We start from the raw sequence: 57290 nt of genomic DNA on the forward strand, positions 1-57290 counted from the left end.
TTCCGCCAGCGAGTCTGAGTCGGCTTCGACGAGTGAGTCGAACAGCGCTTCTGAGTCCGAGTTGGAGTCGGCCAGCACCTCTGAGTCGACGAGTACCTCTGAGTCGGAGTCTGGTTCCACGAGTGAGTCGGTATCCACGAGCGAGTCCGAGTCGACGAGTACGTCTGAGTCGGAATCGGAGTCGACGTCGGTCAGCGAGTCTGGGTCTGCGAGTGTCTCCGAGTCGGAGTCCGTGTCGACCAGCGAGTCCGAGTCGGCTTCGACGAGTGAGTCGGAGTCGACGAGTACGTCTGAGTCGGAATCTGAGTCGGGTAGTGAGTCTGAGTCGGCGAGTGTTTCGGAGTCTGAGTCTGGTTCCACGAGTGAGTCGGAGTCGACGAGTACGTCTGAGTCGGAATCGGAGTCGACGTCGGTCAGCGAGTCCGGGTCGGTCAGTGTTTCGGAGTCGGAGTCGGAATCTGGTTCCACGAGTGAGTCGGTATCCACGAGCGAGTCCGAGTCGACGAGTGAGTCTGAGTCGACGAGTGCTTCTGAGTCCGTGTCCACGTCGGTCAGTGAGTCCGGGTCGGCCAGTGTTTCGGAGTCGGCGTCGGAGTCCGAGTCGGCTTCGACGAGTGAGTCGGGCTCGGTCAGCGAGTCCGAGTCTGAGTCCGAGTCCGAGTCGACCAGCACGTCGGAGTCGGAGTCCGAGTCGACGTCGGTCAGCGAGTCTGGGTCTACGAGTGTCTCCGAGTCGGAGTCCGTGTCGACCAGCGGGTCCGAGTCGGCTTCGACGAGCGGGTCCGAGTCGACGAGCACCTCTGAGTCGAGCAGCACGTCTGAGTCGGAGTCTGGTTCCACGAGTGAGTCTGAGTCGACGATTACCTCTGAGTCGGAGTCCACGTCGACCAGCGAATCGGTGTCGACGAGTACCTCCGAGTCGGAGTCCACGTCGACGAGCGAGTCTGAGTCGACCTCCGCCAGCGAGTCTCTCTCGACCAGCGCCTCAGACTCGGCATCCGCCAGTACCTCGCTCTCGCTGAGCGAGCCGCAGGTGCCGGGCTCGAGCAGCCCGCTCGAGTCGGGGGCCGGGAGCGCGGTGCAGGGAGTGCCGGGCGCCGGCGATGGATCCGGTCCCGCGGCAGTGGTCGGGGCTCCCGAGTTCAGCGCCTCGGCAGGTGGGGGCTCGATGAGCACTTCCACTTCCGGCAGCGAGTCGACTTCAGAGAGCGTGTCGCAGACCGACTCGGTCACAGAGTCGCAGAGCACGGTCATCTACGAGTCCGTGAGCGGCACGCTGTCGGCGAGCGACTCCGAGTCTTCCGTCAGCGACTCGGTGATCGAGAGCATGTCGGCGGCAGAGAGCTACCTTCAGAGCGAGTCGGGGGCGCCGAGCGGCCAGTCCCGCATCGGGTCTCTGCTGCGCTCGCTGGGCATCTTCGGCAATCGGGGCAACAGGCAGTGAGTCCGCAGCGGTGAACGGGGGAAGGACGGCGTGTGGCGCAGATTCGTGAACGCGGCAAGTTCGCTTCGCTGAGGACCAAGCTGCTCTGGACCGCGCTGTTCTTCGCGTGCTTCATGATCGGCCGATACATCCCCGTGCCCCTTCTGCACGGCTCGGCGACGGGCACGGATGCCGCGAACACGCAGTTGCTCAACATCGCGAACATCGCGACCGGCGGCAACTTCTTCTACCCATCGCTGTTCTCCCTCGGGCTCGGTCCGTGGATGGGCGCCGCGATCCTGTGGCGCTTCCTGTTCATCGGGAAGATCGCGCGCGATCGGAAGATCCCCGAGCAGACGCAGGAGCGCGCGCGCTACGTCGTCATGATCGTGCTGGCGATCATCCAGTCGATCAGCCTCATGTCGCGGTACGACATCAGCGGATTGACCTGGGGTCCTTTCTCGGACCAGGTGAACGCGCAGATCGTCATCGTCGTGATCTTCACCGCGGGCGCGGTGCTGGTCGCGTGGCTCGCGAAGCGCAACGAGGACCTGGGCCTCGGCGGCATCACGATGTTCATCCTGTACCAGATCATCATCACCGCGATGCGGAACCTCGAGACGATGCACGTCGCGACCTCGAGCGACCGCTACCTGCTGGTGCTGTGGCTCGTGATCGCCGCGTGCGTCTGCGTCATTCTGATCGGCGTGTTCCTCGGCAACGCCGAGTTGCGGCTGCACGTGAACAAGGTGTCGATCGACAGCGGATTCATCGGCGTGTCGTATCTGCCGATCAAGCTCAACCCGGCGGGAGCCTCGCCGATCATGTACGCGCTGTCGCTGATCGCGATTCCGCAGTTCGTCGTGCACGCGGCCGGGGTGGTGATTCCCGGTGCCGCCTCAGGCGCCGGCCGCTTCCTGTCGGTGTGGGGGCTGAGCAGCCCGATCGGGTTCACCGCATATCTGATGCTGCTGTTCGGCCTCACCATCTTCTTCGGGCTCTTCACCGTCGACCCGAAGGGGGCCGCCAAGCGCATGAGGGACAGCGGCGAGTACTTCGACCACGTCGCCCCGGGCGAGGCGACGCGGGGCTACATCCGTCGTCGCGTCGTGCTGCTCTCGGTGCTGAGCGGGCTGTTCCTCGTGGTGTTCACCGGGCTGCCGCTCTACTTCATCGGCACCTTCCCGAACCTTCAGTTCGTGCTGACGGCACCACAGACCCTGATGATCCTGCTCGGCGTGCTGTGGATGCTGCACGAGGAGATCGCCGACACGCTGCTCGGCACGAAGTACGTCTTCGACTTCCGAGGCGCCGCGACGCGGGCGAGCAAGGCGGTCGCATGATCCACTTCATTCCCGCCTGGTACGGCGCCGACCGCCCCTGGTACTCGACCGACAGCGCCTGGTTCCGCGCGAAGGCCGCGGCCGAGTCCGACGACACGGTCACTCAGCTGCGCGTGTTCCACCAGGGCACCGAAGAGGCCGCACTGATCGTGCTGAACTACGCGCCCAGCCTGCGCCGCTTCCTGCACAGCCAGAGCATCTTCGACGTGCCGTACTGGTCGTTCTTCGACGAGATCCAGGGCCTCGAGGACGACTACACGCGCCCCATCGACTTCCTGCAGCTCGAGTGGCCAGACGGCGTCAGTTTCCACTACAACCCGTTCATCGTGACGGTGATGCAGGGCGATGCCGTCTATGCGCGCGTGTACCTGGCGCGCGAGGGCACGTTGCAGTCGATCCGCTACTACGGCGATGGGATGCCTGCGCTGGAGCGCATCTATGACGACAGGGGATTCCTGTCGAGCGTCCTCATGCACGACGAGACGGGCCGCCCCATGACCCAGTACTACCTGTCGCGCGCGGGCGACGTGATCGTGAGCGAGGACGTGCCGTCGGGCCGCATCGACGTCGTTCAGAACGACGGCGACCGATTCCGGCAGCCGTCGTACGAGAGCTGGGAGGCCCTGATGGCCGAGTTCCTCGGGGCTCATCTCGGCTCGCGCAGCGGTGAGCACGACACGGTCGTCCTCGCCGTGTCCGAGCAGCACAACGACCTCGTGGCATCGGTGCTGACCGACCAGACGCTGGTGCTGTCACGGTCGGTGAACCGCACCGCGCGGGCATCCGGCGAGGTGCTCGCCCGGGCGGGCGCCGTCTTCGCTGACGTGGGTCAGCAGACGAGCGGCGCGGCCGAAGAGCTCGACGTGTGGGCGGCGCTTCCTGTGCTGTCGGTCTACCCGCTCGAGCGCCGATCGACCTTCGGCGCGAGCGCCAACGAGGCGAAGGTCTACATCTCGCTCTTCGTCGACGGCATCACGCCCGAAGAGCTCGACTACGCCATCGCGATGACGGCCGGGCAACTGGTCGGCAACGACCACACCCGCCTGCTCGTGTGCACCTTCCGCTCGCAGGATCTCGACTTCCTCGGCGAGGTGCGCCGTGTGATCGCCGGCTATCAGCACCTCGACCAGGCGTTCGCCGCCGATGACGAGCTCACGGCGCTCGGCGTCGACGTGGGCATCGCCGAAGCCCCGGAGGAGAGGATTCAGCTCACCTTCATCGACCGCGAGGCCGACATGATCCAGACGGTTACGAAGTCGCGCGTGCTGATCGATCTCGGCCGGTCGGTCAACTACCGGCTCGCGACCGAAGCGGTCAACGCCGGTGTTCCTCAGATCAATCGCTACGAGCACGAGCTGATCACGCATCCGATCAACGGCTACGTGGTGAGCGACGAGTCGGAACTGGCGCCGGCCCTCGACTACTTCCTGAACGGACTCGAGCACTGGAACCAGTCGCTCGTGCAGTGCAGGGTGCTGCAGGACCTGTTCCGGGCGCACGAGATTCTCGGCCGGTGGGATCTGATCAGAGAGGCGGTGGCCTATGCGGGTCCTTCAGATCGGGCGTGACGACTGGTCGGCGAGTTCGAGCCTGCCGGCGGGCGTCGAATGGGCGTTCATCCCCGCAGGCGATGTGTCGGCCGTCGATGCGAAGCTCATCGGGCGCGTCGATGCCACGGTGCTGGATGCCCCGTGCGAGCTGGAGCGGCTGCAGGAGTTCGATACCGTCGTGACGCCGTACACGCTGCTGGTCGCCCGTGAGCTGCGCGACGGGTTCGACGATGCGACCCAGCGGTTCCTCGCGCGCAAGGCGGCGGTCTACGAGGATCTCGGCGATCGGCAGGGCATCATCGACGCGCTGCCCCGGAAGTACTTCGCCAAGCCGTTCGGCCAGAAGCTCGAGATCAGGAAGGCACTGCTCTCGCCGTTCCACACCGGCGGCTCTCGGTACGAGGGCAACGCGTACCTCGTTGCGGACATCGACCACGGCGACGAGCTGCGCCAGCTGGTGATCTGGCGCGAGAACATCGCCTACGACAGCGAGCGGGCCCTGGAGCTCTGGCCGGAGTACGTCAAGGATGCCGGCTGCGAGATCGAGCTCAGCGTGCAGCTCATTCAGAGCGGCACGCCCGACGTGATCGTCTTCCAGCGCCGCTATTCCGAAGCCGAACTGGCCGAGCCGATCGTGATCGACGAGCCGACCAGCGGCTACCTCGCCTGCTCGATCTTCGCCAGGGGCACGGGCGAGGTGAAGGTCGGGCCGATCCACTACCGGCACTCGCGGCTCGGCGCGGGGTACTTCCTGCCCGGGGGTCGGCGCATCGTCGACAGTCGACGCGAGGAGCTCTTCTACTACTTCCACCCGGGCGATCTCGAGCCGCCGTTCAACATCTATTTCGCCGGGTATCGGCCCGCGGAAGGCTTCGAGGGCTACTTCATGATGGAGCGCATGTGGCACCCCTTCCTGCTCGTCGCCGACCCCAGGCTGGAGGGCGGCCGTTTCTATCTCGGCAGCGCCGAGTTGGAGGAGGGGCTGCTGCGGGTCATCCGCGAGCACATCCGCGATCTGGGGTTCCAGGAGAGCGACGTGATCGTCTCGGGCCTGTCGATGGGGTCGTTCGGCGCGCTCTACTACGGGTCGCAGCTCGATGCGCTCGCGATCATCGCAGGCAAGGCCATCGTCGACCTCGACTATGTGGCCGAGCGAGGGCGCCTCGTTCGCCCCAACGAGTTCTTCACGGTCTTCGACATGGTGAACTTCTGGAACCGGGAGGATCGCGGCGTCGACGAGTCCACGGCGGCGCGGTTCACGCAGCGACTCGTCGAGCGCTGGACGGGGGACCCCGGCTTCGGGAACACCAAGATCCTGCTGTCGTACATGCAGCAGGACGACTACGACGACGAGGCCTATTACACGCTGCTCGATTCGCAGACCGGGAAGCCGACGACGGTGATCGCGCGCGGCTACCAGGGGCGTCACAACGACGACAGTGCATCGATCGTCACCTGGTTCGTGAACCAGTACAGGCGCATCATCGACGAGTATCAGGGGGCGCTCGATGTCAGCCGCTGAGGTCGCGACGGTGCGCTGGGGCAATCACAACAGCCCGGCGTCGCTCTACGGTTCCGCTCTGACCTTCGACGCGTCGGGCGAGGTGCACCTGGTGAACCGGCTCATGCCGAGCGGCACGACGCTGCAGGAGTGGTACTCGTTCACCGACTACCAGTCGGTGCGCGACACCCCGGCCCTGCCGCTGCTGCACCACGGCAAGAGCTATCGGATCGAGCCGCGCGTGGTGGCCGTGCCGCAGGACACGCTGGTCTTCGAGGTGCGGTTCTTCGACCGGTTCGGCGGGCTGCTCACCGCCCAGCTGCTGTACCCGCCGGACTACTCCTTCGACTACCCGCCCGAGGTGCACCACTACTCGATCCGCTTGGTGAACGCCGGCTGCGACGAGGTGCGCTTCACGTCTCTGACCCTTTTGGAGGTGAGCGGGAATGGCTGACCGCGGAGCGCGCAACGGCCGCCTCATCCAGCGCGTGAACTCCTACCAGGACGCGATGCGGGCCCTGAGCGACGGCGAGCTGCGTGCCAAGACCCCCGAGTTCCGCGAGCGCGTCGCGAAGGGGGAATCCCTCGACGCTCTGCTGCCCGAGGCATACGCGGCGCTTCGCGAGGCGGCGCTGCGCATCGTCGGCAAGTTCCCCTACGACAACCAGGTGCTCGCCGCCACCGTCATGCACCAGGGCGACATCGCCGCGATGAAGACCGGTGAGGGCAAGAGCCTCACGGCCACCCTGCCGCTGTACCTCAACGCGCTGTCGGGCCGCGGCGCGATGCTCGTCACGGTCAACGGCTATCTCGCGCGCCGCGACGCGGAGGAGTTCCGGCCGCTCTTCGAGTTCATGGGCCTGCGGCTCGCGGTCGGCGTTCCTGAGGCGGGCGCACCCGACTTCTCCGTTCCCGAGAAGAAGGCGATCTACTCGGCCGACGTCATCTACACGACGAGCGACAAGGTGGGCTTCGACTACCTGCTCGAGAACCTCGCGGGGACGACGCAGGAGAAGTTCCTGCAGCCGTTCAACTACGTGCTCATCGACGAGGCCGACGCGATCCTGCTCGACCTCGCGCAGATGCCCCTCGTGATCTCGGGGTCGCCGCGCGTCCAGTCGAACCTGTACCCCCTCGCCGATGCCTTCGTCGCGACGCTGCGCGACGGGGTCGAGTACGAGTACGACGAGAGCTCTGGCGTCGTCGCTCTCACTGACGAGGGCATCGCCGCGGGGAACCGGTTCTTCCACGTCGAGAACATCTACGCCCCCGAGCGCTTCCAATTGAATCGCCACATCCATCTCGCGCTGCGGGCGCGCACGAGCTTCCAGCCGATGCGCGACTACATGGTGCTGGGGGACCGGCTCGTGCTGCTCAGCTCGGTCACGCGCCGCCTGCTCGAGGGCAACAAGCTGCAGGGCGGGCTGCATCAGGCGATCGAAGGCCGCGAGAGCCTTGAGATCACCACCGAGAACCGCGCCATGGCCTCCGTCACCTATCAGAACCTGTTCCTCATGTTCGACAAGATGGGCGGCATGACCGGCACCGCGAAAGGCGCCGAGAAGGAGCTGCTCAAGACGTACGGCACCGATGTCGTCGAGATTCCGACATATCGCCCGGTCATCCGCGTTGACGAGCCGGATGTCGTCGTGCAGACGGTCGACGAGAAGGAGCGGCTGATTCTCGACTATCTCGATGAGGTGCGCGCGACCCAGCGGCCGATTCTGCTCACGACGGGCTCGGTCAAGAGCTCGATCAGGTTCTCGCAGTATCTGCTCGACCGCGGCATCGAGCACAACCTGCTCAACGCGCTGAGCGAGGCGAAGGAGGCCCAGATGGTCCGCGAGGCCGGCCGGAAGGGCGCGATCACGGTCGCCACCCTGATCGCGGGCCGCGGCACCGACATCAAGGTCGAGCCCGACGCCAAGGAGCTCGGCGGCCTCGTCATCATCGGCACCGAGCAGTTCCCCAACCGACGGGTCGAGGGGCAGATCCGCGGGCGCGCCGGCCGGCAGGGCGACCCCGGGTCGAGTCGCTTCTATGCCTCGATGGAAGACGACCTCTTCGTGCGCTTCGGGTCGATCAAACCCGAGGATGTCCGCACGAGGCGCCGGAGCACGCGAACCATGCTGCGCCTGCTCGCCCGCGCGCAGCGAGCCAGCGAGGACTCCGCGAGCGGGGCGAGGAAGCTCTCGAAGGACTTCGACATCGCCATGACGCGTCAGCGCGACCTCGTCTACGCCGTGCGCAATGAGATCATCACGGGCGACCCGATCGGCCGCGACGAGCTCGAGGGCATCGCCGAGCAGGTGTTCGCCGAGGCGCTGGAAGCGGGGGTCGGCGCGGACCGCGGCACGCTCATGCGGTACGTCTTCGACAACCTGAGCTATCACCTTCCCGACGACTTCCACTCGGTCGACACGGGTGACGACTCCCGCGTGAAGGACTTCCTGTCGACGACGTTCTCGCAGGCGATCCAGCAGAAGGTCGACGCGCTCGCCGGCCCCGAGGTGTACGCCCGGTTCCAGAACATCTGCTTCCTCAAGTCGATCGATGTCGCCTGGGTCGAGCAGGTCGACTTCCTCGAGCAGCTCAAGACCGTCGTGCAGGACCGGAACGTCGCCCAGCACAAGGTCGAGTACGAGTACCGGAAAGAGGCGTACTTCGCCTTCGAGCAGATGAAGCGGCGGATCAACCGCGACATCGTGCGGCTGCTGTGCCTGAGTCGCCTCGAGCGCGGTGGCGACGGCGGCCTCGTCATCCAGTTCGCGTGAGCCGGTAGGAGCCCGGTGCGCGTCTTCAACATCAACAAGGCGATCGGCTTCGCCTCGAGCGGGGTGGAGTACGCCCAGGCGTACCGCCGCGAGCTCTTCGCGGGCATCCCGTGGGTCGACGACTACTACGTCTTCACCGACTACATCGGCACCAACCTCAGCGTCTTCACCGATCGGCTCGGATTCCCGCAGCCGCAGGTGCTGTGGATCTACAACCTGGTCTCGGGGCGCAGCGCCCGCCCGTGCGAGACGAGCGCCGACGCCATCATCGCGGCGATCGCCCAGCCGCATTCCGAGCCCGAGGTGCACGACGACCACATCGACATCAGGCTGACGAGCGCGCCGGTGCGGCACCGCATCTGGGCCACGGGCGAGCGCCTCGTCGACCGCGTCGACACGGTCGTCGGCGACCGGCTCGTGCGCGCCGAGCACTACGACGCGACGCTGAACAACGTCGAGTACTACCACCAGAACCAGCCGGTGCGCCGCGTCTTCTTCACGCCGGACGGGCGGGTCGCCGCCGAGCAGTTCTACCGGCAGCGCGAGATCGCCCGCACCGTCATCACATCCGCCTCGCCGCTCTACCGGAGCCCGGCACGCAGGGGCCGCACCGCACCGAGCTCGTTTCGCGGCGACATCTTGCTCGAGGGTCGCTCGCAGTTCTTCCAGTTCGTCTTCGCGCGCCTCTTCGACCGGCCCGACGACGTCGTGATCGTCGACCGTGCGCTCGACGTCATCGACGGCATCTACCCGGTCATCGGCGATCACCGGCTGTACTCGGTCGTGCACGCCGAGCACTACGACCTGAAGCAGATGGACGACGGCGTGCTGCTGTGGAACAACCACTACGAGAACGTGTTCACCCGGCCCGAGCTCGTCGACGGCTTCATCGTCTCGACTCACCGCCAGCAGGCGGTGCTCGACGCGCAGCTCGCGGCGCGGCTTCCGCCGGGCAGCTACCGTGTCGACCGCATCCCGGTCGGCTTCGTGCGCGAGGCGTCGGCCCGAGCGGCCTACGACCGCTACGCGCTCGTCACGGCCAGCCGCCTGGCCGATGAGAAGCACCTCGACGTCCTGATCCACGCCGTTGCGCTCGCGCGGCGACGGATTCCCGAGCTGCGCCTCGACATCTACGGCGAGGGCCGCCGCGACCCTCTGATCGCGGCCATCGCCGACACCGGGACGGCGGACTGCGTGCGGCTCATGGGCCACCACCGGCTCGAGGGGCTGCTCGGCGGCTACGGGCTCTACGTCTCGGCATCCACCTCAGAGGGCTTCGGTCTGTCGTTGCTCGAGGCGATCGCGGAGGGGCTGCCGATCGTGGGCTTCGACATCGACTACGGCAACCGCGAGATGGTCGAGCAGGGCGCGAACGGATGCCTCGTGCCGTACGCCCCTGGAGCGCGGGGCGCCGCCGCCCTCGCCGACGCGATCGTCGCCACCCTCTCGTCTGCGGACTTCGCTGCGATGCGGAGCCACAGCGTGCACTCGGCAGAGTCCTACACCGCAGACCAGGTTCGGCGGCTCTGGGAAGAGCTGCTGCGCAAGGAGGACGCGTGCTAGGCCTCTTCAACGACTACGACGACGCCACGCGAGAGCTCATGCACTCGCTCGAGACGGCAGGTGTGCCGTTGACCCCTGTGGTGATCAACTACGGTGGCGAGCTGGCAGACGGGGCGCTCTGCCCCTTCGTCGTCTACACCGGCCTTGAGTTGCGGGGTGAGCCGCTCTTCTTCAACGAGGTCCCGATTCCCCCGTGGTGCGAGATCCGGCAGGGCAGCGAGGTCTATGGCGAGGTGCTGCGCGACGACGAGGTGATCGGGCGGATCAATTACGAGGCGAACACGTTCCGGCAGGTCGAGAGCGTCGACTGGCTGCTGCGCGACGGGTCGGTGGGGCACACCGACCGCTATGACCGCTATGGGAACCGGTACGCGGTCAGCTACTACGCCGACGGTGTCGCGCATCAGACGGTCTACCGCGGGCCGGGGGAGTGGACGATCGAGGTCGACCATGTCGTGCGATCGGTCGTCATGCGATCGGCCGGGCGCCTGCTCACGTTCCCGAGCCTCACGGATTTCGTCTCGCACTTCGTCGACGAGCAGGGGCTCGCCGACGATGAGGTTCTGATCAATTCGCTCTCGTACCCGCTGTTCGTCATGCGCACGCGCGCACGGCGCCCGAACACGACCCTGTTCTGGCAGGAGCCGATGCCGGGCGACCCGCCCGAGAACATGACCACCGAGTTGCAGCAGCCGAAGGCACTCGCCCGCATCGTCTTCTTCGACGAGCGACTGAGGCGGAAGGTGGCCGCACAGTACCCCGAGACGCCGGTGCACCTCGAGTACCTCTCGCACCTCGATCAGTTCGCCGCTCACGAGAGCTTCGACCCGAAGCGCGTGTTCACCCTGACGAACAGCGACGACCTCGCAGGGCTGCCCGAGCTGCTCGAGGCGTTTCCCGACCTCACCTTCTCGGTCGCCGCGCTCACCCTCATGAGCGAGCGCCTGCACGAGCTCGGGCGGCGCCACTCGAATCTCGTGCTGACCCCCAGCATCACCCACCACCGCATTCGCGATGAGCTCGAGAAGGCATCCGTGTACCTCGACATCAACGCAGGCGGTCATGTGCTCGACGTCGTCAAAGCCGCCTACTATCTCGACCTGGTCGTCATGGCGCTCGCCGGGCGGGCGAAGGCACCGGATTTCTCGCTCACGTTCGCGACGCCGAGCGAGCTGAGGGCCCGGCTGGATGCCGCCACGAGCAGCTCGGAGGGCAGGAGGGCGGCCCTCGCCGCACTGCACGAGCAGCACGGGCCGCTGTCGTCGGTCGACGACTATCGCCGTCTGCTCGGCTAGGGGCGCGGGAACGCCGAGTGCAGCTCGGCGAGCCAGGTCGTCGCCGCGGAATCCGACGGAGCGCGCCAGTCGCCGCGGGGCGACAGCGAGCCGCCGGCCGCCACTTTCGGGCCGTTCGGCACCGCGGTGCGCTTGAACTGCGCGAAGCCGAAGAAGCGCTTCAGGAACACCTCGAGCCACGTCGCGACCTCGTCGACCGAGTACTCGACCTTCGCGTCGTCGGGGAACCCCGCCGGCCAGGCGCCGTTCGCGGCATCCGCCCAGGCCCGCGCCGCCAGCCAGGCGATCTTGCTCGGGCGCAGGCCGTAGCGCAGGGTGTGGAACAGTGCGAAGTCGTGCAGCGCGTAGGGCCCGATGGTCTTCTCGGTCGACTGCACGACGCCGTCCTCGCCGGCCGGCACGAGCTCGGGGGTGATCTCGGTGGCGAGCACCCGCTCGAGAACGTCCGACACCTCGCTCGAGAACTGCCCGGAGCCGCTCACCCAGCGGATCAGGTGCTGCATCAGGGTCTTGGGCACGCCCGAGTTCACGGCGTAGTGCGACATCTGGTCGCCGACGCCGTAGGTCGCCCAGCCGAGCGCGAACTCGGAGAGGTCGCCCGTGCCGACCACGATTCCCCCGCGCTGGTTGGCGATGCGGAACAGATAGTCGGTGCGCAGCCCCGCCTGCACGTTCTCGAAGGTCACGTCATAGACGGGCTCGCCGTTCGCATACGGGTGTCCGATGCGGCGGAACATTTCCTCGGCGGCGGGCTTGATGTCGAGCTCTTCGAAGGTCACGCCGAGCGCGGCGGCGAGGGCGTAGGCATTCGACTTGGTGGCGTCGGAGGTGGCGAAGCCCGGCATCGTGACGGCGATGATGTCGCTGCGCGGTCGGCCGAGCCGGTCCAGCGCCTGCGCGCAGACGAGCAGCGCATGCGTCGAATCGAGGCCGCCCGAGACGCCGATCACGAGCTTGGGGCCGCCGATGGCCGACATCCGCTGCTCGAGGCCCGACACCTGGATGTTGTAGGCCTCGTAGCAGTCCTGGGCGAGCCGGGCCGGGTCGTCGGGGACGAATGGGTACCGGTCGACGGCGCGCTCGAGGCCGATGTCCTCCGTCGGGGGAGCGAGTTCGAAGCTGACGCGCCGGAACCCGGAGATGCGCGCGTCCAAGGTGCGCCGGTTGTCGTCGAAGGTGCCCTGCCGCAGCCGCTCCTGCCGCAGCAGCTCGACGTCGATGTCGGCGACGGCGATACGGGGGCCGTCGGGGAAGCGGTCGGTGGCGGCGAGCAGTCGGCCCGCCTCGTAGATCAGCGTCTCGCCGTCCCACGAGAGATCGTTGCTCGACTCGCCCATGCCTGCGGCGGCATATACATACGCAGCCAGGCATCTCGACGAGGCAGACTTGGCGAGCAGCTGGCGGTCGTCGGCCCGGCCGACCGTGATCGGGCTACCCGACAGGTTGGCGAGCACCGTCGCACCCGCCAGGGCCGCCTCGGCGCTGGGCGGCACCGGAATCCACATGTCCTCGCAGATCTCGGCGTGCAGAACGAGCCCGGGCACATCGGATGCCTCGAACAGCAGCTCGGGCCCGAAGGGTGCGCTCTGCCCGGCCACCTCGATCGCGCCGCCGCGCTGGTCGTCGCCCGGCGCGTACCACCGGCGCTCGTAGAACTCGCGATAGTTCGGCAGGTACGACTTGGGGGCGACGCCGAGGACTCTGCCGCGGTGGACGACCACCGCGCAGTTGAAGAGCCGGTTGCCGTGACGCAGGGGCGCGCCGACGACGAGCACGGGCATCAGCCCGGCGGATGCCTGCACGATGCGCTCGAGCGCGGAATCGACCGCGTCGAGCACGGCGTCCTGCAGGACGAGGTCGTCGTGCGCATAGCCGGTCAGGCAGAGCTCGGTGAAGACGGCCACCGCGACCGAGCGGTCGTGGCAGGCGCGCGCCTGCTCGAGAAGCCGCTCGGCGTTCGCAGCAGGGTCGGCGATCACCAGGGGGAATGTCACCGCGGCGACCCGGGCGAAGCCCTGCGTGTACGCGCCGGCTGCGGCGCCGAGCGCGCGTGCGCCCGTGAGCCGATCTGTCATGCAGCCAGTCTTGCAGACGGTCTCACGGGCGACACAGCGCGCGAGCGGGTCGGGCTAGGCGGTGTAGCGCTCGGGTTCCTTGTCGTCCCGATGGAGATAGGGCGGGGCCGAGGGCAGCTGAGCCATCGCCTGGGTCGGCTCATCGGCCGGTGACGTCGGGGGAACCGTGACGGGGGCTGCGGCGGGTGCCGCGTGCTTCTCGTGGTGCTGTTGCGCGACCCACTGGTCCTGCTCGGCCACCAGCTGGCCCGTCGGAGTCGCGGACTCGAAGCGCCAACGCTCGAGATCGCCCGCGAAGATGCGCTTCGCGCGGCCGGGCTTGTTCTGCCACTCGATGAGCCGGTCCCGGAACTCGGCGACGACCGGGTCGAGCTGGTAGCCGAAGGTGGCGGAGTTCCGCTTCATCTCGGCGAGCTGGTGGGTGGCCCAATTGGCCGCGATGCCGGCGCCCTTGACGGGTAGCAGCCGCACCTGGATGTCGGCCTGGCCCACGGCGCGGTCGCTCAGAACCTGCTCACCGGGGGTGAGCGAGTTCCAGACGGAGGCCTCGGTCGCGGCATCCACCAGCGCGGCGATCGCCGACGCCTTCTGCTGACGGTCGGTGCGCGCGAGCACGCCGCGCACGGTGCCGCGCGCGATCCAGGCGGCGATGAGGCCGGAGAGCACGATGCCGACGAACAACACCGCGACGGCGAAGAGCAGAGGCTGGTTGTCGGGGTCGCCGACCCAGCTCACGAAGTCGTTCCATAGCTGCATGCGGTGAGAGTACGACGCGCGCTGTTCGCGCCCGGGAACGATCTGCGGCGTGCCGTCGTTTGAGAGCATGGACATGACTTCACGAAAGGGGTCCACAATGCAGACCTTCGTCCTCGCAGGCGGTTGCTTCTGGTGTCTCGACGCGGTCTACCGCACCCTGCGCGGCGTGAGCGACGTCGTCAGCGGCTACACCGGCGGCACCGTGGCGAACCCGAGCTACGAGCTCGTGTGCACCGGAACCACGGGCCACGCCGAGGCGGTCGCCGTCACCTTCGACGAGACCGAGATCCCGGCATCCATCATTCTCGACGCGTTCTTCACCCTGCACGACCCGCGCCAGCTGAACCGCCAGGGCGCCGACGTCGGCACGCAGTACCGCTCGGCGATGTTCTACGCCGACGACGAGCAGAAGAAGCTGTTCGAAGAGGCCATCGAGCGGGCGAACGACATCTGGGGCGGCGGTGTCGTGACCCAGCTCGAGCCGCTCGGCGAGTTCTATCGCGCCGAGGAGTACCACCAGGACTTCTTCGCCAAGAACCCGGGCCAGGGCTACTGCCTCGCGGTCGCGCTGCCCAAGGTCAACAAGGTGCGCAAGGCGTTCGGCGAGTACGTGCGCGCCGCGTAGTTCTGCGGATCATTCCCAGCACAGCCCCCGGATCGGCGGATTCGTCCCCGATCCGGGGGCTTCGTCGTGCGAGCGGATGCCTGCCCCGATCACACTCGTGGAACCGCGCCTCTTCGGCGCCGATCAAGGAGGTTCCGCAATGAGTTCGAGCATCACCGTGCGCGGCTTCGCCGCGACCCAGCCCAAGTTCGTGATCGTGAACGGTCTCAGCATCTCGAGCTTCCGTCTCGGTTCGTCCGAGCGGCGCTTCAACCGCACCACCGGCGGGTGGGAGAACGGCCCGACGAGCTGGTTCAGCGTCAGCTGCTTCCGCGAGCTCGCCACCAATGCGTTCGCGAGCATCAACAAGGGCGACCCGATCATCGTGACGGGCCGGCTGAAGGTCAGCGAGTGGAGCGCGGGCGACAAGTCAGGCCTCGACGTCGAGATCGAGGCAGACGGCATCGGCCACGACTTCCGGTGGGGCAGGGCCCTCGGGTTCGCGAAGAACAACGGCAAGCCGAGCGGCGGGAAGGACGACGGCGGCCAGCCCGTCGAAGACGACCAGACGCCGCCCGACGAGGCAAGCGGCGACGCACCGTGGGGAGCGCCCGGCATGTCGATCGGGGCCGCCAGCGTCGCCGACGCGGGCGAGCCGACCGCGCTCGGGCTCGCCGAACTCGGTGCCGAAGCGGGCGACGCGAGTGACGAGGCGCTCGCGACGACGCCGCCGTTCTGAGGGGGCACGAGGCGCGGTGCATAGACTCGACCGAGGTCGGCCGCCGGGCCGGTCGGTGAGGGGGGATCGTGCAGTTCGCTCGTGCCGCAGCCGTGTTCGCAGCCGCAGGGCTCGCGTTGGCGCTGGCCGCCTGTACGAGCGACGGCGGGCAGGCGGCAGCGCCTACCCCCACAGCCACGGCGTGGACGGTGCAGGCGACGGCCGGCGCCACGCCTGGTGCCGGCCCCGCCGAGTTCCGTGCGAACGCGTCGGCTGCCGACAACCGGCCGGCGTTCGATGCCGCGATCCGCGCCGTGCTCGCCGGGAAGCCGAATGCAGACGGGGCGGCCGTGACCTCTGCGCTCAAGTCGGCGGGTTTTCCGATGAGCGCGACGCAGGTGACCGACAGCAAGACGTCCGCCGACCTGCAACCCGGGTCGATCATGGTCGGGGTGAAGATCGGCAAGGAGTGCCTGGTGGGGCAGTGGGGCAGCGCAGTCGACGGCTACCAGTCCGCGGTGACACCCGTGCTGGGTTCGGGTGGCTGCCTCATCGGCGGCATCCCCGCCGTCGGCTGACGGTCGCACGGGCGAGGCCTTTAGACTCGATCAACGTGGCTGACTACATCTATTCCATGGTCCGCGCCCGCAAGGCCGTGGGCGACAAGGTGATCCTCGACGACGTGACGATGGCGTTCCTGCCCGGGGCGAAGATCGGCGTGGTCGGCCCCAACGGCGCAGGTAAGTCCACGATCCTCAAGATCATGGCGGGGCGCGACCAGCCGAGCAACGGCGAGGCGCGTCTCAGCCCGGGGTACTCCGTCGGCATCCTGATGCAGGAGCCCGAGCTCGACGAAGACAAGACGGTCCTCGAGAACGTGCAGCAGGGCGTCGGCGCCATCAAGGCGAAGGTCGACCGCTTCAACGAGATCTCGGCGGCCATGGCCGACCCCGACGCCGACTTCGACGCGCTGCTCGCCGAGATGGGCACCCTGCAGGAAGAGATCGACGCGGCCGACGCCTGGGACCTCGACTCGCAGCTCGAGCAGGCGATGGACGCGCTGCGATGCCCGCCGTCTGACGCGATCGTGAGCGTCCTCTCCGGCGGTGAGAAGCGCCGGGTCGCGCTGTGCAAGCTGCTGCTCGAGAAGCCCGACCTGCTGCTGCTCGACGAACCCACGAACCACCTCGACGCCGAGAGCGTGCTCTGGCTCGAGCAGCACCTGGCAAAGTACCCCGGCGCCGTGCTCGCCGTCACCCACGACCGCTACTTCCTCGACCACGTCGCCGGCTGGATCTGCGAGGTCGACCGCGGTCGCCTCTACCCCTACGAGGGCAACTACTCGACCTATCTCGAGAAGAAGGCCGAGCGCCTCGAGGTGCAGGGCAAGAAGGACGCCAAACTCGCGAAGCGCCTCGACGAGGAGCTCGCGTGGGTGCGCAGCAACGCCAAGGGCCGCCAGGCCAAGTCGAAGGCGCGTCTCGCTCGCTATGAGGAGATGGCGGCCGAGGCCGAGCGCACGCGGAAGCTCGACTTCGAAGAGATCCAGATCCCGGCGGGCCCCCGCCTCGGCGACATCGTCATCGAGGCGAAGGATCTGAAGAAGGGCTTCGGCGACCGTGTGCTCGTCGACGGCCTGAGCTTCACGCTTCCGCGCAACGGCATCGTCGGCGTCATCGGCCCGAACGGCGTCGGCAAGACGACCCTGTTCAAGACGATCGTCGGGCTCGAGAAGCTCGACGGCGGCACGCTCAAAGTCGGCGAGACGGTGAAGATCTCCTACGTCGACCAGAGCCGCGCCAACATCGACCCGAACAAGACCCTGTGGGAGGTCGTCTCAGACGGGCTCGACTACATCCAGGTCGGCAAGACCGAGGTGCCGAGCCGGGCGTATGTCTCGACCTTCGGCTTCAAGGGCCCCGACCAGCAGAAGAAGGCCGGCGTGCTCTCCGGCGGTGAGCGCAACCGCCTGAACCTCGCCCTCACGCTCAAGGAGGGCGGCAACCTGCTGCTGCTCGACGAGCCGACCAACGACCTCGACGTCGAGACCCTGTCGAGTCTTGAGAACGCGCTGCTCGAGTTCCCGGGCTGCGCCGTGGTCATCACCCACGACCGGTGGTTCCTCGACCGCATCGCGACCCACATCCTCGCCTATGAGGGCACCGACGAGGAGCCGGCGAACTGGTACTGGTTCGAGGGCAACTTCGAGGCCTACGAAGAGAACAAGGTGCAGCGACTCGGCGCCGATGCGGCGAAGCCGCACCGCAGCACCTACCGCAAGCTGACGCGCGACTGATGAGCAAGCGGATTCACGTTCCGACGGTCATGCGCTTCAGCGACCTCGACGCGTACGGGCATGTGAACAACGTGGCCATGCTGCGCTTCTTCGAGGACGCGCGTGTGCAGGCCTTCTGGGCCGGTGACCCCGACGAAGAGGGGCACCTCGAGCCGGGGCCGTTCGCCGACACGGCGGTGCTGCGCTCGCGCCCAGGCGAGGGCACGCTGACGGTGCTCGCGAATCAGGAGATCGAGTACCTGGCGCAGATCCCATTCCTGCGCTCACCGCTCGACCTGCAGCTCTGGATCGGGCGCATCGGCGGTGCAAGCCTCGACATGTACTACGAGATCTACTCGCCTGTCACCGCGAAGGATCGCGTGCTGTATGCGCGAGCGGCGACGACGCTTGTGCTCGTGGATGCCGAGACCGGGCGGCCTCGTCGCATCGGAGCCGCCGAGCGCACCGCCTGGGAGCCCTACCTGGGCGAGCCGCTGCAGTTCCGCCGCGGCAGCAGCCGCAGCTAAGCGCGAGCGAGCCCGGCGGCGTCCGCGAGCACGGCGTCAATCCACCGCCGCCGGGCAATGCCCCATCGCGCGGCCCCGCGCGGCACCCGCCTCCTAAGCGCTGAACTCCAGGCTCGCGCCGTTCACGGTGACCGTGACCTCGTCGAGCGGCAGCGACGCCGGGCCGTGAATCGCCTTTCCGGTGAATGCGTCGAACCTCGAGCCATGGCACGGGCAGTGCAGCTCTTTGCCCGCGGCCGCGACAACGCACCCCTGGTGGGTGCACACAGCGGTGTGCGCAACGAACTTCCCGGAGCTCGGCTGCGCGATCGCGACGGCCGGGTCCGACTGCGAGCCGGTCTGCACGACGACCGAGCCGCCGACGGGCACCTGCGACGCAGGGACCGAGAGCTTTCCGGCGGCATCCTTCGTCGGCTTCACATCGCCGCCCGTGTCGCCGGGAGCCTCACCGTTGGTCGGGGAACACGCTGCGAGAGCGAGCGCGGTGGCGCCAGCACCGGTCATGGCGAAAGCGGCACGGCGGGTGATCCGAGTCATGGGGGAATCCTGTCGCGCCAGCCTAGGCGCCCGCTGTGCCGCCGACGGGAGCTTCGCCGTGCGCCTCGCCCTCACGGGGAATGCGCAGCATGCCCTCCTGTGCGACGGTCGCGGCCAGCGCGCCGTCCTGCCGGTAGATGCGGGCGTGGGCGAGCCCGCGGCCGCCCTGGGCGCTGGGGGAGTCCTCGACGTAGAGCAGCCACTCGTCGGCCCGCGCCGGGCGGTGCCACCACATGGCGTGGTCGAGGCTCGCCATCTTGAGGCCGGGCGTCGCCCAGGCGGCGCCGTGCCGGCGCAGCACCGGCTCGAGAATCGTGTAGTCGCTGGCATATGCCATCGCCGCGCGGTGCAGCACCGGGTCGTCGGGAAGCCGGGACTTCGCCCTGAGCCAGACGGCCTGATGAGGCATCCGCTCGCCCGTGTCGTCCAGCGGCAGATAGACGGGCGCATCGATGTAGCGGATGTCGAACGGGCGCGCCTCGGTCCAGAACTGAGCGGCCGGGTGCTGGATGCCGGCGAGGTGATCGCTCACCGTCGGCAGCGACTCGGGCTCGGGCAGCTCGTCGGGCATGTCGACCTGGTGCTCGACGCCGTCCTGCTCGACCTGGAACGACGCGATCAGCGACATGATCGGCACGCCGGACTGGAACGTCTGCACGCGCCGCGTCGAGAACGAGCGACCGTCGTGGATGCGGTCGACGCCGAGCGTCACGCCGAGACTCACGTCACCGGGCCGCAGGAAGTAGCCGTGCAGCGAGTGGATGATCCGCTCATCGGGCAGGGTGCGCGACGCCGCGATGATCGACTGGGCGAGCACCTGGCCGCCGAAGACGCGCCCGTGCGGCATCCACTGGCTGGGCCCCGTGAAGATGTCTTCGTTGGTGCGCGCACCCGTGTCGGTGAGATCCAGAGCCTGCAGCATCGCGGAGACCGGGTCCATGTCTCGTAGTCTATTCAGTGCCCATGAGTTCGACTTTCTCGCTCGACGACGCCCTCGCCGTCTCCGATCTGCAGACCTATCTGGGGCGCGCCGGGCGTGTCGAAGACGGGTCTGTCCGTCTCGTCGCCGCGGCCGGCGTGCTCGCCGCCTATACGGCCGTGCTCTACCCGCACGGACTGCTCGACCAGACCCCCACCGTGCTCGGCCTGCGCACCTTCCGCACCGGCCCCGGCGTCGAGTTCGACGCGGTCGTGCCGACGCGCTCGCTGCTCGACCGACTCGCTCGCGCCGAGCCGAGCGAGATCCGGCTGCCGCTCGAGGTGTCGACCGTCACGTGGGCGGGCATCTCACCACCGCGGGGCGGCTGGCAGCGTGTGGGGGCGACGGATGCCGCACTGCTGCGGCGCGTCGCCGCAGACGGCGTCGCCGAGGTCGCTCGGGCGATCCCCGAGGGAACGGGTGAGCAGCTGGTGTGGCGGGTGCGCGGCTCGGTCTGGGGCGCCCCCATCGACGAGCTGGGCGACGTCGCAGCCGGCGTCGCCTTCGCCGCCGATTCGCTGGGGTTCCTCGGCGACGACGGCGAAGAGGTCGCGATCTTCGAGACCGGGCCGTGGACGCGCCTCTCGATGCGCCGCGGGCACGTGCTGGTGAAGCGCGCGGCCTGGTCGCTCAGAGGTTAGCCGCCACCGCACGCCCCGCGATGCGCCCGCTGAAGAGGCACCCGCCGAGGAAGGTGCCCTCGAGCGCGCGGTAGCCGTGCACGCCGCCGCCGCCGAATCCGGCGACCTCGCCCGCGGCATAGAGCCCGGGCAGCGGCTCGCCGTCTGCGCCGAGAACCCGTGCCGACAGGTCGGTCTGGATGCCGCCGAGGCTCTTCCTGGTGAGGATGTGCAGCTTCACGGCGATCAGCGGGCCGGCCTTCGGGTCGAGAATGCGATGCGGTGTGGCGACGCGGCCGAGCCGGTCGCCGAGATAGGCCCGGGCATTGCGGATGCCGGCGAGTTGCGGGTCCTTGCTGTACGGGTTGTCGAGCTCGCGGTCGCGCTCGCGCAGCTGCTGCTCGATCAGGGCGGTGTCGAGCGGGGCATCCGTCTTCGCGCGCATGCCGGCGAGCAGCTCGGGCAGGGTGTCGGCGACCACGAAGTCCTCGCCGTGCCGCTTGAACGCCTCGACAGGCGGCGGCGCGCCGGGGGTGACGCGCTTGAGCACCCGCCCCCAGTCCTTCCCGGTGAGGTCGGGGTTCTGCTCGCTGCCCGAGAGGGCGAACTCCTTCTCGATGATCTTCTGCGTCAGCACGAACCAGGTGTGGTCGTAGCCGGTCTTCTGGATGTGCTCGAGGGTCGCAAGCGTGTCGTAGCCGGGGAAGTTCGGCGCCGGCAGGCGGCGCCCGGTGGCGTCGAACCACATGGACGACGGCCCCGGCAGAATGCGGATGCCGTGCAGGGGCCAGATCGGGTCCCAGTTCACGATGCCCTCGGTGTAGTGCCACATGCGGTCGGTGTTCACGAGCCGGGCCCCTGCGGCCGCCGCGATCTCGAGCATGCGCCCGTCGACGTGCGCCGGCACGCCCGAGATCATCGTCGCCGGGGGAGTGCCGAGCCGCGCGGGCCATGCCTTGCGCACCAGCTCGTGATTCCCGCCGATGCCGCCTGTCGCGAGGATCACGGCGCCCGCGCGCAGCTCGAAGTCGCCCACGACCTCGCGGTTCGAGGGACGCCCGCGCTCGACGTCGTCGGGGGCGAGCACCGCCCCGCGGATGCCGGCGACAGCGCCGCCCTCGACGATGAGCTCATCGACGCGGTGGCGGTGGCGCAGCACGACCCGCCCGGCCGCCGCGGCCGTCTTCACGCGGTCGGCGAAGGGCTGCACGACGCCGGGCCCCGTGCCCCACGCGATGTGGAAGCGGGGAACGGAGTTGCCGTGGCCGCCTGCCGAGCCGCCGCCGCGCTCGGCCCAGCCGACGAGGGGGAAGATGCGGATGCCCTTCGAGCGCAGCCACGCGCGCTTCTCACCCGCGGCGAACTCGAGGTAGGCATCGGCCCACCGCCTGCCCCACTCGTCGCTGTCGCGATCGAACCCGGCAGACCCGAACCAGTCCTGACGGGCGAGTTCGAGCGAGTCGTGCACGCCGAGGCGGCGCTGCTCGGGGGTGTCGACGAGGAACAGGCCGCCGAACGACCAGAACGCCTGGCCGCCGAGGGCCGCGGCGGGCTCCTGGTCGACGAGGGTCACGCGCTTGCCGGCCTCGAGCAGCTCACAGGCTGCGACGAGCCCCGCGAGGCCGTGGCCGACGACGATGACGTCGGTGTTCTCAGCATCGGGCCCCATTGCCCTCACAGAAGTCACGCCTCGAAAGTATTCACCATCGCGTGGGCGGCACGCTCGAGGTAGGCCCAGAGTGTCGCGTCCTGCAACGGCGGCAGCTCGAGGGCGTCGACCGCCGCACGCATGTGCGCGAGCCACCGGTCGCGCGCATCGGGGTTCACCTTGAAGGGCGCGTGTCGCATGCGCAGCCGCGGGTGGCCGCGCTGCTGCGAATAGGTCGTCGGGCCGCCCCAGTACTGCTCGAGGAACAGCCGCAGCCGCTCTTCGGCGGGCCCGAGGTCGGCCTCCGGGTACATCGGCTTCAGCACCTCGTCGCGGGCGACGCCCTGATAGAAGGCGTGGGCGAGCTTCGCGAAGGTCGCCGAGCCGCCGACCTGGTCGTAGAACGACCCGCCGGCCTGCTCGCCGTTCTCGGCGGCCCGCAGCATGATCGGCTGCGGCTGCGGCTGCGATTCGGTTTCCGGGCTCACAGCTCCTCCTCTGGCGGGTTGACCTGCGGCGGCCCGTCGGTCGGCTTGCGCCGGATCGTGCGCTTCTTCGGCTTGGTCGGCTGCGCCGGAATCGGCGGCAGCGGCCGGGTGCGCGGCGGGTGCGCCCCGTTCACCGATGCGATGCTCTCGAAGCCGGTGAGAATGGGGTTGGACAGCTCGGGCACGGTCACCCCGGCCTCTCGCGCCGCCGCGAACACGCGGGCGTTGAGCTCGTGGGCGACGTCGTCGCGCGCGGTCGAGCGCGTCTTCACCGCGACGCGCAGCACGATCATCTCGGCCGAGATCGACTGGATGCCCCATACCTCGGGCTTCTCCATGATGCGCGGCCGCCACTTCGGCTCGCGAGCGAGCGCCTCGGCCGTCTCGAGCAGCTGCTGGCGCACAGCGTCGACATCGTTCTCGTAGCCGACGCCGACGTCGACGATCACGCGGCTCCAGCCCTGCGACATGTTGCCGACGCGCAGGATCTGGCCGTTGCGCACGTACCAGAGGGTGCCGTTCACGTCGCGGATCTGAGTGGTGCGGATGCCGACGGCCTCGACGACGCCGTCGGTGGCGAGGCTCGCCATGCCGGCCTCGACGATGTCGCCGACACCGAGCTGGTCCTCCATGACCATCAGCAGGCCGTTGAGGATGTCGCCGATCACGTTCTGCGCGCCGAAGCCGAGCCCCGCGCCGATCGCGGCCGAGAGAATCGCGAAGGAGGCCAGCACGTCGGGTGCGAGGAAGTGCAGCACCAGCAGCAGGGCGATCACGCAGATCACGACATTGGAGATGTTCGTGAGCACCGAGCCGAGGGTTCTGGTGCGCTGCACGACGCGCACGGTGGCCACGGGCGACACCTGCAGCGCCTGGGTCGTCTCGACCCCCTGCGACTTCTTCACCGTGGTGACGATGCGCTGCACGATGTGGCGGATGGCGATGCGCATGAGCCACGCGGCGATGATCGCGCCGAGCACGATCAGCACGGCGGAGCCGAAGCGGAAGATGACCGTGCCGAGCGGCGTGTCGAGGAAGTCGCTGAATCCGTTCGTCGCGGTGTCTACGGGAGTGGCGCTCTTCATATGCCGCTCAGTCTACGAAGCGGACTTCGCCGAGCCCTGGGTTCCGGTCACGAGGCCGTGCTCGTAGGCGAAGATGACGGCGTGAACGCGGTCGCGCAGCCCGAGTTTCGCCAGCACGCGGCCTACATGGGTCTTCACCGTGGATTCCGTGAGGAACAGCTCAGCGGCGATCTCGGTGTTCGACAGGCCCCGGCCGATGGCGACGAGGATCTCGCGCTCGCGTGGGGTGAGCGCGGCCGCGGCATCCGCCCGCTCGCGCTCGCCCGGCAGCTGCGCGCCGAACAGCTCGATCATGCGCCGGGTCACGCGCGGCGACACGGCCGCGTCGCCCGCGGCGACGGCCCGGATCGCCGCGAGCAGCTCGTCGGGCCGCGCGTCCTTCAGCAGGAACCCGCTCGCGCCGGCGCGCAGGCCGCCGAAGGCGTACTCGTCGAGGTCGAAGGTGGTCAGCACGAGCACGCGCGTCTCGGGAAGCTCGGCGGTGATCTCGGCGGTTGCGGTGATGCCGTCGGTTCCCGGCATCCGCACGTCCATCAGGACGACGTCGGGGCGGGTGCGGCGCGCAAGCTCGATCGCCTCGCTGCCGTCGGAGGCCTCGCCCACCACCTCGAGATCGGGTTGGGCCTCGAGCACCATGCGGAAGCCCATGCGCACGAGGGACTGGTCGTCGGCGATCGCGACGCGGGTCACGGATTCTCCTCTCTCGGACGAGCCGAGGTCGTGGGCAGCGCGACGGCGAGCAGCCAGCCGGCGCCGCCCGGGTGATGACCCGAGCTGAGGCTACCGCCGAGCGCCGACACGCGCTCCCTCAGGCCGATGAGTCCCCGGCGGGCGCCGACGGACGCGGTCGGCATGCCCGGAAGGCCGTCGTCGTCGACGACGACTCTGATCGGGTCGGATGCCGCGTCGATCACCACGCCAACGCGGGTGGGCCCGTGCGCATAGCGCAGGGCGTTCGTGAGCCCCTCCTGCACGATGCGGTACACCGCGAGGTGGAGCGCCGGCTCAGCGGGAAGCTCGCCGTCGGCGTGCAGCTCGACCGGAAGCCCGAGCTCGCGGAAGCGCTCGACGAGGCGGGGGATGTCGGCAGCGGTCGGCTGCGGCGCGAGGGCGGCCTCTTCGCTCTGGCTGCCGAGCACTCCGAGCATCTGCCGCATGCCGGCCAGTGCCTCGCGCCCCGTGTCGGCGACCTGCTTCATCACGGCCCCGGCGCGCGCGGAATCCGTCTCCGCGATGGCCGCGGAACCTTCTGCGAGCGTGACCATGACGGTCAGCGAGTGTGAGACGACATCGTGCATGTCGCGGGCGATGCGCGCGCGTTCGGCGATCGCGGCGAGCTGCGCCTGCTGGTCCCGCTCGCGCGCGAGCTGGTGGGCGCGGTCGATGAGTGCCGCGAGGTAGCGGCGCCGATTGCCGACGGTGATGCCGATGGCGAGGGCGACGAGCAGCTCCACGGCGTAGGTGGGCATCCACTGCGCGGGCGTGAACGCCCGGCTCGCAGCGAGCGGTGACAGCAGCCAGACGTAGAGGGTCGAGACCGCCTCGAGAATGCCGGCGGCGACCCAGGCAGACGCGTTGGAGCGCCAGACGGCCAGGCTGTAGACGCCGAAGATCGGCAGCACCTCCGACGCGCCGGTGTCGGAGAAGGGCACGGGGATCAGGGCGATGCAGAGAATGGCGAAGGCGAGGATCGGGCGGGTACGCCGCAGCCGGATTCCTGCGCACGACGCCACCACCAGAAGCGCCGCGACGACCGCGCCCCACCGTCCGAGCGCGGTGTGCGAGTCGGTGATGAGAGAGATCAGCGTGATCAGGGTGGGCGGCAGCCCCCAGAAGACGGCGACCAGGCCGTCGGCGAGCTTCTCGTGCCGCGCCCAGAACCGCCGGACGACCCCCGGCTGCCGCGGCAGCCGGAGGTCGTCCTGTGGATCGCTGAGAGTCGTCACGCGGTCGTGCGGTTACGCGTCCCGGCGCTTGATGAGCACGAGCGCGGCGATGCCGACGGCGAGCACCTCGGCGCCGAGCACGCCGAAGCCCTCCCAGCCGTTCAGCGTCACGACGTCGCTGGAGCTCGCCTGGTCGACCTGTGCCCCGCCCGTGGCGGCGCCGGAGGTGTCGCTCGCGAACGCGAACAGCTGCCCGCCCGCGTTCGACGGCAGGAAGGCGTTGATGTTCGCGGGCCAGTTCGCGTCGACGAGGCCGCCGACGATGCTGAAGATGATCGGCACGACGAGCAGCAGGCCGAGCGTGATCGCGATGCCGCCCGCGGTGGTGCGCACGATCATGCCGACGCCGAAGGCGAACAGCGCGATGAGGGTGACATAGACGCTCGAGCCGAGCAGCGGCAGGAACACCTTCGAGTCGCCGAGATCGAAGTCGACGCCCTTGCCGGAGAGGATCGGGTGCACGATCAGTGCCGCTACCCAGGTCGAGATCGCGCTGACGACGAACGCCGCGACCGCGAGCACGATCGCCTTGGCGAACACGGCGCCGAGGCGGCCGGGGTCTGCGGTGAAGGTACCGCGGATCATGCCAGTGGCGTACTCGCCCGAGATGATGAGGACGCCGAGCACGCCGACGATCAGCGAGGTGAAGTTCACGCCGAGGGTGATGACCTGCACGCCGATGGCGCCGGCCGTGTCCCCGCTCAGGTGCGGGTTCTGCGCATCTCCGAAGCTCCCGACGGAGGCGATCAGCAGCGGGAAGCCGATGTTGAGCACGAACAGCAGCGCGAAGCACCACACGGTCGAGCGGATGCTGCGCAGCTTGATCCATTCGCTGCGGACGAGGCGCGGGAAGCTCAGGCGGATGCCCTCGAGACCTGCGTGGGGCGCCGGGGCGGTTGCTGTGGTCACTTGGCCACCTCCGAGTGGTATTCGACTTCGTCCTGGGTCAGTTCGAGATAGGCCTGCTCGAGGCTGGCCGTGACGGGCATCAGTTCGTGCAGCACGACGCCGGCGCGGGCCGCGGCCTCGCCGATGGCCTGCGCGTTGATGCCGTTGACCGACAGGGAGCCGTCGGGGGTCTGCTGCACCGTCACATCGGGGGAGGCGATCGCACCGGCAAGCAGGTCAGGGGTGGGCGTGCGCACGGTCACCCGCTGACCGGAGGCGCCCGAGAGGATCTCGGCGATCGGAGAGTCCGCGAGCACCTTGCCGCGGCCGAGCACGACGACATGGTCCGCCGTCTGCGCCATCTCGCTCATGAGGTGGCTCGACAGGAACACGGTGCGCCCCTGCGAGGCGAGGTAGCGGGTCAACTGGCGCACCCAGAGGACGCCCTCGGGGTCGAGGCCGTTGACTGGCTCGTCGAGGATCAGCGTCTGCGGGTCGCCGAGCAGCGCGACCGCGATGCCGAGGCGCTGCCCCATGCCGAGCGAGAAGCCGCCGACGCGCTTCTTTGCGACCGACTCAAGGCCCGTCATGTGGATGACCTCGTCGACGCGCGCTGCGGGGATGCCGTGGGTGGCGGCGAGCGCGAGCAGGTGGTTGAAGGCGCTGCGGCCCGTGTGCACCGCCTTCGCCTCGAGCAGGGCTCCGACCTGGCGCAGCGGGTCGCGGAGCTTCACATAGGGGCTGCCGTCGATGGTCACGGACCCGGTGGTCGGCTTGTCGAGCCCCATGATCATGCGCATCGTGGTCGACTTGCCGGCGCCGTTCGGGCCGAGGAACCCGGTGACGATCCCGGGGCGGACGGTGAACGTGATGTCGTCCACCGCAAGCTTGGGTCCGTACCTCTTGCTGAGGTTCTGGATTTCGATCATGGCTTCACCGTATTGAGCGCGGGCCCCGCGGCGCATCAGCCGCGGGGCCCGCTTCGAGGCACGGAGGTCTCAGACTCAGGTACTACTCCGGCTGCTCAGGCATCGGCCGCCTGGACCTTGAGCGCGCGCTCGACGCGAGCGAGGTTCTCGACCACGATGCGTCGCAGCGCGGCGGGCTCGGGGTTGGCGTCGAGCCACGCGCGCGTCGCGTCGGCGAGCTCCTGGTTCGCGAGCGTGAACGGGTACAGCCCGTTGATGAGGCCGGCGGCGATCGCGTAGCTGCGCGTGTCCCAGATGGTGCGCAGGCTGTCGAAGTACTTCTCGACGAACGGCGCGAGCAGCTCGGGGTCGTGGGCGCGCTGGAAGCCGGCGCCCGTCGCGCGCACGATCAGGTTGGGCGCGCCGTCCTGCTCGACGACGGATGCCCATGCCGCGGTCTTCCCCTCGAGGGTGGGCAGCGCCGCGCGGGCGTGCGCCGCCGACTGGTTGCCGCTCGCCGTGTTGTCCGCTGCGAGGGCGGCGTCGATCTCGGCGGTGCCGGCCTTGCCGCCGACGACGAGCGACTGCAGCAGCTCCCAGCCGAGGTCGGTGTCGACGCTGAGGCCGGGCAGGGTGACCGAGCCGTCGCGCAGGCCCGCGACGATCGCGAGCTGCTCGTCGGTGCTCGCCAGCTGGGCGAAGACCTTGACGAACTGGAACTGGGCGTCGCTGCCGGGCTCGGCCTGCTGGGCGAGGGCCCAGACCCCGTCGGCTGCGGCGACCGCGACCGCATCGCGCTTCGCCGGGGCGACGTAGGCGCCGACCGAGAGCACGAGCTGGTTCAGCGCGGTGCGCATCGTCGTCGAGCCCGTCTCTGCGCCGATGTTGTTGAGCACGAGCTGCACGAAGTCGCTCGCCCGGCTCTCCGCGTCGCGCGTGGCATCCCACACGGCGCCCCAGAGGATCGAGCGCGCGAGTTCGCTGTCGATCTTGCCGAGGTGCGCGATGGCGGTCTGGAGCGAGCGCTCATCGAGGCGGATCTTCGCGTAGGCGAGGTCGTCGTCGTTCAGCAGCACCAGGTCGGGCTGCTCGAGGCCGACGAGCTCGGCGACCTCGGTGCGCTCGCCGTCGACGTCGAGCTCGACGCGGTGGGTGCGGGTCAAGGCATCCCCGGCGAGGGTGTAGAAGCCGATCGCGAGGCGGTGCGGGCGGATCGTGGGATAGTCGGGCTCGGCCGACTGCAGCACCGCGAACGAGGCGATCCTGCCGTCGGCATCCGTCTCGATCTCAGGGCGAAGCGTGTTGACGCCCGCGGTCTCGAGCCACTTCGCCGACCAGTCGGCGAGGTCGCGCCCGCTCGTCTTCTCGAGCTCGACGAGCAGGTCGGTGAGCTCGGTGTTCGAGTACTCGTGCTTGACGAAGTATTCGTGCACGCCGGCGAGGAACGCCTCCTGCCCGACCCACGCGACGAGCTGCTTGAGCACCGAGGCGCCCTTGGCGTAGGTGATGCCGTCGAAGTTGACCTGCACGTCCTCGAGGTCGCGGATCGCGGCGACGATGGGGTGCGTCGACGGCAGCTGATCCTGGTTGTACGCCCACGACTTCTCGGTCGAGGCGAAGGTCGCCCACGCCTCGGTCCACTCGGTCGCCTCGGCGGTCGCGAGGGTCGAGGCGTACTCGGCGAACGACTCGTTGAGCCAGAGGTCGTTCCACCACTTCATGGTGACCAGGTCGCCGAACCACATGTGGGCGAGCTCGTGCAGCACGGTCACGACGCGGCGCTCGCGCACGGCATCCGTCACCTTCGAGCGGAACACGTACGCCTCGGTGTGCGTGACGGCGCCCGCGTTCTCCATCGCGCCGGCGTTGAACTCGGGCACGAACACCTGGTCGTACTTCGCGAACGGGTACGGGTAGCCGAACTTCGATTCGAAGAACGCGAAGCCCTGCTTGGTCTTCTCGAAGATGTAGTCGGCGTCGAGGAACGGCACGAGCGACTTGCGTGCGTAGACGCCGAGCGGGATCGTGCGCCCGTCCGCCGAGGTGAGCTCGCTCGTCTCGCCCTGGTACGGGCCCGCGATGATCGCGGTGATGTAGGACGACAGCACGGGCGTCGGGTCGAAGACGTAGGTCACCGAGTCCTTCAGGGATTCCCCGTCGATGGGGCCCGAGAAGATCGGCTCGGGCGTGGGGGAGTTGCTGATGACGGTCCAGTCTGAGGGCGTCGTCACCGTGAACTGGAAGGTCGCCTTGAGGTCGGGCTGCTCGAACACGGCGAAGACGCGGCGCGAGTCGGGCACCTCGAACTGCGAGTAGAGGTACACCTCGCCGTCGACCGGGTCGACGAAGCGGTGCAGCCCCTCGCCGGTGTTCGTGTAGAGCGCGTCGGCGACGACGATGAGGGTGTTGGATGCCTGTAGCTCAGGCAGCTGGATGCGGACGCCGTCGTTGACCGCGGCCACGTCGAGCTCGACGCCGTTGAGTTTCACGGAGTACACGGTCTTCGAGATGAAGTCGATGAACGTCGAGGCGCCCGGAGTGCCCGCGAAGGTCACCTTCGTCTCGCTGCGGAACGTCTCGGGGCCCTGCGTGAGGTCGAGCTTGACCTCGTAGGCGTGGGTCTGGACGACCGCCTTGCGTTCGGCGGCTTCGATTCGGGTGAGGTTCTCTCCAGGCATGGGAACCAGCCTAGGGATTGGAGAGGGCCACATCACGACAGCCGGCATCAAGGAGGTCGGCACGGCGCTCTCACGTGGGCACCCCAGTTCGACTGAGGTAGGCCCGAGGTATGACGCGGCGCGCGGTCAGAACCCGCCTCGCGGGCGATGCGCCGGGCATCCGCGCCGCGAAAAGCTCGACGTCATGCACAACCTCATCGAGGCACGCGGCCTCTTCAAGGACTTCGGGCCCACCCGCGCACTGCGGGGCGTCGGGCTCACCGTGGCTGCGGGCGAAGCCGTCGCCATCATGGGCCCGTCGGGCAGCGGCAAGACCACGCTGCTGCACTGTCTCGCCGGCATCGAAACGCCCGGGGCCGGCCAGGTGCTGTTCTCGCGCGTGGGCGACACGGTCGACGTCGCGGCGCTCAGCGACCGGCGCCGCGGCGAGCTGCGCCGCACGAGCTTCGGCTTCGTGTTCCAGCAGGGGCTGCTGCTGCCCGAGTTGACGGCGGGCGAGAACGTCGCGCTTCCCCTGTTGCTGCTCGGTGCCAGGCGGGCGGATGCCGAGGCCGAGGCTCGTCGCCTTCTCGACCTCCTCGGCATCGGCGACAAGGTGGGTGCGCGCATCGGCGAGCTCTCCGGCGGCCAGCAGCAGCGCGTGGCGATCTCCCGCGCCCAGGCATCCCAGCCCGCCGTCGTCTTCGCGGACGAGCCGACGGGCGCGCTCGATTCCGTGACCTCGGCCGAGGTCATGTCGGCGCTGCTCGCCTCGACGGTCGGGTCGGGGCGAGCTCTCGTCGTCGTCACGCACGACGCGAGCGTGGCCGCGCGCTGCGATCGCACGCTGCATATGGCCGACGGCACGATCGTCGAGATGTCGACGTCGGTGCGGGCGGGGGATGCGTCGTGACCCTCATGGCTCTCGCCCGGCTGTTCGCGCGGCGCGCCGGCGGTGACGCATCGACCGTCGTGCTGCCCGCCGTGGCCTTCGCCGTCGTGACGCTCTGCACGACGGTCGTGACCGGCGGCGTGTTCGCCTTCTTCACCTTCCCAGGGCAGGGTGGCGCGACCTACCGCATTCTCGCCCTGCTCGCGCTGGTGCTGCTCGTGGTCCCGCTCGCATCTCTCGGCGGCGCCGCTGCGCGCCTCGCCGCACGCCGCCGTGACGAGCGGCTCTCGAGCCTGAGGCTGCTCGGCGCGTCGACGGCACTCGTCTCGGCCCTCACCGTCGTCGAGTCGACGGCCGTCGCGCTGGCGGGCGCCCTCGTCGGCGCGGTCGCGTCGCTCGCCGCGCTGCCGCTGTTCGGCCTGCTGCACTTCGACGGTCGCGCACTGGGGGGCGCGATCTGGCCGCCGGTGTGGGTTTTCTTCGCCGTCGTCGGCGCGGTGGCCGCACTCAGCGCCGTGAGCGCCGCGATCGGCCTGCGCGGTGTCGTGCTGACGCCGCTCGGGGTGCGCACCCGCGTTGCGACCGCGCAGGTGAAGTGGCTGCGTGCCGCGATCGCCTTCGCCGTACTGGTCGTGGCCGTCATGATCTCGAGCTCGCTCAACGCGCTCGCCGGCATCGGCGGGCTGATCCTGGTCGTCGCCGTTCTGCTCGGCGGGTTCGGCGCCGTTCTCGCGGTGCTGGGCCTCGTCGGCCCGCTCGCGCTGCGGCTCTTCGCGCGTCGCTGGCTGACCCGCGCGAAAACCCCTGCGCGGCTCATCGCCGCGCGCACGGTCCTCGACGATGCGAAGGCGGCGTGGCGCCAAGTCGGTGCGCTGTCGATGGTCAGCTTCGTCGGCGTGTTCACCGGAGTCGGGGTCGCGTTCACGCAGGGGACAGGTGATGAGGATGCCGCGACGAGGCTCCTTCTGGCGGACATCCGCACCGGGGTGATCCTCACGCTCGCGATGTCGTTCGCGATGGTCGCGTGCGCGATCGGCGTGAACCAGGCCGCCGGCATCCTCGACCGCCGGGCGCTCTACGTGAGCCTCGACCGGCTCGGCATGCCGGCCGCTGTGATGGACGGGGCGCGCCGCCGTGCCGTGCTCGCGCCGCTGCTCGTCGTCACGATCGGCTCGGCGGTCGCCGCGGCGCTGGTGCTCCTGCCGCTCACCGGGTACGCACTGCTGGTGCAGCCGCTCGGGCTCGCGATCATCGTCGGGTGCCTCGCCCTCGGCATCGGGCTCGTCTGGGCAGGCCTCGCGGCGACCAGACCCGTCCTGACGCGGGTGCTAAGCGCGGGCATCCCCGGCACCACGTGACCGATATTCTGAGAGCCATGCGCATCCACATCGCCACGGACCACGCCGGACTCGACCTCAGCCAGAAGATCCAGGCGCATCTGCGCGAGCAGGGTCACGAGGTCGTCGACCACGGGCCGAGCGAGTACGACGCGCTCGACGACTACCCCGCGTTCTGCATCAACGCGGCCCGGGCGGTCGTGAACGACCAGCAGGCCGGCACCGAGGCACTCGGCGTCGTGTTCGGCGGCTCGGGCAACGGCGAGCAGATCGCCGCGAACAAGGTGAAGGGCGTGCGCGCCGCGCTCGTGTGGAACGACTCGACCGCGCTGCTGGCCCGGCAGCACAACGACGCCAACGTGATCTCGATCGGCGCCCGCCAGCACACGGAGGACGAGGCGATCCGCTTCATCGACCTGTTCGTGGCCGAGCCGTTCAGCGGCGAAGAGCGCCACGCGCGGCGCATCGCGCAGCTCGCCGAATACGAGCAGACGGGCGACATCGCCGGCAAGGGCGTCGACCACTAATGCCTGAGGGGCACTCCGTCCACCGGATCGCCCGCCAGTTCGCCCGCAACTTCGTGGGCCACCGGGTGGCCGTCTCGAGCCCGCAGGGGCGCTTCGCCGCCGGCGCGAAGATGCTCGACGGCGCCACGATGACGCGCGCGACCGCGGTCGGAAAGCAGATGTTCCTCGAGTTCGACAACGGGCTCTGGCTGCGCGTGCACCTCGGTCTCTACGGCGCGTGGGACTTCGCCGGCGAGATCACGACGGATGCCACGATCAGGTCGGCCGGCGGCCGCATGGGGCAGACGAACCAGCGCGGAACCGAGCTGCCCGAGGCGGCGCCCCTCGAGACCGACCGCGACTACCTCGACGACCGCGATGGCGAGGACTCCATCCACTCGATCGGCGCCCCCCGGAAGGCGCGGCTGCACATGGCCGAGTCCGAGAATGAGAACGACGACGCCGACTTCGAGTTCCCGCCGGCGCCCGTCGGCCAGGTGCGGGTGCGCCTGCTGACCGAGACCGCGTGCGCCGACCTGCGCGGGCCGACCGCGTGCGAGGCCATCAGCGCGTTCGAGGTGCAGCAGGTCATCGACCGGCTCGGCCCCGACCCGCTCAACGACGACTCTCGAGAGGCCGAGGACCGCGTCGTCGCGGCCATCCGCAAGTCGAACCAGCCGGTCGGTCAGCTGCTGATGGACCAGTCCGTCGTGAGCGGCATCGGCAACGTGTACCGCGCAGAGCTGCTGTTCCGCGCGCGGCTCAACCCGTTCACGCCCGGGAAGAAGGTTCCGGAGGAGACGGCGCGGGCGCTGTGGCGCGACTGGGTGCACCTGCTCGACGTCGGCGTGCGCACCGGCCAGATGATGACGATGGATGGCCTGAGCGGCGAGGCCTATCGCCGGGCCATGGCGAGGCGCGATGATCGCCATTGGGTCTACCACCGCACGGGCGAGCCGTGCCGGGTGTGCGGAACGCCCATCGCGATGACCGAGATGGCGAACCGCAAGCTCTACTGGTGCCCGAAGGACCAGGCCTGATCTTGAGGGGCGGCATCCGATGACAGTGACGTTCAACGGCGCACGACTGCTCGACGGGCGGCTCGTCGACGTCACGGTGACGGGCGGCGTGATCAGCGCGGTGACGCCGGCCGGCGAGGTTCCCACCATCGGCGATCACATCGAGCTCGACGGCCACGTCATGATTCCCGGCCTGTGGGACCGGCACACGCACTTCACGCAGTGGGCGCACGCGTCGCGGCGCGTGCAACTCGGCGATGCGCAGTCCGCAGCGGATGCCGCGGCGATGCTCGCGGCACACGCGGACGCCCACCCCGACGGCGACGTCGTCGGGGTCGGCTTCCGCGACGCGCTCTGGCCGGACGTGCCGCATTTCGAGCTGCTCGACGAGGCGCTCGATCACGGCGAGGTCGGCGATTCCGGGGAGCAGCGGCGCGTGGTCGCGATCAGCGCCGACCTGCACACCGTGTGGCTGAACTCTGCGGCTCTCAGGGCGCACGGGTTCTATGAGCACCCGAGCGGGGTGCTGCGCGAGCGCGACGCGTTCGCGGTGATCGACGCGCTCGACGAGGTGCCGGAGAAGACCGTCGACGGCTGGGCACACGAAGCGGCCGAGGCGGCGGCCGCGCGCGGCGTGGTCGGCGTCGTCGATTTCGAGTGGGGCTTCGCGCCCGCGGACTGGCAGCGCCGCTTCGCCGCCGGATTCGACGAGCTGCGCGTCGCCGCCGCGTTCTACCCCGAGCGCTTCGACGACGCCCTCGCGCTCGGCGTCGGCGGGGGAGAGGCCCTCGACACGAGCGGCCTTCTGACGCTGGGGCCGCTCAAAGTGATCACCGACGGGTCGCTCAACACGCGCACCGCCTATCTGCGCGAGCCGTATGCCGGCGACGCGGGCCGCAGCCGCGGCCAGCTCACCGTGCCGCCGGAAGAGCTCACCGCACTGCTGCGCCGCGCGGTGCAGGCGGGGCAGACCGCCGCCGTGCACGCCATCGGCGACCACGCGGTGTCGCACGCTCTCGACGCCTTTGCGATCACAGGGGCGCGCGGCTCGGTCGAGCATGCTCAGCTCGTCCTGCCCGAGGATCTTCCCCGCTTCGCCCAACTCGGGGTCACAGCCAGCGTGCAGCCCGAGCACGCGATGGATGACCGCGACATCGCCGAGCGCTACTGGGGGGCGCGCAGCCGCCACGCCTTCCCGCTGCGCGGGCTGCTGGATGCCGGCGCAGCGCTGGCGTTCGGGTCGGACGCCCCTGTGGCGCCGCTCGACCCGTGGCTCGCCATCGTCTCCGCTGTCTTCCGCAGCCGGGGCGACCGCGAGCCGTGGCACGACGAGCAGTCGATCTCCCTCGAGCAGGCGGTGCAGGCATCCGTTCGCTCATCGATCGCGGTGGGCCAGCCGGCCGACCTCGTGGTGCTCGGCGCAGACCCGCGGCAGGCGGACGCGGTGGCGCTACGCAGCCAGCCGGTCGTCGCGACGATGGTCGCCGGGCGCTTCAGCTACGACGCCATCCGCTGAGCCGCGCAGCAGGACGCCGCGCCAGCGGCTGGCGGCCCAGAAGAGCAGCGCGACGACGGTGGCGATGACGACGATGGCGCCGCAGTACAGCGACACGCTGGCGTAGCCGGTCGCCGGGTCCATGAAGGGGTACGGCACCCAGTGGTCCGTGGCCCCGCGCGTGAGCGTGACGCCGAGCCACACGACCGCGTAGGGGAAGATCACCCAGAGCCGCGCGTAGCGCAACGGTGCCCGGTCGCCGACGAGCAGCCAGTCGAGCAGGCAGTACGCAGGCATGACGCCGTGGACGATCGCGTTGGTCCAGGGGATCTCGGGGGTGGTGATCGGTGCGAGCAGCGTCCAATAGACGGTGCCGACGATGAAGATGTAGACGGTGACGGCGCCGCGGGCGTACTCCAGCCAGCGCAGCCGGCGCCCCTGCAGCAGCAGAACGCCGGCGAAGCTCAGCACGAAGCCGGCGGCGAGGTTGTTCTGATTGGTGAAGTAGCCGAACCAGTCCCACGGCCAGACGTCGCCGCCGTGGGCCGCGTCGTAGACGAACGAGCGCGTGACCGCGACGAGCATGAGGGCGCTGAAGAGAAATCGCAGTGCGGCGACGACGTGTCTCACGCCGGCGAGCGTAGCGCGGCCGGCGAGCTGCGCCTGAGCCTCGCTCCGAAACGCACCAGGGCTATGCCGTATGCTGAACAGGCTGCCTTTTGGCGGCGAGGAACACCCTTCGGGGGCGTAGCTCAATGGTAGAGCCTCAGTCTTCCAAACTGATTACGCGGGTTCGATTCCCGTCGCCCCCTCGCGGTACCACCGTGCGGATCGCATGCATCCGGGGCGTAGCTCAGCTTGGCTAGAGCGCCCGCTTTGGGGGCGGGAAGTCGCAGGTTCGAATCCTGTCGCCCCGACCACTTGCCGCGCAATATCCCTTGAACAACAGGGTCAAATCCACCTAGGAGAACCACCAGTGCCCACCACGGTCGAACAGCTGAGCCCGACGCGCGTCAAGCTCACCACCACGGTCACGCCGGAGCAGCTGAAGCCCAGCATCACCCACGCTTACGAGCACATCGCCGCCGACGTCACCATCCCCGGCTTCCGCAAGGGCAAGGTCCCGCCCGCGATCATCGACACGCGGGTCGGCAAGGGCGCCGTCCTCGAGCACGCGATCAACGACTCGCTCGACGGTGCCTACCGCGAGGCCGTCACCGAGACCAAGCTGCGGCCGCTCGGCCGCCCCGAGGCCGACATCGTGACGCTGCCCGACGTCAACACCTTCGCCGGCGACCTCGTCGTCACCTTCGAGGTCGACGTGCGCCCCGAGATCACGGTTCCCGCCTACGACAAGCTCGCCATCACCGTCGAGTCGTCCGAGGTCACCGATGCCGACGTCGAAGAGGAGCTCGACCGCTTGCGCAGCCGCTTCGGCACGCTCGTCACCGTCGACCGCCCCGCCAAGGCCGGCGACTTCGTGCAGATCAACCTCGAGGCGAAGATCGGCGACGAGATCGTCGACAGCGCCGAGAACATCTCTTACGAGATCGGCTCGGGCGACCTGCTCGAGGGCCTCGACGACGCCCTCGACTCGCTGACCGCCGGCGAAGAGACCACCTTCGCGTCGAAGCTGCTCGGTGGCGACCACGAGGGCGAAGAGGCCGAGATCAGCGTCACGGTGAACTCCGTGAAGGAGCGCGAGCTGCCCGAGGCCGACGACGACTTCGCCCAGATCTCGAGTGAATACGACACGATCGCCGAGCTGCGCGAGGGCCTGAAGTCCGAGGCCGCGAAGTCGAAGACCTTCGCCCAGGGCAACGAAGCACGCAACAAGCTCGTCGACCTGCTGCTCGAGCAGGCCGAGATCCCCGTGCCCGAGGCGGTCATCGAGGACGAGATCCACCGCCACCTCGAGGCCGAGAACCGCCTCGACGACGAGACCCACCGCGCCGAGGTCAAGGAGGCGAGCGAGAAGGCTCTGCGCACGCAGATCCTCTTCGACGAGATCGCCGAGGCCGAGAAGGTCACGGTGAGCCAGAACGAGCTCACGTCCTACCTGGTGCAGGCATCCGCCCAGTACGGCATGGAGCCGAACGAGTTCATCAAGATCCTGGCCGACAACGGCCAGATCCCGCAGATGGTCGGCGAGGTCGCGCGCAGCAAGGCGATCTCGATCGTCCTCGGCAAGGCCGTCGTGACCGACGAGGCCGGCAATGCGGTCGACCTCAGCGAGTTCGCCGCCGTGCAGAACGACGAGGACGACTCCGACATCATCCTGCAGGCCGAGCCGCAGCCCACCGAGGACGAGGCCGTCGAGAGCGCGGCCGAGGCCATCGCCGAGGCGAACAAGCCGGCCAAGAAGGCCAAGAAGTCGTCGAAGAAGGCGGCTGACGAGGCCGACGCCGAGTAGTCGGCGACGACGAGCAACACCGGATGCCGGGGCCGATGGTCCCGGCATCCGTCGTCTCATCGCCCGAATCCCGACACGCCTGCGCCGTGGGCGAACAGCCCCGGCCCCGTGCGTTGGCCACCGATAGATTCGATGAAGTTACTCACTGAAACGGAGCATCACACATGGCCGAACCGACACTGACTCCCAGTGTTTTCGATCGACTGCTGAGGGACCGGATCGTCTGGCTCGGCGAAGAGGTCCGCGATGACAACGCGAACGAGATCGCCGCGAAGCTCCTCCTCCTCGCCGCCGAGGACCCCAAGAAGGACATCTACCTCTACATCAACTCGCCCGGCGGCTCGATCACGGCCGGCATGGCGATCTACGACACCATGCAGTTCGTGCCGAACGACATCGTGACGGTCGGCATCGGCATGGCCGCATCGATGGGGCAGCTGCTTCTCACGGCGGGAACCAAGGGGAAGCGCTACATCACCCCGAACGCACGCGTGCTGCTGCACCAGCCCCACGGCGGCTTCGGTGGAACGGCGAGTGACATCCAGACCCAGGCGCAGCTCATCTCCGACATGAAGAAGCGCCTGTTCCAGATCACCGCCGAGGCGACCGGCAAGACCTTCGAGCAGGTCACCGCCGACGGTGACCGCGACCACTGGTTCAACGCTCAGGAGGCGCTGGAGTACGGCTTCGTCGACCACATCCGCGACACCGCGACCGAGGTCGCGGGCGGCGGCGGCACCGAGCAGCAGGCCTAGGCGCGAGCGAGAGAGAGAAACAAATGGAGACTCCCACCTTTATGGCAGGCGGCAACAGCCTGCAGATGCCGAACTCGCGCTACATCCTGCCGAGCTTCGAGGAGCGCACTGCTTACGGCTACAAGCGGCAAGACCCCTACGCGAAGCTCTTCGAGGACCGCATCATCTTCCTGGGCGTCCAGGTCGACGACGCGAGCGCCGACGACATCATGGCGCAGCTGCTCGTGCTCGAGAGCCAGGACCCCGACCGCGACATCGTCATGTACATCAACTCGCCCGGTGGCTCGTTCACGGCCATGACGGCGATCTACGACACGATGCAGTACATCCGCCCGCAGATCATGACGGTGGTCCTCGGCCAGGCCGCCTCGGCCGCCGCCGTGCTGACCGCCGCGGGCACGCCGGGGAAGCGTCTCGCGCTGCCGAACGCCCGCATCCTGATCCACCAGCCCGCGATCGGCGAGGCGGGCCACGGTCAGGCATCCGACATCGAGATCCAGGCCGCTGAGATCCTGCGCATGCGCACCTGGCTGGAGGAGACGCTCGCGAAGCACTCCAACCGCAGCCAGGAGGAGGTCAACAAGGACATCGACCGCGACAAGATCCTCTCTGCGGCCGAGGCCCTCGACTACGGGCTGATCGACCAGGTGCTGTCGAGCCGCAAGTCGGTTCAGGCGGCCATCGCGCAGTAGCGCGGCGAGTAACACTCCGGGGCCGACATCGCGCAGATCCCTGCCGATGTCGGCCCCTCGCGTTAGGCTCGACGCAAGGCAGCCCGCCCACGTCTGACCGGGACTGTGCTTTTGGAGGAGATAGCGAATGGCACGCATCGGAGAGAGCGCCGACCTGCTCAAGTGCTCGTTCTGCGGAAAGAGCCAGAAGCAGGTCGTGCAGCTGATCGCCGGGCCCGGCGTGTACATCTGCGACGAGTGCGTCGAACTCTGCAACGAGATCATCGAAGAGCGCATGGCCGACGCCGAGGCGGGCACGTCGGGTGAGTTCGAGCTGCCGAAGCCGAAAGAGATCTACAGCTTCCTCGAAGAGTACGTGATCGGCCAAGACGCCGCGAAGAAAGCTCTCGCCGTCGCCGTCTACAACCACTACAAGCGCGTGCGGGCCCGCAACGCCATCGGCCCGGCCGACGTCAAGGCAGACGAGGTCGAGATCGCGAAGTCCAACATCCTGCTCATCGGGCCGACGGGCTGCGGCAAGACCTACCTCGCGCAGACGCTCGCGAAGCGCCTCAACGTCCCGTTCGCAGTGGCCGACGCCACGGCGCTGACCGAGGCGGGCTACGTCGGCGAAGACGTCGAGAACATCCTGCTCAAGCTCATCCAGGCCGCGGATTACGACGTCAAGCGCGCAGAGACCGGCATCATCTACATCGACGAGGTCGACAAGATCGCGCGCAAGGCCGAGAACCCGTCGATCACGAGGGATGTCTCGGGCGAGGGCGTCCAGCAGGCACTGCTCAAGATCCTCGAGGGCACCGTCGCCTCCGTTCCCCCGCAGGGCGGCCGCAAGCATCCGCATCAGGAATTCATCCAGATCGACACGACGAACGTGCTCTTCATCGTCGCGGGCGCGTTCGCCGGCCTCGAAGAGATCATCTCGGCACGGGCCGGCAAGAAGGGCATCGGCTTCGGCGCACCGCTGCACTCGAAGGGCGATGACCTCAATCTCTTCAGCGAGGTCCTTCCCGAAGACCTGCACAAGTTCGGTCTCATCCCCGAGTTCATCGGGCGCCTTCCCGTCGTCACGACGGTGACGCCGCTCGATCGCGAGGCACTCATCCAGATCCTCACCGTGCCGAAGAACGCGCTGGTGAAGCAGTATCAGCGCATGTTCGAGCTCGACGGCGTCGAGCTGGCATTCGAGCAGGGCGCCCTCGAGGCGATCGCCGATCTGGCCGTGCTGCGCCAGACCGGCGCCCGCGGCCTGCGCGCCATCATGGAAGAGGTGCTCGGGCCGGTGATGTTCGAGGTCCCCTCGACCGACGAGGTGGCCCGGGTGGTCATCACCCGCGAGTCGGTCGAGTCGAACGCGGCGCCGACGATCGTGCCGCATCGCCCCTCCCGCCGCGAAGAGAAGACCGCCTGATCGCGCAGGGGTCGCGTCTCGCCCTGCGCCGCAGGCGTGCGGCCGATTGCCCGACCATCGTCGGCTGGGTTCCCGATGCCGCGGCGCTCTATCTGTTCGCCGGCCCGCAGCCGAGCTGGCCGTTCACGGTCGAGCAGTTGCGGTCGTACGAAAGCCGAGACGGGCACAGTGCGTGGGCCGTGGCCGACGGCGAGCGTGTGGTGGGTCAGTTCGAGCTGACGGTCACCGGCGCATCGGCATGGCTCAGTCGCGTCATCGTCGACCCTGCCGAGCGCGGCAGAGGGCTCGCTCGCCCTCTCGTCGAGCTCGCGCTCGGGAAGGCGCGCACATTCGGGGCGACCGAGATCGGCCTGAAGGTCATCGCCGGGAACGTCGCCGCGACCCGGGCGTATCGCGCCGCAGGCTTCGTCGAGACCGACGCCGCCGACCGCCCCGACGTTCTCGCGATGCGCCGCGCCCTCGACTGATCGCCGCGGCCCCGCATTCCGTTCGCGGTCAGTCGACGAGGCCCCGGCGCTTCAGCAGCGGCTCGAGTTCGGCGCGCCGGCCGCGGAAATCGACGTACGCCTCGATGGGGTCCTTGGTGCCGCCGACGCCGAGCAGCCGCGAGCGGAAGCGGTCGCCGTTCTCGCGAGTGAGGCCGCCGTTCGACTTGAACCACTCGACGGTGTCCGCGTCGAGCACCTCGCTCCAGATGTACGAGTAGTACTGCGCGTCGTACCCGCCCGAGAAGGTGTGCGCGAAGTACGAGCTCTGGTAGCGCGGGGGAACGGGTGGGAAGTCGAGCCCGACCTCGGCGAGGGCGGCCGCCTCGAAGGCGGCGACGTCGGTGATGGCGTCCGCCTGCTCGGGGGTGAGCACGTGCCAGGCCTGGTCGAGCAGAGCGGCGCCGAGGTACTCGCTGGTCGCGAAGCCCTCGTTGAAGGTCTCAGAGGCGACGATGCGGTCGACGATGTCCTGGGGGATCGGCTCGCCGGTCTCGTAGTGGTTGGCGTAGTTCGCGAGCACCTCGGGCCACAGCATCCACATCTCGTTGACCTGCGAGGGGAACTCGACGAAGTCGCGGTGCACGCTGGTGCCCGAGAAGCGCGGGTAGACGGCGTGGCCGAACAACCCGTGCAGCGCGTGCCCGAACTCGTGGAAGAGCGTGTGCACCTCGTCGAAGGTCAGCAGCGTGGGCTCGCCCGCGGCGGGCTTCGGCACGTTGTGGTTGTTGACGACGATCGTGGTCGGCTCGCCGAGCAGTTCCGACTGGTCGACCAGGCTGTTCATCCAGGCGCCGCCGCGCTTCGAGTCGCGTGTGTAGAGGTCGTAGAGGAAGAGGCCGAGCTGGGAACCGTCCTCATTGAACACCTCGAAAACGCGCACGTCGGGGTGATAGCCGACGAGGTCGGGCCGCTCGACGAAGCTCAGGCCGTACAGCCTGCTCGCGGCGAAGAACACGCCGTCCTGCAGCACGCGCTCTGCCTCGAAGTACGGCCGCAGGGCGGCCGTGTCGACGTCGTATTCGGCGAGGCGCACCTTCTCGGTCCAGAAGTCCCAGTCGGCCGCCCCCACCGGCGCACCCGCGGTGCGCTCGAGCGCCTCGTGCTCGCGGCGGGCATTGCGGGCGGCAGCGGGTGCGAGCTTCCCCAGCATGTCGGCGACGTTCGCCGCGGTGCCCGCGGTCTGGCCGGCGGTGACGTAGTCGGCGTGGCTCGCGAAGCCAAGCAGCTGCGCGCGCCGCGCGCGCAGGCGCACCAGCTCGAGGATGAGCGGCCGGTTGTCGTTGCTGCCGTCGCGCGCACCGCGCGAGCGCGAGGCCGACATGATGCGCTCGCGCACCTCGGGGCGCACGAGCGACGCCAGCCAGGGATGCCCGGTCGGCAGCACGAGCGTGACGAGATACTTCCCGTCGAGTCCGCGCTCCTTGGCGGCCTCCGCGGCGGCGGAGAGCTCGCCGTCGCCGAGCCCCTCGAGCTCGGCCGCGTCGTCGAAGACCACGGCGAGCTCGTTGGTGTCGGCGAGCAGCTGCTTCTCGAACTTCGCCTGAATTCCGGAGATCCGCTGGTTGAGCTCGGAGAGCGTCGCCTTGGCGTCGTCGTCGAGCCCCGCCCCGGCGAGCGTGAAATCGGTGAAATAGCGCTCGACGAGATAGCGCGCCTCGTCATCGAGGTCGGGGCGCTCCGCAAGTCCGTCGCGCACAGCGCGAATGCGCTCGTACAGCGCGGAGTTCAGCTGGATGGCGTCCTGGTGGGCCGCCAGCCGCGGCGCGAGCTCCTCGTCGAGCGCGTTCGTGACGTCGTTCGAGTCGGCAGAGGACTTGTTGAAGAAGACGAACGCGGCCCGGCGCAGCGTCTGCCCCGACCGCTCGAGGGGCACGAGGGTGTTCTCGAACGTCGGCGCCTCGGGATTCCGCGCAATGGCGTCGATCTCGGCGAGCTGCTCGGCGAACCCCGCATCGAACGCCGGCCGGTAGTGCTCGTCTCTGATCTGCGAGAACGGCGGCAGGCGGTAGTCGAGTGTGCTGGCGGTCAGAAGCGGGTTCGCGGCATCCGTCGTCATGTCGCCACCCTATCGGTGCGGCCGGCGGCTGCCCGTCAGCCCTCCTCGGCCTCGAAATCGTTCGAGGTGATGGTGGCGGTCTCACTGTCGGGGTTGTAACGGATGACGGTTCCGTCGTCGAGTTCGACGACGGGCTTCCGCTCAAGCCAGGTGAGGGTCCAGCGCCAGGTCGACGCGTCGACGCCATCGGCGTCCAGCTCCTCTTCGACCGCCTTCACGGCCGCGCGAACCACGTCGGGAAGGGCTGCGGGCGCGGTTGCGCCGACCGGCCAGCGGGTTCCGAGCTGCATGATGCGGCAGGCCCCGGTCAGGCCGGCTGGGGCGCGGTCTGGAGCTCGATGTAGGCCGAGCTCTCCGCGTTCCCGCCGGCCTCCGCGAGCGCACGCGGCAGCGTCTCGCCCTCGACCTGGCTCCAGCGGATCACGCCGGCGCCCTGCGCGGTCGCCGCGTCGCGCACGGCACGGAACAGCTCGTCGGCGACACCGTCGTCCTTCGCGTGGATCGCGTCGATGAACACGCCGGTCTCGCCGAGCAGCGGGCGCGGGAACGCGTGGAAGTGCACGAGCCCCGTGACCCCGCCGTCCTCGCCGAGAGCGATGAGCGACGTCTCGGGATGGTGCGGGTCGGAGAGCCAGGTCCACAGCTGCAGAGCCCGGCGTTCGGTCAACTCGACCCCGCGCTCGGACGCGTATTCCTCATACAGACTGAGCCAGGGGAAGAAGTCGCTGTCGCGAGCTTCTCGGATTGAAACGGTCATAGCACCCCTCCCGTGGTGACCATAGCGCGAATTGTCCTGGTCAGGACAGATCTCCGAGTTCGGCGCCACGCACCGTGACGGACTCGCCCGGAGCGTATTCGACCGCTGCGATGCGCCCGACGGCCTTGAGGTCGTCTTCGGCGAGCCGCAGCGCCGCGAGCTGCTCGTCAGTGCCCGTCAGGGTCAGCGAGGTGATCGGGGTCTTCTGCGACACCTTGGCGTCGGTCTTCGTGCGGCGGATGCCGACCAGGGCCTGGCTCGCGACAGAGAGCACGGCAGGCCCTTCGCCGCCGGCGGCCAGCTCTTCGCTTTCCGGCCACGCCGCGGTGTGCACCGAGCCGGAGTTGAACCAGCTCCAGGTCTCCTCCGTCGCATACGGGATCACGGGTGCGAGCAGGCGCAGAAGCACGCTGAGCGCGAGGCGCAGCGCGGCGACCGCGGATGCCTGGCCGGCGGCACCTGCGGCGCCGTGTGCGCGCTCTTTGACGAGCTCGAGGTAGTCGTCGCAGAACGTCCAGAAGAACGTCTCGGTGACCTCGAGCGCGCGGGCGTGGTCGTAGGACTCGAACGCCGCCGTCGCGTCCGCGACCACCTTCGCGAGCTCGCGCAGCATCGCCTTGTCGAGCTCGGCGGTGATCTCGGCGCCCTCTGTGGACTCGAAGCCCAGCACGAACTTCGCGGCGTTGAGCACCTTGATCGCGAGGCGGCGGCCGATCTTGAGCTGCGTCGGGTTGTTGATGTCGAACGCGGCGTCGGCGCCGAGGCGGCTCGACGCGGCCCAGTAGCGCGTGGCATCCGAGCCGTGCTGCTCGAGGATCGAGGCGGGCGTGACCACGTTGCCCTTCGACTTCGACATCTTCTTGCGGTCGGGGTCGACGATGAAGCCCGAGATCGCCGCGTGGCGCCAGGGCAGCGAGTCGTGCTGCTGCACGGCACGCAGCACGGTCGAGAACAGCCAGGTGCGGATGATGTCCTGGGCCTGCGGGCGCAGGTCGAAGGGGAACAGGGCCGCGAACAGCTCGGGGTCGCGCTCCCACCCGGCGGCGATCTGCGGGGTGAGCGACGACGTCATCCAGGTGTCCATGATATCGAGCTCGCCGACGAAACCGCCGGCCTGGCCGCGCTGCGACTCGTCGAAGCCGGTCGGCGCGTCGGACGAGGGGTCGACGGGCAGCTGTGCAGGCTCGGGCAGGATCACCTGGTCGAACTGGGTCTCGCCGTTCTCGTCGACGCGGTACCAGACCGGGATCGGCACGCCGAAGAAGCGCTGGCGCGAGATCAGCCAGTCGCCCGCGAGACCGTTCACCCAGTTCTCGTAGCGCACGCGCATGAAGTCGGGGTTCCAGTCGAGCTCGCGGCCGGCCTCGATGAGGCGGGCGCGCAGCGCGTCGTCCTTGCCGCCGTTCTTCACATACCACTGGCGCGTCGAGACGATCTCGAGCGGGCGGTCGCCCTTCTCGTAGAACTTCACGGGGTGCTGGATCGGCTTCGGCTCGCCGATGAGCTCGCCCGAGGCGGTGAGCAGCTCGACCATGGTCTTCTTGGCGCTGAACACGGTGAGGCCGGCGAGCTGTGCGAACGCGTCACGGCCGGCCTCCGAGGTGATCGCCTCGGGCGCCTCGGCGACGATGCGACCGTCGAAGCCGATGATCGCGCGGGTCGGCAGCTGCAGCTCGCGCCACCAGGTGACGTCGGTCACATCGCCGAAGGTGCAGACCATCGCGATGCCCGTGCCCTTGTCGGCCTGCGCGAGGTGGTGCGCGAGCACCGGCACCTCGACGTCGAAGATGGGCGTGCGCACGGTCGTGCCGAACAGCGGCCGGTAGCGCTCGTCGTCGGGGTGCGCCACGAGCGCGACGCACGCGGCCAGCAGCTCGGGCCGGGTGGTCTCGATGAAGACGTCGCCCTCTGCGCCGTGGAAGGCGAGGCGGTGATAGGCGCCCGGCTGGTCGCGGTCCTCGAGTTCCGCCTGCGCGACGGCGGAGCGGAAGGTCACGTCCCACAGCGTGGGCGCCCAGTCCTGGTAGGCCTCGCCGCGTTCCACGCCGTGCACGAACGCGAGCTGGGAAGCGCGAATGGACTCGGGGCCGATGGTGCGGTAGGTCTGGGCCCAGTCGACCGACAGCCCGAGCAGGCGGAACAGCTCCTCGAACTGCTTCTCGTCCTCTTCCGTGAGCCGCTCGCACAGCTCGATGAAGTTGCGGCGCGAGATCGGCACCTGATCGGCGGCGCGGCTCGACTTGTTGTCACCGCCCTCGTAGGGCGGCTGGAAGTCCGGCCGATAGGGCAGCGACGGGTCGCAGCGCACGCCGTAGTAGTTCTGCACGCGGCGCTCGGTGGGCAGCCCGTTGTCGTCCCACCCGATCGGGTAGAAGACGGTCTTGCCGCGCATGCGGTGGTACCGCGCGACCACGTCGGTGTGCGCGTAGCTGAAGACGTGGCCGATGTGCAGCGAGCCCGACGCAGTGGGAGGCGGCGTGTCGATCGAGTAGATGCAGCTGCGATCGGATGCCTCGAGCGCGGCCTTCCTGTCGAAGGAGTACGTGCCGCTGCTGCGCCAGACCTCACCCCACTTGGCTTCGAGGCCTTCCAGTGCCGGCTTGTCAGGGATCGCAGTCATGTCAGAGGGCCTCGTCTTCGCTGTGTGCGGCACCGCGTCAGAGGGTGCCTGAGTGTGGGATGTCTGCACAGTCTATCGGTAGACTTGTTGGCATCGACATTGATCCGGCCATCACCGGGGAGTCTTCGGAAGAACGGCGCGAGCTCAGTAGAACCGAACGGGTCGGGCCCGTCACAGCCTCAGAAACGAGAGGGTGCGGCATCCAGGTGCCGCATCAATCGAGGTGGTACCGCGCGACGAGAGCCGCGTCCTCGGCTAGTGATTCAGATCCACTGAGGAGCCGCGTTGCCGTACCCCAAGTCCGATGAGCCGGAAGTCGTCCCGAGCCCGCGCTTTCCGGAGATCGAGCAGAAGGTGCTCGCCTTCTGGAAGGAGGACGACACCTTCCAGGCATCCGTCGACCAGCGCGAGGGCTGCGACGAGTGGGTGTTCTACGACGGCCCTCCGTTCGCGAACGGCCTGCCGCACTACGGGCACCTGCTGACGGGTTACGCGAAGGACCTGTTCCCGCGCTACCAGACGATGCGGGGAAAGCAGGTCAAGCGCGTCTTCGGGTGGGACACGCACGGCCTGCCCGCCGAGCTCGAGGCCGAACGGCAGCTCGGCATCAACGGCAAGGCAGACATCGAGAAGATGGGTCTCGCCGCCTTCAACCGCGCCGCGAAGGAATCCGTGCTGCGCTACACCGAGGAGTGGCAGGCCTACGTCACCCGCCAGGCGCGCTGGGTCGACTTCGAGGGCGGCTACAAGACCCTCGACCTGTCGTTCATGGAGAGCGTGCTGTGGGCCTTCAAGCAGCTCTACGACAAGGGCCTCGCCTATGAGGGCTACCGCGTGCTGCCCTACTGCTGGCGCGACGAGACGCCGCTGTCGAACCACGAGCTGCGCATGGACGACGACGTCTACAAGGTGCGCCAGGACCAGACCGTCACGGTCACGTTCCCGCTGGTCGGCGAGAAGGCCGAGTCGCTGGGGCTCACCGCGGTGCGCGCGCTCGCGTGGACCACCACCCCCTGGACGCTGCCGACCAACCTCGCGCTCGTCGTCGGGCCCGACATCGAGTACGCCGTCGTGCCGGCCGGCCCGAACGGCGCCGCAGACACCCCGGAAGAGGCGGGGGAGTACCTGCTCGCCGTCGACCTCGTCGGCAACTACGCCAAGGACCTCGGCTACGACGACGCGGCCGCCGCGCTGGCATCCGTCACCCGCACGATCATGGGCGCGCAGCTCGCCGGCGTGCAATACGACCGGCTGTGGGATTTCTACGCGGATGCCGAGACGTGGGGCACCGAGAATGCATGGCGCATCCTCGTCGACGACTACGTGACGACGGCAGACGGCACCGGCATCGTGCACCAGGCGCCCGCCTACGGCGAGGACGACCAGCGCGTCTGTGAGGCGAACGGCATCCCGGTGATCGTCTCGGTGGACGACGGCGGGAAGTTCCTCGCGAACATCGCCCCCGTCGCCGGCCTGCAGGTCTTCGACGCGAACAAGCCGCTCACGCAGCTGCTGCGCAGCGAGCACCGCCTGCTGCGGCAGGCGAGCTACGAGCACTCGTACCCGCACTGCTGGCGCTGCCGGAACCCGCTGATCTACAAGGCGGTCTCGAGCTGGTTCGTGCGCGTGACCGAGTTCAAGGACCGCATGCTCGAGCTGAACCAGCAGATCGCCTGGGTGCCCGAGAACGTCAAGGACGGGCAGTTCGGGAAGTGGCTCGAGGGCGCGCGCGACTGGTCGATCAGCCGCAACCGCTTCTGGGGCTCGCCGATCCCGGTGTGGAAGAGCGACGACGCGAACCACCCGCGCATCGACGTCTACGGCTCGCTCGACGAGCTCGAGCGCGACTTCGGCACCCTGCCGAGGAACGCCGAGGGGCAGGTCGACCTGCACCGCCCGTTCATCGACGAGCTGACCCGACCGAACCCCGACGACCCGACCGGACGCGCGACCATGCGCCGCATCAGCGACGTGTTCGACGTCTGGTTCGACTCGGGGTCGATGCCGTTCGCGCAGGTGCACTATCCGTTCGAGAACCGCGAGTGGTTCGACACCCACAACCCGGCCGACTACATCGTTGAGTACATCGGCCAGACCCGCGGCTGGTTCTACGTGCAGCACGTGCTCGCGACGGCGATCTTCGACCGGCCGGCCTTCCGCTCGGCGCTCAGCCACGGCATCGTGCTCGGCTCGGACGGGCAGAAGATGTCGAAGAGCCTGCGCAACTACCCGGATGTCTCCGAGGTGTTCGACCGCGACGGCTCCGACGCGATGCGCTGGTTCCTGATGTCGTCGTCGGTGATCCGCGGCGGCAACCTGATCGTGACGGAAGAGGGCATCCGCTCGGGTGTGCGCGAGCTGCTGCTGCCGCTGTGGAGCTCGTACTACTTCTTCACGATCTACGCGAACGCCTGCGGGTACGAGGCGACGCGGCGCACGGACTCGACGAACGAGCTCGACCGCTACATCCTCGCCAAGCTGCGCGAGACGGTCGAGTCGGTCACAGAGCACCTCGACGACCTCGACAGCCCGTTCGCCGCCGCCGCCCTGCGCGACTTCGCCGACGTGCTGACGAACTGGTACGTGCGCCGCTCGCGCGACCGCTTCTGGGTCGGGGTCACGGAAGACGGCGAGAACGCCGACGCCTTCGACACGCTGTTCACGGTTCTCGAGACGCTCTGCCGCCTCGCCTCGCCGCTGCTGCCGCTCGTCACCGAGCACATCTGGCAGGGGCTCACCGGCGGGCGCAGCGTGCACCTCGAGGACTGGCCCGATGCTGCCGAGCTGCCCGCCGACCACGAGCTGGTCGCCGCGATGGACGCCGTGCGTCAGATCGCCTCGACGGGCCTGTCGCTGCGCAAGGCGAACGGCCTGCGCGTGCGCCTGCCGCTCGCACAGCTCACGGTCGTCGTGCCGGATGCCTCGCGGCTTTCGGCCTTCGACGGAATCCTGCGCGACGAGCTGAACGTGAAGGCGGTGGCGTTCGTGGCAGAGACCGAGACGAGTGCGGACGACTACGGCATCACCCGCCGGCTGTCGGTGAACGCCCGCGCGGCGGGACCGCGCCTCGGAAAGCAGGTGCAGGACGCCATCAAGGCGGCGCGCGGCGGCGATTGGAGCGAGAGCGACGGCGTCGTGACCGCAGGCGGGATCGCGCTCGAGCCGGGGGAGTACGAGCTCGTGCTCGAGGTGGCGCAGAAGGGCGACGGCTCAGAGGCGCTCGCGCTGCTGCCCGGCGGAGGCTTCGTCCTGCTCGACACCTACGTGACGCCCGAGCTTGCAGCCGAGGGCGCCGCCCGCGACCTCATCCGCAACGTGCAGGACGCGCGCAAGGCCGCGGGGCTCGACGTCAGCGACCGCATCCGGCTGCAGCTCACGCTCGACGAGGCATCCGCAGCCGCCGCACGCACCCACGCCGAGCTCATCGCGGCCGAGACACTGGCCGTCGACTTCGACGTGGCGGTCGGCGAGCCGTCGATCGACGTGCAGAAGGTGGAGGTGTCGGCATGACCCTTCGACAGGCTCCGGGCGACGACTCGTACCGCGCAGCGGCCGACGCCGCCTACGCGGAACTGCTCGAGCGCGTCGGCGAGGCGAAGCCCGAGCGCCGCCTCGACGCGACCAGACGCGCCGTCGAGGTGCTCGGCGACCCCCAGAAGGCATACCCGATCATCCACATCACGGGCACGAACGGGAAGACGTCGACGAGCCGCATCGCCGAGAGCATCCTGCGCGCCTACGGTCTGCGCACCGGCCTGCTCACCAGCCCGCACCTCGAGCGCTTCAACGAGCGCATCCTGATCGACGGCGAGCCGATCACCGACGAGGCGCTCGCCCGGAACTGGGAAGAGATCAAGCCCTACCTCGACCTGGTCGACGGGGAGCTCGAGGCGGCGGGCCGACCGCGGCTGACGTTCTTCGAGGCGGTGACGGCGCTCGGCTTCGCCTGCTTCGCCGACGCCCCCGTCGACGTCGCGGTGATCGAGGTCGGCATGGGCGGCGAGTGGGATTCCACGAACGTCGGCGACGGCACGGTGGCGGTGTTCACGCCCATCGCGCTCGACCATATGGCCCAGCTCGGCGGCACCATCGCTGAGATCGCGCGGACGAAGGCCGGCATCATCAAGGACGGCGCCACGGTCGTGACGGCTCGGCAGACGCCTGAGGCGATGCGCGAGCTGCAGGCGGCGGCCGCCCGGCACGGGGCATCCGTGATCGCACAGCCGGCCGAATTCGACGTCACCGCGACGTCCGTCGCCGTCGGCGGCCAGCTGATCGACGTGCGCGGCACGGCGGGCGCCTACGACGGGCTCACGCTGCCGCTCTACGGCGACCATCAGGCGCAGAACGCCGCGGTCGCGATCGCCGCGGTCGAGGCGTTCATCGGCGGCGGCGCGCACAAGCTGACGCACGAGCTCGTGGAAGAGGGCATCGCAGGCGCGACGTCCCCCGGGCGCCTGCAGCTGATCGGCACCGAGCCGACCGTGATCGTGGATGCCGCGCACAACCCGGCCGGAGCGGCGACGCTGCGCGCCGCGCTCGAGCGCTTCTTCGACTTCGACGAGATCGCGTTCGTGCTCGGCGTGCTCAAGGACAAGGACGCGCGCGGCATCGTCGACGAGTTGTCGCCGGCGGCCGCGACGATGATCGTGACGCAATCCCACTCCGACCGTGCGCGATCGAGCGAGGATCTCGCCGAGGACGTCTACGAGTGGACGCACGAGCGCGTCGACGAGGTCGAGGATCTCGGCGAGGCGATCGAGGCGGCGCGCGCGTGGGCTCTCGAGGGCCCGAAGCGGGCCGTCGTGGTGACAGGTTCGATCACCCTCGTGGGCGAGGCCATGGCTCTCGCGACCGAGCGAGGGTGGAAGGCGCCCCGCGCGGAGGACGGCGAGTGAGGAACCGCAGCGTCCGCGAGTCCGTCGGCTCGATCGTGCTCGGCTTCGAGCTGATCGTGCTGTTCCTCGGCGGCCTCGTCGCGTGGGGCCTGCACGTCGCGCCGTCAGCGGTCGTGATCACCGGCGGCGTCGTCCTGATCGCCCTCGCCATCGTGGCCATCCTGACCCTGCGGTACCGCGTCGGCGCCCGGATCGGCTTCGCCGTGCAGGTGCTCGCCATCCTCGCCGGCATCTGGGTGCACATGATGTTCATCGTCGGCGCCCTGTTCCTCGCCATCTGGATCTACGCCATGTACTCGGCCGATAAGGTCGAGCGGCAGAAGCACAACGAAACGGAGAACCCGCAGTGACCACCCCTGTCGAAGAGACCCTCGTCCTCGTCAAGCCCGACGGCGTCGCCCGCAACCTGACCGGCGAGATCCTGCGCCGCATCGAGGCGAAGGGGTACCAGCTCGTCGACATCCGCCTGGTCGAGGCCGACCTCGAGCTGCTCTCGCAGCACTACGCCGAGCACCAGGGCAAGCCGTTCTACGAGCCGCTGATCGAATTCATGCAGTCGGGTCCGATCGTCGCGATCCGCGTCGCGGGCGAGCGCGTCATCGAGGGGTTCCGCTCACTCGCGGGCACGACCGACCCGACGACGGCCGCGCCCGGCACCATTCGCGGCGACCTCGGCCGCGACTGGGGCCTCAAGGTGCAGCAGAACCTCGTGCACGGCTCCGACTCGCCCGAGTCCGCCGCGCGCGAGCTGGCCCTCTGGTTCGGTTAGCCGAGCGCTCAGCCGAACAGCTGGCTGATCAGGTCGAGGCGCAGCTGCGCCTCGAGCGCGATCACGACGTAGAGCACGAGAGACAGCAGCGGCACCCAGGTCACGAGCGCCGTGCCCGTGCCGATGAGCGCCTTCCCATAGCGGCCGACCGCCATGTTGTGCAGCGTGACCGCGAGCCACATCGGGATGACGACGGCGTAGACCAGCGCGCACCAGGGGCAGAGCGTGCCGATGAAGAAGATGCTCTCGGTCGAGAGCCACGCGATGAAGCCGATCGCGAACCAGTGCCCCAGGTTGAACAGCAGCCAGAACCAGTTCGGGAACTCCACACGGCCGAGCAGCGCGACCCCCACGATGATCGGCGCGGTGAACATCATCAGCCCGAGCATCGGGTTCGGGAATCCGAAGACGCTGCCCTGCCACGACCCGATGTTCTTCCCGCACTGGATCGACGCCGAGATCGAGCAGCCGAGGTTCGTGTTCGGGTCGGCGAGGAGGGCGAGGTCGTCCTTCATGAGCGAGAACGAGGCGAGGAGTCCGAGCGCGCCGCCGACGATCAGCAGCAGGGCGAGCGCAAGATGGCGCGGGCGGTCTTCGGTCTCGGGTGCGGTGTCTGACACAGGGCCGAGTATCGCATGCCGGGTTAGGCATGAACCGGGCCGGAAGACACGCCGTGCGATAATGGGCTGCAGGCCGTCCCGCCAGGCGGACGATGGCCGCAGAAGACAAGGTTTTCGTGTTCCCACAGCGAACACGGGCAGGCGGGCGATCTGGCCCGCCGAGTGAAGGTTTGCGGCAGCTGCAGAAGCTGCCCCAGGAGAGTTCCCGTAGCGACCGGGGCGCAGGCTTCGGCCGCTCGGTACGAGGAGTGCACCAGAGATGGTGGAAAAAGATGAATACACGCAGGACAGCGCGACCGAAGGCGCAGGCAAGCGTCGTGGCCGCTTCTTCGGAGGGCGTCGCCGCAAGGCCGAAGAGACGGATGCCCCGCCCGTGACCTCCGAGTCGCCGGCCCAGCCCGACGTTCTGGTCGCGACCGAGCAGGGTGCCCCCGAGCCGGCGCCGATCGACCAGGAGGCCGTCGCCGCCGATCAGGACCACCCCCTGGCGCCGCCGCTGCCGCAGCCGCTGACGACCCCGATCCCCGTGGTCGGCTCGCAGCAGGCGGCGCCTCTCGCGGGCCCGGTCTCGACGACGACGCTGCTGTTCCAGGCGCCGCCCGTGATCGCCCTGCCCGACATCGACGACGAGGACGAGGTCGGGACCGAGCCCGACGGGGGAGCACCGGGCAGCCGGCGACGTCGCAGGCGAGGGGGCTCCGGCGGAGCATCCGACGACCAGCCGCGCGAACGCGAGAAGCCCGCCAAGCGCGAGCCGGAACTCATCACCGAGCCGCAGAAGGTGAAGGGGTCCACGCGCCTCGAGGCCAAGAAGCAGCGCCGCCGTGACGGTCGCGACGCGGGCCGCCGGCGCGCGGTGATCACCGAGGCCGAGTTCCTGGCGCGCCGCGAGGCCGTCGAGCGCACGATGGTGGTGCGGTCGAAGGCGGGGCGCATTCAGATCGGCGTCCTCGAGGACAAGGTGCTCGTCGAGCACTACGTCGCCAAGAGCCAGGAGGCGTCGCTCATCGGCAACGTCTACCTCGGCAAGGTGCAGAACGTGCTGCCCAGCATGGAGGCCGCGTTCGTCGACATCGGCCGCGGCCGCAACGCCGTGCTCTACTCGGGCGAGGTCGACTGGGAGGCCGCGCAGGCCGAGTCCGGTGAGAAGAATCAGCCCCGTCGCATCGAGCTCGCGCTCAAGCCCGGCGACAAGGTGCTCGTGCAGGTCACGAAGGACCCGGTCGGCCACAAGGGCGCTCGGCTCACCAGCCAGGTCTCGCTTCCCGGCCGGTACCTCGTCTACGTGCCGAACGGGTCGATGAACGGCATCAGCCGCAAGCTGCCCGACACCGAGCGCGCCCGCCTCAAGAAGATCCTCAAAGAGGTTCTGCCCGACAACGTGGGCGTCATCGTGCGCACCGCTGCGGAGGGTGCGACCGACGAGCAGCTCACCCTCGACGTGAACCGGCTGACCGCGCAGTGGGCCGAGATCCGCGAGGCGGTCGAGAAGGTGCAGGCGCCGGCGCTGCTGCACAGCGAGCCCGATCTGCTCATCAAGATCGTCCGCGACGTGTTCAACGAGGACTTCCAGAAGATGATCATCCAGGGCGATGACGCCCGCGAGACCATCGAGCGCTATCTCGGTCACGTCGCTCCCGATCTGCTCGAGCGCGTCGAGGCGTACAGCGGCGACAAGGACGACGCGTTCGACGAGTTCCGCATCTCCGAGCAGATCGAGAAGGCGCTCGACCGGAAGGTCTGGCTGCCCTCGGGCGGTTCGCTCATCATCGACCGCACCGAGGCCATGACCGTGATCGACGTGAACACCGGCAAGTTCGTCGGCTCGGGCGGCAACCTCGAAGAGACCGTCACGAAGAACAACCTCGAGGCGGCGGAAGAGATCGTGCGCCAGCTGCGGCTGCGCGACATCGGCGGCATCGTCGTCGTCGACTTCATCGACATGGTGCTCGAATCGAACCGCGACCTCGTGCTTCGGCGGCTCGTGGAGTGCCTGAGCCGCGACCGCACGAAGCACCAGGTGGCCGAAGTCACGTCGCTCGGCCTCGTGCAGATGACGCGCAAGAAGCTCGGTCTCGGCCTGCTCGAGACCTTCAGCGAGCCCTGCGAGGTGTGTGCAGGCCGCGGTGTCATCGTGCACCACGACCCCGTTGTGAAGCACCGCTCTCAGCAGCCTGAGCGCGGCAGCGAGCGCCGTCGAGGCGGTCGCGGCGAGCGAGGCGGCAACGGCAACGGCGGTGGCGCCTCGAACAGCGGCAACGGCAACGGGAACGGCGCGCACACCCACGAGGGCACGCACCAGCTGACGGAGGAGGCGCGCAGCAGCCTTGCCCGCATCGCGGCCTCGACGCTCGGCCACCCGGTCACCTCTCCCGTGCAGGTCATCGACGTCGACGCGCAGCCCGAGCAGGGCGAGGCGGCGCCGGCCGAAGAGGGGGCGCGCTCCGGCGGCCGACGCTCGCGCTCGCGCCGTGCGCGCAGCGGGGGAGCGGGGGATGCTGCGCCGCCCGAGCAGCCGCAGCCTCAGGCATCCGCCATCGAATTGCCCGAGGCGCACCCCGTGGCCGAGTCTCGCCGTGTCGACGCCGAGGCGACCGCGCAGCTGCTGGACTCGGTGCTCGACTCGCTTCCGGCCAAGCAGCCCCGCCGCAGCCGCCGGGTCTCGACGGGGGCGTTGACGACCGAGTCCGGTCAGTCGGGGTCAGCGCCGGTCGACGGCGCGGACGCGTAGACCGCTGCCGCGCAGACGCTCGACGAGCTGACGCATCGACACCGGCTGGGCGCCGAGGGCGACGAGCTCGTCATAGCGCTCGGCCGGCACGTCGTAGTGATCGAGATCGAACGCACGGCGTGGCACCCTGGCCCGTTGCGCGAAGTCATGCAACTCTTGCAGGGACGCATCGCTGACGAGATGCGACCAGAGTGTTCCGTGAGCGGGCCACGCTGGGCGATCGATCAGCACGGTCATGGGCCTCGAGCCTACCGGAGCGCACTGCGCGGCCGGTCGGCAGCGGTTTTGACCGGCCATGCCGCATCAGGTACTCTTGATTGTTGGCGTGCGCTGGCTCGTGCCGCGCCGTAACCTCGGTTTCCCGAGCCCGATCGGTTGTCGCAGACAGTCGCTCGCAGGCCGGTGAGTCACCCAGAAATCAAGCATCGGAGCGGCTTCGCTCCCCGGAGAAGTAGGTACAGAAGTGGTTTTCGCAGTTGTGCGCGCCGGTGGTCGGCAGGAGAAGGTCGAGGTCGGCACCATCGTGACCCTCGACCGCATCAAGGCTGACGAGAACGGCAACGTCGAGCTCGCCCCGGTGCTCCTGGTCGACGGTGACAAGATCACCTCCGACGCCAAGGCCCTCGCCAAGGTGACCGTGACCGCTGAGGTCCTGGGCGACCTGCGCGGCCCGAAGATCGTGATCCAGAAGTTCAAGAACAAGACCGGCTACAAGAAGCGCCAGGGCCACCGCCAGGAGCTCACGCGCGTCAAGGTCACCGGCATCAAGTAGTCCCCAGGACTCCGAGAGACATAGAGGCACTCCAGATGGCACACAAGAAGGGCGCGAGCTCCACTCGCAACGGCCGTGACTCGAACGCGCAGCGCCTGGGCGTGAAGCGCTTCGGCGGCGAGCAGGTGAACGCCGGCGAGATCATCGTCCGCCAGCGCGGCACCCACTTCCACCCCGGCGCCAACGTGGGCCGCGGCGGCGACGACACCCTCTTCGCCCTGTCGGCCGGCGCCGTGCAGTTCGGCGTCAAGGGCCGCCGCAAGGTCGTCAACATCGTGACGGCCGAGGCGTAGACCAGGAATCGTTGAGATTCAATGGAGGGGCGGGCTTCGGCCCGCCCCTCTTGCATTCACCCCTAGGAGAGACCTCATGGCGACGTTCGTCGACCACGTGACGCTGCATCTGCGGGCCGGTCACGGCGGAAACGGCTGCGTGAGCGTGCGCCGCGAGAAGTTCAAGCCGCTCGCCGGCCCTGACGGCGGGAACGGCGGGCACGGCGGCGACATCGTTCTGGTCGCCGACCCGCAGGTCACGACCCTGCTCGGTTACCATCGCCGCCCCCACCAGAGCAGCGAGAACGGCGGCTTCGGCATGGGCGACATGCGGCACGGTGCCCGCGGCGAGGATCTCGAGCTTCCCGTGCCGGTCGGCACGGTCGTCAAGAGCGCCGACGGCGAAGAGCTGGTCGACCTCGACGAGCCCGGCATGCGCTTCGTGGTTGCTGCCGGGGGCATCGGCGGGCTGGGCAACGCGGCCCTCGCGAACCCGAAGCGCAAGGCGCCGGGCTTCGCACTGCTCGGAACGCCCGGCTGGGAAGGCGACGTCGAGCTCGAACTGAAGACGATGGCGGATGTCGCACTCGTCGGCTATCCGTCGGCGGGCAAGTCGTCGCTCGTGGCGGC

The 57290-nt window shown here is 69.0% G+C and carries 52 protein-coding genes and 2 tRNA genes (1 of these 54 running past the window's edge); 34 read left to right on the forward strand and 20 right to left on the reverse strand.

Going from position 1 to position 57290, the window contains the following annotated elements:
- The coding region (locus ABD716_RS12235; protein ID WP_486326951.1) for an MSCRAMM family adhesin at window positions 1-1182 on the reverse strand (1182 nt) is incomplete at its 3' end.
- Here ABD716_RS12235 and ABD716_RS12240 point away from each other — a divergent pair.
- Genes ABD716_RS12240 through ABD716_RS12275 form a run of 8 tightly spaced genes read left to right on the forward strand, consistent with a single transcriptional unit; the run spans window position 1169 to window position 11449 of the window.
- Window positions 1169-1444, forward strand: coding sequence for a hypothetical protein (locus tag ABD716_RS12240; protein WP_344777277.1), 276 nt, complete (start codon window positions 1169-1171; stop codon window positions 1442-1444). The two genes, ABD716_RS12235 and ABD716_RS12240, sit on opposite strands and share 14 nt — an antisense overlap.
- 32 nt (window positions 1445-1476) lie before the next feature.
- Window positions 1477-2766, forward strand: a complete 1290-nt coding sequence (locus ABD716_RS12245; protein WP_344777279.1) for a hypothetical protein — start codon at window positions 1477-1479, stop codon at window positions 2764-2766.
- Window positions 2763-4334: an accessory Sec system protein Asp1 gene (asp1, locus tag ABD716_RS12250; protein ID WP_344777281.1), complete on the forward strand. Its 1572-nt coding sequence runs from the start codon at window positions 2763-2765 to the stop codon at window positions 4332-4334. The genes ABD716_RS12245 and asp1 overlap by 4 nt, the downstream gene beginning before the upstream one ends.
- Window positions 4309-5838, forward strand: coding sequence for an accessory Sec system protein Asp2 (gene asp2, locus ABD716_RS12255; protein WP_344777283.1), 1530 nt, complete (start codon window positions 4309-4311; stop codon window positions 5836-5838). Before asp1 ends, asp2 begins: the two co-directional genes overlap by 26 nt.
- Window positions 5825-6271, forward strand: coding sequence for an accessory Sec system protein Asp3 (asp3, locus tag ABD716_RS12260; RefSeq protein ID WP_344777284.1), 447 nt, complete (start codon window positions 5825-5827; stop codon window positions 6269-6271). The genes asp2 and asp3 overlap by 14 nt, the downstream gene beginning before the upstream one ends.
- Window positions 6264-8591 (forward strand): preprotein translocase subunit SecA, encoded by a 2328-nt coding sequence (gene secA / locus ABD716_RS12265; protein WP_344777286.1) that lies wholly within the window; start codon window positions 6264-6266, stop codon window positions 8589-8591. Before asp3 ends, secA begins: the two co-directional genes overlap by 8 nt.
- Before the next feature lie 15 nt (window positions 8592-8606).
- Entirely contained in the window at window positions 8607-10154 is a 1548-nt protein-coding gene (locus tag ABD716_RS12270) for a glycosyltransferase (RefSeq protein ID WP_344777288.1), read from the forward strand.
- The gene (locus tag ABD716_RS12275; RefSeq protein WP_344777290.1) at window positions 10148-11449 is read left to right on the forward strand and encodes a hypothetical protein; all 1302 of its coding nucleotides are present in this window, start codon (window positions 10148-10150) and stop codon (window positions 11447-11449) included. Before ABD716_RS12270 ends, ABD716_RS12275 begins: the two co-directional genes overlap by 7 nt.
- Here ABD716_RS12275 and ABD716_RS12280 read toward each other — a convergent pair.
- Window positions 11446-13524, reverse strand: a complete 2079-nt coding sequence (locus ABD716_RS12280) for an NAD(+) synthase (RefSeq protein ID WP_344777292.1) — start codon at window positions 13522-13524, stop codon at window positions 11446-11448. The two genes, ABD716_RS12275 and ABD716_RS12280, sit on opposite strands and share 4 nt — an antisense overlap.
- 54 nt (window positions 13525-13578) lie before the next feature.
- The gene (locus ABD716_RS12285; protein WP_344777295.1) at window positions 13579-14355 is read right to left on the reverse strand and encodes an SRPBCC family protein; all 777 of its coding nucleotides are present in this window, start codon (window positions 14353-14355) and stop codon (window positions 13579-13581) included.
- A 22-nt stretch (window positions 14356-14377) separates the two neighbouring features.
- Between ABD716_RS12285 and msrA the strand changes: the two genes are divergently transcribed.
- From msrA to ABD716_RS12310, 5 genes are all read left to right on the forward strand, one after another.
- Window positions 14378-14905, forward strand: coding sequence for a peptide-methionine (S)-S-oxide reductase MsrA (gene msrA / locus ABD716_RS12290; RefSeq protein WP_344777297.1), 528 nt, complete (start codon window positions 14378-14380; stop codon window positions 14903-14905).
- 139 nt (window positions 14906-15044) lie between these two features.
- On the forward strand, window positions 15045-15623 hold the full coding sequence (locus tag ABD716_RS12295; protein WP_344777299.1) for a single-stranded DNA-binding protein: 579 nt from the start codon (window positions 15045-15047) through the stop codon (window positions 15621-15623).
- A 68-nt stretch (window positions 15624-15691) separates the two neighbouring features.
- Window positions 15692-16180: a DUF6993 domain-containing protein gene (locus ABD716_RS12300; RefSeq protein ID WP_344777301.1), complete on the forward strand. Its 489-nt coding sequence runs from the start codon at window positions 15692-15694 to the stop codon at window positions 16178-16180.
- 35 nt (window positions 16181-16215) lie between these two features.
- On the forward strand, window positions 16216-17898 hold the full coding sequence (gene ettA / locus ABD716_RS12305) for an energy-dependent translational throttle protein EttA (RefSeq protein WP_344777303.1): 1683 nt from the start codon (window positions 16216-16218) through the stop codon (window positions 17896-17898).
- Window positions 17898-18404 (forward strand): acyl-CoA thioesterase, encoded by a 507-nt coding sequence (locus tag ABD716_RS12310; protein ID WP_344777305.1) that lies wholly within the window; start codon window positions 17898-17900, stop codon window positions 18402-18404. The genes ettA and ABD716_RS12310 overlap by 1 nt, the downstream gene beginning before the upstream one ends.
- Before the next feature lie 93 nt (window positions 18405-18497).
- Here ABD716_RS12310 and ABD716_RS12315 read toward each other — a convergent pair whose 3' ends face one another.
- Complete coding sequence (locus tag ABD716_RS12315; protein WP_344777307.1) at window positions 18498-18941, reverse strand: QcrA and Rieske domain-containing protein; 444 nt, start codon at window positions 18939-18941, stop codon at window positions 18498-18500.
- Window positions 18942-18963: 22 nt separating this feature from the next.
- A complete protein-coding gene (locus ABD716_RS12320; protein WP_344777310.1) occupies window positions 18964-19881 on the reverse strand; it encodes an acyl-CoA thioesterase in 918 nt (305 codons plus the stop codon).
- Between the two features lie 23 nt (window positions 19882-19904).
- Here ABD716_RS12320 and ABD716_RS12325 point away from each other — a divergent pair, with 23 nt between their 5' ends.
- Window positions 19905-20561, forward strand: a complete 657-nt coding sequence (locus ABD716_RS12325) for a DUF8185 domain-containing protein (protein WP_344777312.1) — start codon at window positions 19905-19907, stop codon at window positions 20559-20561.
- On the opposite strand, the gene ABD716_RS12330 is transcribed toward ABD716_RS12325, so the two are convergent.
- The 8 genes from ABD716_RS12330 to pepN form a co-directional block, all read right to left on the reverse strand.
- Entirely contained in the window at window positions 20551-22209 is a 1659-nt protein-coding gene (locus ABD716_RS12330; RefSeq protein ID WP_344778386.1) for an FAD-binding dehydrogenase, read from the reverse strand. The two genes, ABD716_RS12325 and ABD716_RS12330, sit on opposite strands and share 11 nt — an antisense overlap.
- A gap of 14 nt (window positions 22210-22223) precedes the next feature.
- Window positions 22224-22634, reverse strand: coding sequence for a globin (locus ABD716_RS12335; RefSeq protein WP_344778388.1), 411 nt, complete (start codon window positions 22632-22634; stop codon window positions 22224-22226).
- A gap of 38 nt (window positions 22635-22672) precedes the next feature.
- Window positions 22673-23761: a mechanosensitive ion channel family protein gene (locus ABD716_RS12340; RefSeq protein WP_344777314.1), complete on the reverse strand. Its 1089-nt coding sequence runs from the start codon at window positions 23759-23761 to the stop codon at window positions 22673-22675.
- 12 nt (window positions 23762-23773) lie between these two features.
- A complete protein-coding gene (locus tag ABD716_RS12345; protein WP_425553482.1) occupies window positions 23774-24409 on the reverse strand; it encodes a response regulator in 636 nt (211 codons plus the stop codon).
- Between the two features lie 38 nt (window positions 24410-24447).
- Window positions 24448-25707, reverse strand: a complete 1260-nt coding sequence (locus tag ABD716_RS12350) for a sensor histidine kinase (protein ID WP_344777318.1) — start codon at window positions 25705-25707, stop codon at window positions 24448-24450.
- A 12-nt stretch (window positions 25708-25719) separates the two neighbouring features.
- The gene (locus ABD716_RS12355; protein WP_344777321.1) at window positions 25720-26616 is read right to left on the reverse strand and encodes an ABC transporter permease; all 897 of its coding nucleotides are present in this window, start codon (window positions 26614-26616) and stop codon (window positions 25720-25722) included.
- The gene (locus tag ABD716_RS12360; RefSeq protein WP_344777323.1) at window positions 26613-27524 is read right to left on the reverse strand and encodes an ABC transporter ATP-binding protein; all 912 of its coding nucleotides are present in this window, start codon (window positions 27522-27524) and stop codon (window positions 26613-26615) included. Before ABD716_RS12360 ends, ABD716_RS12355 begins: the two co-directional genes overlap by 4 nt.
- 95 nt (window positions 27525-27619) lie before the next feature.
- Entirely contained in the window at window positions 27620-30181 is a 2562-nt protein-coding gene (gene pepN, locus ABD716_RS12365) for an aminopeptidase N (protein WP_344777325.1), read from the reverse strand.
- 184 nt (window positions 30182-30365) lie between these two features.
- Here pepN and ABD716_RS12370 point away from each other — a divergent pair, with 184 nt between their 5' ends.
- From ABD716_RS12370 to ABD716_RS12390, 5 genes are read left to right on the forward strand one after another with little or no spacing between them, the layout of a single operon-like run.
- Entirely contained in the window at window positions 30366-31073 is a 708-nt protein-coding gene (locus tag ABD716_RS12370) for an ABC transporter ATP-binding protein (protein WP_344777327.1), read from the forward strand.
- 5 nt (window positions 31074-31078) lie between these two features.
- A complete protein-coding gene (locus ABD716_RS12375; protein ID WP_344778390.1) occupies window positions 31079-32410 on the forward strand; it encodes a permease in 1332 nt (443 codons plus the stop codon).
- Window positions 32411-32427: 17 nt separating this feature from the next.
- Complete coding sequence (locus ABD716_RS12380; RefSeq protein WP_344777329.1) at window positions 32428-32916, forward strand: ribose-5-phosphate isomerase; 489 nt, start codon at window positions 32428-32430, stop codon at window positions 32914-32916.
- Window positions 32916-33935: an Fpg/Nei family DNA glycosylase gene (locus ABD716_RS12385; RefSeq protein ID WP_344777331.1), complete on the forward strand. Its 1020-nt coding sequence runs from the start codon at window positions 32916-32918 to the stop codon at window positions 33933-33935. The genes ABD716_RS12380 and ABD716_RS12385 overlap by 1 nt, the downstream gene beginning before the upstream one ends.
- Window positions 33936-33954: 19 nt before the next feature.
- Entirely contained in the window at window positions 33955-35430 is a 1476-nt protein-coding gene (locus ABD716_RS12390) for an amidohydrolase (protein WP_344777333.1), read from the forward strand.
- Here the strand turns inward: ABD716_RS12390 and ABD716_RS12395 are convergent.
- Window positions 35365-36039 (reverse strand): Pr6Pr family membrane protein, encoded by a 675-nt coding sequence (locus ABD716_RS12395; protein ID WP_344777335.1) that lies wholly within the window; start codon window positions 36037-36039, stop codon window positions 35365-35367. The genes ABD716_RS12390 and ABD716_RS12395 overlap by 66 nt on opposite strands.
- 111 nt (window positions 36040-36150) lie before the next feature.
- Here ABD716_RS12395 and ABD716_RS12400 point away from each other — a divergent pair.
- From ABD716_RS12400 to ABD716_RS12430, 7 genes are all read left to right on the forward strand, one after another.
- A tRNA-Gly gene (locus ABD716_RS12400) sits at window positions 36151-36221 on the forward strand.
- Window positions 36222-36251: 30 nt separating this feature from the next.
- A tRNA-Pro gene (locus tag ABD716_RS12405) sits at window positions 36252-36329 on the forward strand.
- A 56-nt stretch (window positions 36330-36385) separates the two neighbouring features.
- Complete coding sequence (gene tig / locus ABD716_RS12410; RefSeq protein ID WP_344777337.1) at window positions 36386-37822, forward strand: trigger factor; 1437 nt, start codon at window positions 36386-36388, stop codon at window positions 37820-37822.
- 164 nt (window positions 37823-37986) lie between these two features.
- Window positions 37987-38577, forward strand: coding sequence for an ATP-dependent Clp protease proteolytic subunit (locus ABD716_RS12415; protein WP_344777339.1), 591 nt, complete (start codon window positions 37987-37989; stop codon window positions 38575-38577).
- A 23-nt stretch (window positions 38578-38600) separates the two neighbouring features.
- On the forward strand, window positions 38601-39269 hold the full coding sequence (locus ABD716_RS12420; RefSeq protein ID WP_344777341.1) for an ATP-dependent Clp protease proteolytic subunit: 669 nt from the start codon (window positions 38601-38603) through the stop codon (window positions 39267-39269).
- Window positions 39270-39396: 127 nt separating this feature from the next.
- Complete coding sequence (gene clpX, locus ABD716_RS12425; protein WP_344777343.1) at window positions 39397-40677, forward strand: ATP-dependent Clp protease ATP-binding subunit ClpX; 1281 nt, start codon at window positions 39397-39399, stop codon at window positions 40675-40677.
- Window positions 40678-40700: 23 nt separating this feature from the next.
- On the forward strand, window positions 40701-41144 hold the full coding sequence (locus tag ABD716_RS12430) for a GNAT family N-acetyltransferase (protein WP_344778392.1): 444 nt from the start codon (window positions 40701-40703) through the stop codon (window positions 41142-41144).
- Between the two features lie 28 nt (window positions 41145-41172).
- Here ABD716_RS12430 and ABD716_RS12435 read toward each other — a convergent pair whose 3' ends face one another.
- Genes ABD716_RS12435 through valS form a run of 4 tightly spaced genes read right to left on the reverse strand, consistent with a single transcriptional unit; the run spans window position 41173 to window position 46598 of the window.
- Window positions 41173-43221, reverse strand: coding sequence for a M3 family metallopeptidase (locus ABD716_RS12435; RefSeq protein ID WP_344777345.1), 2049 nt, complete (start codon window positions 43219-43221; stop codon window positions 41173-41175).
- A 35-nt stretch (window positions 43222-43256) separates the two neighbouring features.
- Window positions 43257-43511, reverse strand: coding sequence for a hypothetical protein (locus ABD716_RS12440; RefSeq protein WP_344777347.1), 255 nt, complete (start codon window positions 43509-43511; stop codon window positions 43257-43259).
- Window positions 43512-43528: 17 nt separating this feature from the next.
- Window positions 43529-43978 (reverse strand): GNAT family N-acetyltransferase, encoded by a 450-nt coding sequence (locus tag ABD716_RS12445; protein WP_344777349.1) that lies wholly within the window; start codon window positions 43976-43978, stop codon window positions 43529-43531.
- 40 nt (window positions 43979-44018) lie between these two features.
- Window positions 44019-46598 (reverse strand): valine--tRNA ligase, encoded by a 2580-nt coding sequence (valS, locus tag ABD716_RS12450; protein ID WP_344777351.1) that lies wholly within the window; start codon window positions 46596-46598, stop codon window positions 44019-44021.
- A gap of 285 nt (window positions 46599-46883) precedes the next feature.
- Here valS and ileS point away from each other — a divergent pair, with 285 nt between their 5' ends.
- From ileS to ndk, 4 genes are read left to right on the forward strand one after another with little or no spacing between them, the layout of a single operon-like run.
- A complete protein-coding gene (gene ileS, locus ABD716_RS12455) occupies window positions 46884-50108 on the forward strand; it encodes an isoleucine--tRNA ligase (RefSeq protein WP_344777353.1) in 3225 nt (1074 codons plus the stop codon).
- Window positions 50105-51496, forward strand: a complete 1392-nt coding sequence (locus tag ABD716_RS12460; protein WP_344777355.1) for a bifunctional folylpolyglutamate synthase/dihydrofolate synthase — start codon at window positions 50105-50107, stop codon at window positions 51494-51496. Before ileS ends, ABD716_RS12460 begins: the two co-directional genes overlap by 4 nt.
- Window positions 51493-51846 (forward strand): DUF4233 domain-containing protein, encoded by a 354-nt coding sequence (locus ABD716_RS12465; RefSeq protein ID WP_344777357.1) that lies wholly within the window; start codon window positions 51493-51495, stop codon window positions 51844-51846. Before ABD716_RS12460 ends, ABD716_RS12465 begins: the two co-directional genes overlap by 4 nt.
- Complete coding sequence (gene ndk / locus ABD716_RS12470) at window positions 51843-52265, forward strand: nucleoside-diphosphate kinase (RefSeq protein WP_344777359.1); 423 nt, start codon at window positions 51843-51845, stop codon at window positions 52263-52265. The genes ABD716_RS12465 and ndk overlap by 4 nt, the downstream gene beginning before the upstream one ends.
- Window positions 52266-52273: 8 nt before the next feature.
- Here ndk and ABD716_RS12475 read toward each other — a convergent pair whose 3' ends face one another.
- Window positions 52274-52885 carry a vitamin K epoxide reductase family protein gene (locus ABD716_RS12475; RefSeq protein ID WP_344777361.1) on the reverse strand — a complete coding sequence of 204 codons (612 nt, stop codon included), beginning with the start codon at window positions 52883-52885 and terminating at the stop codon, window positions 52274-52276.
- 259 nt (window positions 52886-53144) lie between these two features.
- Here ABD716_RS12475 and ABD716_RS12480 point away from each other — a divergent pair, with 259 nt between their 5' ends.
- Window positions 53145-55616 carry an Rne/Rng family ribonuclease gene (locus ABD716_RS12480; RefSeq protein ID WP_344777363.1) on the forward strand — a complete coding sequence of 824 codons (2472 nt, stop codon included), beginning with the start codon at window positions 53145-53147 and terminating at the stop codon, window positions 55614-55616.
- Here the strand turns inward: ABD716_RS12480 and ABD716_RS12485 are convergent.
- Window positions 55587-55853: a DUF4031 domain-containing protein gene (locus ABD716_RS12485; RefSeq protein ID WP_344777365.1), complete on the reverse strand. Its 267-nt coding sequence runs from the start codon at window positions 55851-55853 to the stop codon at window positions 55587-55589. The genes ABD716_RS12480 and ABD716_RS12485 overlap by 30 nt on opposite strands.
- Before the next feature lie 226 nt (window positions 55854-56079).
- On the opposite strand from ABD716_RS12485, the gene rplU reads away from it, so the two are divergent.
- From rplU to obgE, 3 genes are all read left to right on the forward strand, one after another.
- Complete coding sequence (rplU, locus tag ABD716_RS12490) at window positions 56080-56388, forward strand: 50S ribosomal protein L21 (protein WP_344777367.1); 309 nt, start codon at window positions 56080-56082, stop codon at window positions 56386-56388.
- A 35-nt stretch (window positions 56389-56423) separates the two neighbouring features.
- The gene (gene rpmA, locus ABD716_RS12495) at window positions 56424-56681 is read left to right on the forward strand and encodes a 50S ribosomal protein L27 (protein WP_344777369.1); all 258 of its coding nucleotides are present in this window, start codon (window positions 56424-56426) and stop codon (window positions 56679-56681) included.
- A 76-nt stretch (window positions 56682-56757) separates the two neighbouring features.
- On the forward strand, window positions 56758-57290 hold the 5' end (the start) of the coding sequence (obgE, locus tag ABD716_RS12500) for a GTPase ObgE (protein WP_344777371.1). It continues 991 nt past the right edge of the window; 533 of the gene's 1524 nt are visible here — the first part of the coding sequence; the start codon lies at window positions 56758-56760; the stop codon falls past the right edge of the window.

This window comes from Gryllotalpicola kribbensis (assembly GCF_039538245.1).
Taxonomy (GTDB): Bacteria; Actinomycetota; Actinomycetes; order Actinomycetales; family Microbacteriaceae; genus Gryllotalpicola; species Gryllotalpicola kribbensis.

What these genes read in the sequence shown, in the direction of transcription:
- ABD716_RS12415 (WP_344777339.1), top strand. Translation starts at nt 37,987, where the DNA reads ATGGCCGAACCGACACTGACTCCCAGTGTTTTCGATCGACTGCTGAGG.
- asp1 (WP_344777281.1), top strand. Translation starts at nt 2,763, where the DNA reads ATGATCCACTTCATTCCCGCCTGGTACGGCGCCGACCGCCCCTGGTAC.
- ABD716_RS12325 (WP_344777312.1), top strand. Translation starts at nt 19,905, where the DNA reads ATGAGTTCGACTTTCTCGCTCGACGACGCCCTCGCCGTCTCCGATCTG.
- ABD716_RS12435 (WP_344777345.1), bottom strand. Translation starts at nt 43,221, where the DNA reads ATGACGACGGATGCCGCGAACCCGCTTCTGACCGCCAGCACACTCGAC.
- ABD716_RS12240 (WP_344777277.1), top strand. Translation starts at nt 1,169, where the DNA reads ATGAGCACTTCCACTTCCGGCAGCGAGTCGACTTCAGAGAGCGTGTCG.
- ABD716_RS12485 (WP_344777365.1), bottom strand. Translation starts at nt 55,853, where the DNA reads ATGACCGTGCTGATCGATCGCCCAGCGTGGCCCGCTCACGGAACACTC.
- clpX (WP_344777343.1), top strand. Translation starts at nt 39,397, where the DNA reads ATGGCACGCATCGGAGAGAGCGCCGACCTGCTCAAGTGCTCGTTCTGC.
- ABD716_RS12340 (WP_344777314.1), bottom strand. Translation starts at nt 23,761, where the DNA reads ATGAAGAGCGCCACTCCCGTAGACACCGCGACGAACGGATTCAGCGAC.
- ABD716_RS12375 (WP_344778390.1), top strand. Translation starts at nt 31,079, where the DNA reads ATGGCTCTCGCCCGGCTGTTCGCGCGGCGCGCCGGCGGTGACGCATCG.
- ABD716_RS12380 (WP_344777329.1), top strand. Translation starts at nt 32,428, where the DNA reads ATGCGCATCCACATCGCCACGGACCACGCCGGACTCGACCTCAGCCAG.
- ABD716_RS12320 (WP_344777310.1), bottom strand. Translation starts at nt 19,881, where the DNA reads ATGGACCCGGTCTCCGCGATGCTGCAGGCTCTGGATCTCACCGACACG.
- rpmA (WP_344777369.1), top strand. Translation starts at nt 56,424, where the DNA reads ATGGCACACAAGAAGGGCGCGAGCTCCACTCGCAACGGCCGTGACTCG.
- ABD716_RS12280 (WP_344777292.1), bottom strand. Translation starts at nt 13,524, where the DNA reads ATGACAGATCGGCTCACGGGCGCACGCGCGCTCGGCGCCGCAGCCGGC.
- ABD716_RS12315 (WP_344777307.1), bottom strand. Translation starts at nt 18,941, where the DNA reads ATGACTCGGATCACCCGCCGTGCCGCTTTCGCCATGACCGGTGCTGGC.
- ABD716_RS12460 (WP_344777355.1), top strand. Translation starts at nt 50,105, where the DNA reads ATGACCCTTCGACAGGCTCCGGGCGACGACTCGTACCGCGCAGCGGCC.
- ABD716_RS12420 (WP_344777341.1), top strand. Translation starts at nt 38,601, where the DNA reads ATGGAGACTCCCACCTTTATGGCAGGCGGCAACAGCCTGCAGATGCCG.
- ABD716_RS12390 (WP_344777333.1), top strand. Translation starts at nt 33,955, where the DNA reads ATGACAGTGACGTTCAACGGCGCACGACTGCTCGACGGGCGGCTCGTC.
- ABD716_RS12445 (WP_344777349.1), bottom strand. Translation starts at nt 43,978, where the DNA reads ATGACCGTTTCAATCCGAGAAGCTCGCGACAGCGACTTCTTCCCCTGG.
- ABD716_RS12295 (WP_344777299.1), top strand. Translation starts at nt 15,045, where the DNA reads ATGAGTTCGAGCATCACCGTGCGCGGCTTCGCCGCGACCCAGCCCAAG.
- ABD716_RS12480 (WP_344777363.1), top strand. Translation starts at nt 53,145, where the DNA reads ATGGTGGAAAAAGATGAATACACGCAGGACAGCGCGACCGAAGGCGCA.
- ABD716_RS12335 (WP_344778388.1), bottom strand. Translation starts at nt 22,634, where the DNA reads ATGCTGCGGGCCGCCGAGAACGGCGAGCAGGCCGGCGGGTCGTTCTAC.
- valS (WP_344777351.1), bottom strand. Translation starts at nt 46,598, where the DNA reads ATGACTGCGATCCCTGACAAGCCGGCACTGGAAGGCCTCGAAGCCAAG.
- ABD716_RS12385 (WP_344777331.1), top strand. Translation starts at nt 32,916, where the DNA reads ATGCCTGAGGGGCACTCCGTCCACCGGATCGCCCGCCAGTTCGCCCGC.
- ABD716_RS12345 (WP_425553482.1), bottom strand. Translation starts at nt 24,409, where the DNA reads ATGGGCTTCCGCATGGTGCTCGAGGCCCAACCCGATCTCGAGGTGGTG.
- ABD716_RS12310 (WP_344777305.1), top strand. Translation starts at nt 17,898, where the DNA reads ATGAGCAAGCGGATTCACGTTCCGACGGTCATGCGCTTCAGCGACCTC.
- msrA (WP_344777297.1), top strand. Translation starts at nt 14,378, where the DNA reads ATGCAGACCTTCGTCCTCGCAGGCGGTTGCTTCTGGTGTCTCGACGCG.
- ABD716_RS12440 (WP_344777347.1), bottom strand. Translation starts at nt 43,511, where the DNA reads ATGCAGCTCGGAACCCGCTGGCCGGTCGGCGCAACCGCGCCCGCAGCC.
- asp2 (WP_344777283.1), top strand. Translation starts at nt 4,309, where the DNA reads ATGCGGGTCCTTCAGATCGGGCGTGACGACTGGTCGGCGAGTTCGAGC.
- ABD716_RS12330 (WP_344778386.1), bottom strand. Translation starts at nt 22,209, where the DNA reads ATGGGGCCCGATGCTGAGAACACCGACGTCATCGTCGTCGGCCACGGC.
- pepN (WP_344777325.1), bottom strand. Translation starts at nt 30,181, where the DNA reads ATGCCTGGAGAGAACCTCACCCGAATCGAAGCCGCCGAACGCAAGGCG.
- ABD716_RS12370 (WP_344777327.1), top strand. Translation starts at nt 30,366, where the DNA reads ATGCACAACCTCATCGAGGCACGCGGCCTCTTCAAGGACTTCGGGCCC.
- secA (WP_344777286.1), top strand. Translation starts at nt 6,264, where the DNA reads ATGGCTGACCGCGGAGCGCGCAACGGCCGCCTCATCCAGCGCGTGAAC.
- asp3 (WP_344777284.1), top strand. Translation starts at nt 5,825, where the DNA reads ATGTCAGCCGCTGAGGTCGCGACGGTGCGCTGGGGCAATCACAACAGC.
- ABD716_RS12360 (WP_344777323.1), bottom strand. Translation starts at nt 27,524, where the DNA reads ATGATCGAAATCCAGAACCTCAGCAAGAGGTACGGACCCAAGCTTGCG.
- ABD716_RS12285 (WP_344777295.1), bottom strand. Translation starts at nt 14,355, where the DNA reads ATGTCCATGCTCTCAAACGACGGCACGCCGCAGATCGTTCCCGGGCGC.